Annotated in this window: 47 protein-coding genes (1 of these 47 cut by a window edge); 5 read left to right on the top strand and 42 right to left on the bottom strand. The window is 44.2% G+C overall.

Going from position 1 to position 57,671, the window contains the following annotated elements; all coding sequences use genetic code 11:
- From CRN95_RS11030 to CRN95_RS11020, 3 genes are all read right to left on the bottom strand, one after another.
- Nucleotides 1-779, bottom strand: partial view of a TolC family protein gene (locus CRN95_RS11030; RefSeq protein WP_097020916.1) — the 5' portion only. Its footprint begins 583 nt before the window's first position; 779 of the gene's 1,362 nt are visible here — the first part of the coding sequence; the start codon lies at nt 777-779; its stop codon lies beyond the left edge, outside the window.
- A gap of 118 nt (nt 780-897) precedes the next feature.
- Nucleotides 898-3,972, bottom strand: a complete 3,075-nt coding sequence (locus tag CRN95_RS11025) for an efflux RND transporter permease subunit (protein ID WP_097020915.1) — start codon at nt 3,970-3,972, stop codon at nt 898-900.
- Between the two features lie 9 nt (nt 3,973-3,981).
- On the bottom strand, nt 3,982-5,040 hold the full coding sequence (locus CRN95_RS11020) for an efflux RND transporter periplasmic adaptor subunit (protein ID WP_097020914.1): 1,059 nt from the start codon (nt 5,038-5,040) through the stop codon (nt 3,982-3,984).
- Nucleotides 5,041-5,195: 155 nt separating this feature from the next.
- Between CRN95_RS11020 and CRN95_RS11015 the strand changes: the two genes are divergently transcribed.
- A complete protein-coding gene (locus tag CRN95_RS11015) occupies nt 5,196-6,092 on the top strand; it encodes an AraC family transcriptional regulator (protein ID WP_097020913.1) in 897 nt (298 codons plus the stop codon).
- Nucleotides 6,093-6,233: 141 nt separating this feature from the next.
- Here the strand turns inward: CRN95_RS11015 and CRN95_RS11010 are convergent, their stop codons facing one another.
- From CRN95_RS11010 to CRN95_RS10980, 7 genes are all read right to left on the bottom strand, one after another.
- Nucleotides 6,234-6,494, bottom strand: a complete 261-nt coding sequence (locus CRN95_RS11010; protein WP_097020912.1) for a hypothetical protein — start codon at nt 6,492-6,494, stop codon at nt 6,234-6,236.
- Nucleotides 6,482-7,126: a hypothetical protein gene (locus CRN95_RS11005; RefSeq protein ID WP_097020911.1), complete on the bottom strand. Its 645-nt coding sequence runs from the start codon at nt 7,124-7,126 to the stop codon at nt 6,482-6,484. The genes CRN95_RS11010 and CRN95_RS11005 overlap by 13 nt, the downstream gene beginning before the upstream one ends.
- 26 nt (nt 7,127-7,152) lie before the next feature.
- A complete protein-coding gene (locus CRN95_RS11000; protein WP_097020910.1) occupies nt 7,153-7,374 on the bottom strand; it encodes a hypothetical protein in 222 nt (73 codons plus the stop codon).
- Between the two features lie 30 nt (nt 7,375-7,404).
- Complete coding sequence (locus tag CRN95_RS10995; RefSeq protein ID WP_097020909.1) at nt 7,405-8,112, bottom strand: hypothetical protein; 708 nt, start codon at nt 8,110-8,112, stop codon at nt 7,405-7,407.
- A gap of 202 nt (nt 8,113-8,314) precedes the next feature.
- Complete coding sequence (locus CRN95_RS10990) at nt 8,315-9,856, bottom strand: ABC transporter ATP-binding protein (RefSeq protein ID WP_097020908.1); 1,542 nt, start codon at nt 9,854-9,856, stop codon at nt 8,315-8,317.
- 49 nt (nt 9,857-9,905) lie between these two features.
- On the bottom strand, nt 9,906-10,637 hold the full coding sequence (locus CRN95_RS10985) for an energy-coupling factor transporter transmembrane component T (protein WP_097021059.1): 732 nt from the start codon (nt 10,635-10,637) through the stop codon (nt 9,906-9,908).
- 94 nt (nt 10,638-10,731) lie between these two features.
- Nucleotides 10,732-11,337, bottom strand: coding sequence for an MptD family putative ECF transporter S component (locus CRN95_RS10980; protein ID WP_097020907.1), 606 nt, complete (start codon nt 11,335-11,337; stop codon nt 10,732-10,734).
- 173 nt (nt 11,338-11,510) lie between these two features.
- On the opposite strand from CRN95_RS10980, the gene CRN95_RS10975 reads away from it, so the two are divergent.
- A complete protein-coding gene (locus CRN95_RS10975) occupies nt 11,511-13,880 on the top strand; it encodes an RND family transporter (RefSeq protein ID WP_097020906.1) in 2,370 nt (789 codons plus the stop codon).
- Nucleotides 13,881-14,084: 204 nt separating this feature from the next.
- Here CRN95_RS10975 and CRN95_RS10970 read toward each other — a convergent pair whose 3' ends face one another.
- The 11 genes from CRN95_RS10970 to CRN95_RS10920 form a co-directional block, all read right to left on the bottom strand.
- Complete coding sequence (locus CRN95_RS10970; RefSeq protein ID WP_097020905.1) at nt 14,085-15,020, bottom strand: Rpn family recombination-promoting nuclease/putative transposase; 936 nt, start codon at nt 15,018-15,020, stop codon at nt 14,085-14,087.
- Nucleotides 15,021-15,218: 198 nt separating this feature from the next.
- Nucleotides 15,219-15,851, bottom strand: coding sequence for a hypothetical protein (locus tag CRN95_RS10965; RefSeq protein WP_097020904.1), 633 nt, complete (start codon nt 15,849-15,851; stop codon nt 15,219-15,221).
- Nucleotides 15,848-16,642 carry an FRG domain-containing protein gene (locus tag CRN95_RS10960; RefSeq protein ID WP_159462307.1) on the bottom strand — a complete coding sequence of 265 codons (795 nt, stop codon included), beginning with the start codon at nt 16,640-16,642 and terminating at the stop codon, nt 15,848-15,850. The genes CRN95_RS10965 and CRN95_RS10960 overlap by 4 nt, the downstream gene beginning before the upstream one ends.
- A 221-nt stretch (nt 16,643-16,863) precedes the next feature.
- Nucleotides 16,864-18,963, bottom strand: coding sequence for a heavy metal translocating P-type ATPase (locus tag CRN95_RS10955; protein WP_097020902.1), 2,100 nt, complete (start codon nt 18,961-18,963; stop codon nt 16,864-16,866).
- A gap of 13 nt (nt 18,964-18,976) precedes the next feature.
- Entirely contained in the window at nt 18,977-19,204 is a 228-nt protein-coding gene (locus CRN95_RS10950) for a DUF1490 family protein (protein ID WP_097020901.1), read from the bottom strand.
- Between the two features lie 235 nt (nt 19,205-19,439).
- Nucleotides 19,440-19,868 carry a flavodoxin gene (locus CRN95_RS10945; protein WP_088630481.1) on the bottom strand — a complete coding sequence of 143 codons (429 nt, stop codon included), beginning with the start codon at nt 19,866-19,868 and terminating at the stop codon, nt 19,440-19,442.
- 29 nt (nt 19,869-19,897) lie between these two features.
- Nucleotides 19,898-20,458, bottom strand: a complete 561-nt coding sequence (locus CRN95_RS10940) for a DUF3793 family protein (RefSeq protein ID WP_073423859.1) — start codon at nt 20,456-20,458, stop codon at nt 19,898-19,900.
- A gap of 283 nt (nt 20,459-20,741) precedes the next feature.
- A complete protein-coding gene (locus tag CRN95_RS10935; RefSeq protein ID WP_097020900.1) occupies nt 20,742-21,860 on the bottom strand; it encodes a hypothetical protein in 1,119 nt (372 codons plus the stop codon).
- Nucleotides 21,861-22,142: 282 nt separating this feature from the next.
- Nucleotides 22,143-25,043: a ferrous iron transport protein B gene (feoB, locus tag CRN95_RS10930; protein ID WP_097020899.1), complete on the bottom strand. Its 2,901-nt coding sequence runs from the start codon at nt 25,041-25,043 to the stop codon at nt 22,143-22,145.
- Nucleotides 25,043-25,327: a FeoA family protein gene (locus tag CRN95_RS10925; protein WP_015732083.1), complete on the bottom strand. Its 285-nt coding sequence runs from the start codon at nt 25,325-25,327 to the stop codon at nt 25,043-25,045. Before CRN95_RS10925 ends, feoB begins: the two co-directional genes overlap by 1 nt.
- A gap of 2 nt (nt 25,328-25,329) precedes the next feature.
- Nucleotides 25,330-25,764, bottom strand: coding sequence for a metal-dependent transcriptional regulator (locus CRN95_RS10920; protein ID WP_085491381.1), 435 nt, complete (start codon nt 25,762-25,764; stop codon nt 25,330-25,332).
- Nucleotides 25,765-26,019: 255 nt separating this feature from the next.
- On the opposite strand from CRN95_RS10920, the gene CRN95_RS10915 reads away from it, so the two are divergent.
- Together CRN95_RS10915 and CRN95_RS10910 are read left to right on the top strand one after the other, a co-directional pair.
- Complete coding sequence (locus tag CRN95_RS10915) at nt 26,020-26,601, top strand: xanthine phosphoribosyltransferase (RefSeq protein WP_014546335.1); 582 nt, start codon at nt 26,020-26,022, stop codon at nt 26,599-26,601.
- A gap of 35 nt (nt 26,602-26,636) precedes the next feature.
- Complete coding sequence (locus CRN95_RS10910; protein ID WP_097020898.1) at nt 26,637-27,956, top strand: nucleobase:cation symporter-2 family protein; 1,320 nt, start codon at nt 26,637-26,639, stop codon at nt 27,954-27,956.
- A gap of 59 nt (nt 27,957-28,015) precedes the next feature.
- On the opposite strand, the gene CRN95_RS10905 is transcribed toward CRN95_RS10910, so the two are convergent.
- The 21 genes from CRN95_RS10905 to CRN95_RS10790 all read right to left on the bottom strand — a co-directional run bounded on the left by CRN95_RS10905 (nt 28,016) and on the right by CRN95_RS10790 (nt 56,247).
- Nucleotides 28,016-29,203, bottom strand: coding sequence for a deoxyguanosinetriphosphate triphosphohydrolase family protein (locus CRN95_RS10905; RefSeq protein WP_235002995.1), 1,188 nt, complete (start codon nt 29,201-29,203; stop codon nt 28,016-28,018).
- A 206-nt stretch (nt 29,204-29,409) separates the two neighbouring features.
- Nucleotides 29,410-30,282, bottom strand: a complete 873-nt coding sequence (locus CRN95_RS10900; RefSeq protein ID WP_159462306.1) for an FISUMP domain-containing protein — start codon at nt 30,280-30,282, stop codon at nt 29,410-29,412.
- A gap of 715 nt (nt 30,283-30,997) precedes the next feature.
- Nucleotides 30,998-32,008 carry a hypothetical protein gene (locus CRN95_RS10890; RefSeq protein WP_097020894.1) on the bottom strand — a complete coding sequence of 337 codons (1,011 nt, stop codon included), beginning with the start codon at nt 32,006-32,008 and terminating at the stop codon, nt 30,998-31,000.
- Nucleotides 32,009-32,030: 22 nt separating this feature from the next.
- Nucleotides 32,031-33,533: a hypothetical protein gene (locus tag CRN95_RS10885; RefSeq protein ID WP_097020893.1), complete on the bottom strand. Its 1,503-nt coding sequence runs from the start codon at nt 33,531-33,533 to the stop codon at nt 32,031-32,033.
- 279 nt (nt 33,534-33,812) lie between these two features.
- Complete coding sequence (locus CRN95_RS10880; RefSeq protein WP_097020892.1) at nt 33,813-34,493, bottom strand: hypothetical protein; 681 nt, start codon at nt 34,491-34,493, stop codon at nt 33,813-33,815.
- Between the two features lie 2 nt (nt 34,494-34,495).
- On the bottom strand, nt 34,496-34,801 hold the full coding sequence (locus CRN95_RS10875; RefSeq protein WP_097020891.1) for a hypothetical protein: 306 nt from the start codon (nt 34,799-34,801) through the stop codon (nt 34,496-34,498).
- A 7-nt stretch (nt 34,802-34,808) separates the two neighbouring features.
- Nucleotides 34,809-35,384, bottom strand: a complete 576-nt coding sequence (locus tag CRN95_RS10870; RefSeq protein ID WP_145993991.1) for a hypothetical protein — start codon at nt 35,382-35,384, stop codon at nt 34,809-34,811.
- A gap of 329 nt (nt 35,385-35,713) precedes the next feature.
- Nucleotides 35,714-36,646, bottom strand: a complete 933-nt coding sequence (locus CRN95_RS10865; RefSeq protein WP_159462305.1) for a DUF2971 domain-containing protein — start codon at nt 36,644-36,646, stop codon at nt 35,714-35,716.
- Nucleotides 36,647-36,870: 224 nt separating this feature from the next.
- Nucleotides 36,871-39,564, bottom strand: a complete 2,694-nt coding sequence (gene leuS, locus CRN95_RS10860) for a leucine--tRNA ligase (protein WP_097020888.1) — start codon at nt 39,562-39,564, stop codon at nt 36,871-36,873.
- 116 nt (nt 39,565-39,680) lie between these two features.
- The gene (locus CRN95_RS10855) at nt 39,681-40,802 is read right to left on the bottom strand and encodes a hypothetical protein (RefSeq protein ID WP_145993990.1); all 1,122 of its coding nucleotides are present in this window, start codon (nt 40,800-40,802) and stop codon (nt 39,681-39,683) included.
- A gap of 48 nt (nt 40,803-40,850) precedes the next feature.
- The gene (locus CRN95_RS10845; protein ID WP_097020885.1) at nt 40,851-42,425 is read right to left on the bottom strand and encodes a hypothetical protein; all 1,575 of its coding nucleotides are present in this window, start codon (nt 42,423-42,425) and stop codon (nt 40,851-40,853) included.
- A gap of 26 nt (nt 42,426-42,451) precedes the next feature.
- Nucleotides 42,452-43,759: a hypothetical protein gene (locus tag CRN95_RS10840; protein WP_097020884.1), complete on the bottom strand. Its 1,308-nt coding sequence runs from the start codon at nt 43,757-43,759 to the stop codon at nt 42,452-42,454.
- Nucleotides 43,746-45,377 carry a hypothetical protein gene (locus CRN95_RS10835; protein ID WP_097020883.1) on the bottom strand — a complete coding sequence of 544 codons (1,632 nt, stop codon included), beginning with the start codon at nt 45,375-45,377 and terminating at the stop codon, nt 43,746-43,748. The genes CRN95_RS10840 and CRN95_RS10835 overlap by 14 nt, the downstream gene beginning before the upstream one ends.
- Before the next feature lie 24 nt (nt 45,378-45,401).
- A complete protein-coding gene (locus CRN95_RS14590) occupies nt 45,402-46,556 on the bottom strand; it encodes a hypothetical protein (protein WP_103143263.1) in 1,155 nt (384 codons plus the stop codon).
- A gap of 318 nt (nt 46,557-46,874) precedes the next feature.
- Nucleotides 46,875-47,948: a hypothetical protein gene (locus CRN95_RS10825; protein WP_145993989.1), complete on the bottom strand. Its 1,074-nt coding sequence runs from the start codon at nt 47,946-47,948 to the stop codon at nt 46,875-46,877.
- 12 nt (nt 47,949-47,960) lie between these two features.
- Complete coding sequence (locus tag CRN95_RS14690; RefSeq protein ID WP_145993988.1) at nt 47,961-49,166, bottom strand: hypothetical protein; 1,206 nt, start codon at nt 49,164-49,166, stop codon at nt 47,961-47,963.
- A 131-nt stretch (nt 49,167-49,297) separates the two neighbouring features.
- Complete coding sequence (locus CRN95_RS10810) at nt 49,298-51,340, bottom strand: hypothetical protein (RefSeq protein WP_097020878.1); 2,043 nt, start codon at nt 51,338-51,340, stop codon at nt 49,298-49,300.
- 28 nt (nt 51,341-51,368) lie between these two features.
- Complete coding sequence (locus CRN95_RS10805; protein WP_097020877.1) at nt 51,369-53,663, bottom strand: hypothetical protein; 2,295 nt, start codon at nt 53,661-53,663, stop codon at nt 51,369-51,371.
- A 37-nt stretch (nt 53,664-53,700) separates the two neighbouring features.
- On the bottom strand, nt 53,701-54,726 hold the full coding sequence (locus tag CRN95_RS10800) for a hypothetical protein (protein ID WP_145993987.1): 1,026 nt from the start codon (nt 54,724-54,726) through the stop codon (nt 53,701-53,703).
- 27 nt (nt 54,727-54,753) lie between these two features.
- Nucleotides 54,754-55,605, bottom strand: a complete 852-nt coding sequence (locus CRN95_RS10795; RefSeq protein ID WP_369832981.1) for a TIGR02147 family protein — start codon at nt 55,603-55,605, stop codon at nt 54,754-54,756.
- A gap of 198 nt (nt 55,606-55,803) precedes the next feature.
- The gene (locus CRN95_RS10790; RefSeq protein WP_088631371.1) at nt 55,804-56,247 is read right to left on the bottom strand and encodes a hypothetical protein; all 444 of its coding nucleotides are present in this window, start codon (nt 56,245-56,247) and stop codon (nt 55,804-55,806) included.
- Between the two features lie 242 nt (nt 56,248-56,489).
- On the opposite strand from CRN95_RS10790, the gene CRN95_RS10785 reads away from it, so the two are divergent.
- Entirely contained in the window at nt 56,490-57,338 is an 849-nt protein-coding gene (locus CRN95_RS10785; RefSeq protein ID WP_088631372.1) for an outer membrane beta-barrel protein, read from the top strand.
- The last annotated feature ends 333 nt before the right edge of the window (nt 57,339-57,671 follow it).

Below are 57,671 nucleotides of genomic sequence, written 5' to 3'. Positions count from 1 at the left end.
GCATCGGCAAGGTCAAAATCAGCATTGTCGCGATTCATTTGCCGCGCCAGCATCAGCTTTGCGACCGAGATTCCATTCTCAAGTTTTAAACGATTGCTTTGCAATTTCTTCTTTTCGAGCTCCACACGGAGCAAATCATTTTTCACAGCGACACCGGCATCCACAGCAACTTGGACATCGCTATAAATTCCATCCACCTGTTTTTCAGCTTCAGCAAGTGTTTTCAACTTTTCCTTAAGCGAAATAATGAGCCAGTAATAGGTCTCCGTATTCTTGCGGATTTCCGTTTCGGTAAGAGTTTCCTGCAATTTGGCAGCACGAGTTCCAATTTTGGCAAGCTGATTGCCGTTGTAAATTTGTCCGCCCACAAAAATCGGCTGAATCAAAGTCAAATGCCCAATAATTCCTTTATCAACCATTCCCATATTAAATGTCGTCGGAAGCCCCGCCAACATAGAAGGGTCTATCCCCGCCTGCATCATAGCGGGTGCAACTTGTTGCCCCAAGCCCTCCATTTCTTTGGAGAAGTCCATTTTTTGTTTCACCAAGAAATCGTTTGCGATAAAGGCAAAGCCACCGGCAAACACTTTCGGGAAATACGCCGGGAAAGCACTTCCTTCGGCTTCTTCGGCCATTTGGCGATTCACTTTTGCACTCTTCAAAGTCGCATTATTTTCGCGGGCAACACGCAAGCAATCATCAAGCGTAAAAACATCCGCCGCAAATGAAGCGGAAACGCTAAAAATAAGAGCAACCATTATGTTATTCAATTTATTCATTTTATAAACTCCCTGGATTCTTCGTCCCTTCGGTCCTCAGAATGACGCAAAGAGAACGTTTACTTCTTACCATCCACCGCCTACCACCTACTTTTTCCTAATCACTAATCACCAACCACTAACCACTAATCACTTTCCTGCGTCTGAACTTCATACAACTTACGCCCCAATAAGCAACGGGCAGCACCGTCAAAATCAAGCACATCGTTACAAGCGTCCCCCAGAAAATAATGATTGCCATAGGCACCCAAAGGCCATCACCACTCAGCATCATCGGCAAAACGCCCGCAGAGGCCGCCGCCGAAGTCAGGAATATCGGGCGCATACGCCTAAGTGCCGAATTATAGATGGCATTTTTAGAATCCAAATGCTCATCACGCTTCAATTCCTCAGCATAGTCAATCATGATAATTCCGTTACGCACCATAATTCCAAGCAGACTCACCATACCAAGAACACCCGTAATCGTAAAGTCCAAATCCATAATCCACATAGCAACGCCCGTGCCGAAAGTGGAAAGCGACAATAACGAGAAGAGCATAAGAGCCGTACGAATTCTACGGAAGTGCCACACCATAATAAGGAACATCATGGCAACAGCCACGACGAGACCTTTAAGGAGTCCAGGAAGCGTTTCGATAACAGAGGCCGCTTCGCCACCAAGCTCCAATTTAACACCTTCGCTAGCAGTCAACTTTTTCAGCGATTCAAAATGCTTTAAAGCAAGGTCATTCGCACTGACGCCAGGCGAAACTTCGGCAGAAATCGTCACCGTCGGGAGACCATTCCTTCTATCGCGCGCTCCCTCGTTGAATACAGGCGAGAATTCCGCAATCTGGCGGAGCGGCGCATTAGAAAGTCCGCCATAAGTTGCGATTTGTTCATTTTCAAGATTCAAGAAACTTGCAGAATCAGCATGCGTTCCCTTAAGCACTACAGGAACATTTCTATTGCCTTCCCAAAGAGTTGCAATCGGGAATCCGGCATTGTAGCGAGAAGCAAGCATCGCCTCGACAGAAAACTGGTTCACCCCAAGTTTCGAAGCATTTTCGTCAAGCGAAACTTTAATGCCGCTCAAAGGTTCTCCATAGGAACTGCGAACAAGATAAACACCTGGGAGACCCCGCAAATAATTTTTCACCTTATCACTTGCAACTTTACGGTTTTCATCCGTTCCATCAGAGATTCTAATTTCTATTGGCGAAGCGGCATCGCTAAAGCTGAGCTGTTTAAAGCGCACAAATACATTTGCAAAATGATCTACATATTTTTCCGAATACTCCTTGATAATCTCTTCTGTAGCATGAGCACTTTCGGTATTTACGATAAACTGCGCAAAATTTTCACCGGCAAATTGCGGTGCATAAGTCATATGAAAACGCGGCGAAGACATTCCCTTGAATGTCGTAATGTAGGTGACTCTCGGATCTTTTTCCAAGATACACTTCATGCTATCCGCCACGGCAGAAGTCTGATTAATTGAAGTCCCGTTCGGCAAATAAAATTCCACAGAGAACTGGTTGCGTTCCGCAATCGGCATGAGTTTTATGGGGCGAGAAATAATCATAACCGCGCCCAAGACAACACAAATAACCGCCACAAGAATGGTCAATTTGGGGAACCTGAAACAAGTTCTCAAAACGCGTTCATAGATAAAGTTCGAGACGCTCTCAAAAGAATACTTGCTCTTCTTTTTTGTCTTCGGTTTTAAGAAAGCAAATTGCAAATAGGGAACAATAAATATCGCCACGAGCAAAGAAATCGAAAGAACGATAGTCACCGCCCACGGGAATGTTGTCACAAAATCGCTAAACATTCCATTCATCGTCACCAAGAACGGGAAGAAGGTAATGCTTATGGCAAGCGTTGCCGAAAAAATCGATTTCAAGAAATGCACAGCGCTATGTTCCGCCGCCCTCCAACGAGAACCAGGCCCATAAATTCGTTCTTGATAATCATCCAATATCACGATGGAATTATCTACAATCATTCCCAGCGACACCATCAAAGCTGCAAGCGTCACACCGTTTATTTCGTAGCCGAGGCCAAAGAAAAGCCCAAGCGAAATGAAGATGGATATGGGAATAGTCGAAGCCGCAATCAGCGCCACCTTGAAGGGCTGCAGCAGAACGACCACAATAATAACCGCCAATACGGCAACCAAGATTTCTCTCAAAAAGTCATCAATACTTTTGCCAACAACTTCCGTCTGGTCCGTAATGCGGAACATCTTGACTTCTTCAGGCAAGCTGCTTTCAAATTCCGAAAGCACCTGTTTTATTTCCTTGCCCATTTTCACGATGTCGTGGCCTTTTTTCATTTCGATGCTAAGCATCACGCACTTGTTGCCGTTCACCTCGATGTAGGCCGTACGATCGGGATACTCGCGTTCCACACGGGCTACATCTTTCAAGCGAACCACACTTCCGTCAGGCGCACTAAAGACAATTGTTTCGCGGACACTTTCTAAAGAATTCACGCCACTTTCCACATAAATCGGGTGGTTGTAATCGCCGTCCCTTAAGGTTCCCGCAATATTCACGAGGCCTTGCCCCGAAAGGAACGCGGTCACCGACTTGTAGCCCAGCCCATATTGGGAAAGTTTTTCGTTATCCAGATAAATAGAAATCTGGTCTTTCTGTTCGCCAAAACGCGTAATGCGGCCGACACTTTCAAGCGGTCTTAAGTTATCCGCAAGTCCGTCAAGATATTCACCCAATTCACGATAAGTTTTATTCTTGCTTTCTATCGCCAAAAGCATCGACGAAGCATCGCCAAAATCATCCATCACAATAATCGCAAGGACTCCAGCAGGCAAACTCGACTTGAACTGCGAAACACCATGCTTAAAGCGACTCCAAAACCCATCTTTGTCATACACGTAATCTTCGAGCGCCACCTGAACAATCGCCATGCCATCGCGAGTCATAGAAGTCGTTTTGCTCTTTTTGACATCGCCGTAAGTAAAGATGTAGTCTTCAAGCGGTTTCGTAACACGGTCTTCAACTTCTTTTACAGTGGCACCTGGATAAACTGCAATCACAACGCCCTGACGCACCGTAAATTCAGGGAACTCATTTTTTCGGTTGGCGGAAAGGCCATAAATGCCAAACAGCACCAAAAAGCAGCAAAGCATAAACACAATGCCGCGATAGCGCATGGCTATTTCAACAAAGGAACGTTTCTTTTTCATAGAATCCCCCTATCGAGCAACAGCCTGATTTGCCGTTTGAACTCGGTCACCCTCGCCCACCTTAGACATACCCTTTACCACAACGGAATCACCATCGTCAATTCCTTGCACCAAAAGCTGCGAACCATTTCCTAGAGAGGTTTCAACATTTTTTCTTGTCGTTTTTCCACCACGGACAACCCAAACAAAAGAGCGATTGTATTCATCCAAAAGTACAGCGGATGCAGGGAGTTCAACACCCGTCACAGAATTTTTGCTATCAATGGTCATTTCCAAAAGCATTCCCGGCAAAAGTTCGCCGCTCTTATTTTTCAGTTCTGCTTCGATTTGGTAAGAACGCGAAAGCGGGTTTGCAGAAATCCCCTTATTTGTAATCTTCCCTTCAAAAGCTTTACCACCAAGCGCACCGACGCGAACTTCAACCTTATCACCCACATTGAGCGAAGCCACATCTTTTTCAGGAACGGCAACGACCGCCTTAACCGTCGCGATATTCACGATGCGAAACACAGGAGCGCTCGGCACCACATTCTGCCCGACTTCAAGCGATTTGCCCGCCACAATTCCCGTTGCAGGGGCGTAAAGTTTGCAATCATCCAGCGCCTTTTGCGCAAGCTTTTCTGCGGCAATCGCCTGCCTGTACTTACTTTCGACATCCATCCACTGGATTTCAGAGATGGTCTTGTTCTCGTGCAACTTTTCCATACGGGCGCGCGCATCTTCCGCCTGATTTTTTAAAGCAGAAGCGATTTCCAGAGCACTCTTTGCAGAAGTATCATCCAAGGTCGCCACGAGCGCACCCTTGTTCACCTTTTTGCCTTCGGTCACACGCACTGACTTCACCGTCCCCGGCGAAGAAAAGCTCACCATCGTTGTCGCGACTTCGGCTACAGAACCCGCGTAACGCAACGAGCTGCCGACATTCGAATTTTTAGCGACAATAGTCTCGACTTTAACTATCGGCGTTTTTTTCTGAGCGATTTTCTTATCGTTGCGAGAATTGAAGTCACTTTCGCAAGCAACAAGAGACAATATCAAAAGAGGAAGTATGTACAATTTCGTATTCATACTTTAAAAAATATGATTTAGGCTCGTCAATTATAAGGTTAAAATTTCGCCAAAAACAGAAATTTTTACCATAATTCAAACTTTTTAGTGACTTTTTAGGCAAAATTGAGGTAATTTTTACAAGGAGAAATTTCAAATCATCGTTTTTAGTTTTTATGAAAAGAAAACCCACAAATGTAAACAACATAAAAAAGGCAGACCTTTCCCTATTAGATTTTTTAAAGCAGTCCAACACTGTTCCAGGGAAAATTGTCTTTTTTGAAAACATTGAAGGGTTTGATACATCCGGCTATTTTTACCTACAAGGTATCGCATTATTTTTGATTGAAAAAGGCCACAGCACAATCGAAGTGAATACAACAACATACGAGCTTGAAAAAGGCTGTATTTTTGTTGCATTCCCCGGGCAAATCATTCATGTCATTCAAACAAGCGATGATATAAAACCGTTATGTATCGCATGTTCTATAGACACGATGAACGATTTAATGTCACAAGTCAAAGACAGTTTGCAACTTTTTCAGGCCGCAAAGCAAGCGCCCATCCAGCAAAGGGACGGAGAAGATTTCGATCAAATAAAAAAATCTTTCAGGCATCTGCAAGAAAAAATCAAAGTTACAAAAAATAATCCATACCACTACCAAATTATCAAAAGCCTAGTCATTTCCATCGTCTTTGAATGCATGGACTTTGTAAAGCAAAAGAACTACGAACCGCAAGGATCCAACCGCAAGAAAGCTTTATTCAACGCTTTCTTGCAAAAAGTCGAAGAAGAACACCGCGAGCATCACAGCGTCAAACATTACGCCGACGAACTTTTCGTCACCCCAAAATATCTTTCTACAGTCGTTGAAGAAATGAGCGGCAAAGGCGCAAAGCAATGGATTGACGAATATATAGCCCTAGACGCAAAAGTTCTTTTGCAATCATCGCAAAAGGACATTCAAGAAATTTCCAACGAACTGAACTTTATTGACGTTGGCTTCTTCGGGAAATTTTTCAAACGTATGACAGGAATGACGCCCAAAGCCTTCCGCGAGAAAAAGGAATAAGCATTAAAAAAATTAAGGTTTCAGAAGGAGATGCGGACAATAATCATCTTGATAAGTCGTTCTTCATTTTCTGCCAATGGATATTAACGAATTATTTTTGGAGAATAACTTTTTTCAACATCAATCTTTCAAGATTCATATTTAATAACGCTCATAAGTTTTCCCCTTACCACATTCAAAGCTTCGGTACCAACTATCATCACCTTTTTCATACCGCCACCGACAGTTACTACCATTACATTCTAACATTTCATATTCACCATAATTTCCATAATGTTCTTTCAACTTCTTAGATGGACACCTATTTTTTTTAGTACGATATACGTCCTTATCTATCTTTTTCAAATCATTCTGTCCATTAAGAACATCTTTATTTTCAAAGCACAAATCTAACTTTGCCATTTTTTTATTTTTTCGCTGGGTGGATACGCAAAGAACTCAATCTTGGGATCCATAAAACGGAACAAAGCATCTGCACGAGCTTTTGTTGTCTCAATCATTCCAGAGAGTTCGCAACGATTCGAATCAATCTTTTTAAACTTGCATTCATCACACAAATCTAATATAGGAATATAGTCACTTTTCCATTTATCGACAATTTTAACATTTTCTATACCATACGAGGGACCTGTCGTCGTTACAGAAAAATACACAATTCCTTCTCCCAAATACTGCAACTCAGTTTGAACAGAATTTCCAAATTCACAAGTAGAATCCAATTCTACAGTTTTCAAAAATACTTTTTCACTGCGTTTTTCATCTCTGCGAAAAGACAAAACAATACGGCCATCATATGAACGATCTCTTATAAGCATCAAATGCCGAGATAAAGCATCAACAACACTTTTAGATTCTCCACCTTCCAAAACAATGGAATCCTTTTTGATACAATTCTCAAAAATTTTCATCTGTAATTCTTCTGATGATATTTTATGCAATTCTGCCACAGAAATAGAATTCCCCTCAAAAATATAAGGAGAATAAGTTTTGCCATCTTTATCAAAAAATTTGAGAATTACCTTCCCAAAAAACAAGGGTGTTGAGTCATTTTGAAAATATTTTATTTTAAAATAATCATCATATTCCTTTTTTTACAAGGAACAAATTCTGGAATAGCAATTTCAATAACCAATGTTTTAACATCAGGAATATAAGTATTCTCTTTCTTTAAAAAAAAGCTTCTTATATTATTTTTTTCGCTATCAGAAGCACTAAAAAAAGCAATTCCCACTGAGCAAATAAAAATTTCTATTGCAATGAAGATAAGCATTAATTCTTTCATAATATTTTTCCTACAACCGATCATCCCTTGTTATTTACAATTTAAAGGTCCTTTTGTAAAATCCAAAGCCCTTTTTCCATTTTTACTCATACAAAAGCCAAGATTTACACTACCAATGTATTTAAGAGTTCCATTTTGTCGATATATTTTAAATGGATAATTACCATTTGCTTTTTCTACAAGAGAATAGAGTACAGCAATTTTCATCATAGCATTTTCTCTAGAGCCAAACATTTCTCCCACATTAGTAGCTAAATTCAAAATATCGACTTCATCAAAAGGCTTTTGCAACTTAGTTACAGTAAATATGGTATCCATCAGGTCGGTCTCTTGATATTCACACTCTGAAAAAAACACACCAAAATCTCCATAAATAGAAAAATCGACATAGCCATCATTTTCATTTCCCCAGCGAGATTCGTTTGTTCGGAATATTTGATATTTACAGCAATATTGGTCAAGCATCCAGACATCATAGTGAAATCCATTTTTCGAAAATTTTTTTGTTTTCCTATTTGCAGAAAAGCTAAACCTGTCAAAACAAGTCAAACCTGTTTCTGATTCATTCCCATCTTTCTCGTATTTCGGTTTACCATCGCTTACAAAAACAAATTCATCACCAAAAGAATAACACCCTGTTTCAGTTATATTATATTCTTCTGTATTATTACAAATAAGATTTTCCGCATGACAAATCGCAAAAAATAGCAGTACTAAAAAAAATGCACTCTTCGCCATATCCCAAAATCTCCTTTTTTACGATTTTTTAGACGAATTTAGAGTATCAAACAAATCCTTAGCATGCATTTCCTTAACAGATTTTTATTCATAGGAATAAAAGCAATACCCTAATTCAACATCTCATAAAAATATAGGTTCTTTGCATATTATTGTTTTTTTACATTCCAACAAAAACTGCAAATACACAACTAAATAAGGATTATTGTAAAAAAGTCCCAAAACTTTCAACCATCGTCTTGATAAGTCGTTCTTCATTCCCTAACAGCGGATACTGTTCCACGATTTTCCCGCGTTCCATGCGAATCACGGATTGGCAACTGTTCAATATAAATTCGGGGTCGTGCGTAATCACGAGTAGCGTTTTTCCGCTGGTGGCAAGCTTTTTAAGCGTTGCAGAAACAGCAAGCATTTGCCGATAGTCAAGACCGCTTGTGGGTTCATCAAAGACAACGACATCGCACCCGCTCGAAATTCCGCTGCCGATAGCGACACGCTGTTTTTGCCCGCCCGAAAGAGCCATCGGATGATTGTCCGCATATTGCTTGAGATTGAGGCCTTCAAGAATTTCAAGCGCCAAGTTCTCGTCTTGCGGTTTCATGCCGAGCAAGACTTCGTCCAAGACACTTTCGGTGAAAAGCTGATGGTTCACATCTTGCATAATCAAGTATGTGCCACGCTTGCAAGCTGCTCGTTTTTGACGCCAAGAGCCCTGCAAGCCGCACAGCACTTGGGCAAGCGTCGATTTGCCCGCACCATTATGGCCAACCAGTGCCGTAATTTGTCCACATGGGAGTTCAAGACGGTCAATATCGAGAATTGGATGCTTTTTGTGATACGCAAATGTCAGGTTCGTAAAGACAATGGATTTCGCTATGGATTGCTTCGCTTCGCTCGCAATGACGTCACAAGGCTGGTAATCCCGTCGCAATTGTGAACACGAGAAATAATGGTCCCTATCGCCTTCGGCTCCAGGATGACAGACTGAATTCAACATTTCCAAATTCATGCAGCGCAGTCCGAGGCTTGCCGCATATTCCGGGCCTTTGGCTTCAAGTTCTGCGGGAGTCCATTCGTACGCAATTTGCCCATCCTTCACATAACAAATTCTGTCGGCGACATCACGCAAATAGTAAAGGCGATGCTCCACGATAACGACCGTCTTCCCCGCCTTTTTCCATCGCGAAACAATTTCCTTCAAATCCGCAATCGTCTTGAGATCCAGATTTGCAGAAGGTTCATCCAGCACAAAAATTTCAGGTCCTGTCGCCGAAACAGACGCACACGCGATTTTCTGTTTTTCGCCACCCGAAAGGTTAAAGATGCTACGGCCAAGCAAATGCTCTAAATGAAATTCCTGAACAACATTCTCCACGCGCTGTTTGATTTCTTCGGGATCCATTCCCAAATTTTCGCAGCCAAAAGCAAGTTCGCAATCCGTATCAATGTTGAAAAACTGCGAACGCGGATTCTGAAAAACGGAACCCACAACTCGTGAAATATCGGCTAGCGTCATATCGGAGGTATTCTTGCCACCGAGCAACACATCGCCATCCATCGTTCCCGAATGGTAATGCGGAATCAAACCGTTAATGAGTTTTGAAATCGTCGTCTTTCCGCATCCCGATTCACCCGCCAGCACAACGCATTCGCCCGAACGAATTTCCAGATTCAAATTCTTGAGAATCGCATCGTCAAGGGAATCAGAGTAAGAGAAGGAAATTTTTTTTAGAGAAATGTTCATTTTTCCACCTTGTCATGCCCGCCTCCGAGCGGGCATCTCCTTTTCAATGCTATACGGAAGGGAGATTCCCGGTTAAACCGGGAATGACATAAAACAAAACAACAGCAACACAATACGCAATTACAACAAAATCCACCCAGCGGAATCCAATCGTTGCAATGCAGGTGCGTTTTGTTTCTGCCGAGAGTCCACGCGTCACCGCCGCAATCGAAAGTTCATCACCAATTTTCGTAACAGAAACCAAAAGCGGAACCAGCCGATATTCAAGAAACGCCACTGGACTTTTTAAAGTTCGCAAACTTAACAAGCGAATTCCGCGCATTCTCATGGCATTGCCAATCGCACGGGATTCATCATACACCGTCGGGAAAAATCGAATCATCACAATCAAGGGTATCGTCACCTTGTTCGAAACATGCATTCGCGACATGCATGCCAAAAATTCATTGACCTTGGTAGTTGTTATCACATAATAAAGCACAGCGCAGGCCGGCATAATACGGTACATTAAGAACAACGACGCAAGAATAATCGTACCCGAAGTACCGATATCCAAATTTTTCGCCTGACCAAAGAAAAAGCCGGCACACAAATAAACAAAAAAGAAAGTGCAAACAAATTTCCACTTTCCCTCAAGCAACAGCAAAATAGACGCTACAACAACCATCAACAAGCTATAGACTAGCGGAGCGGAAAAAATCATACCATTTGCCACCGCCGCTAAAAACAATTTTGTACGCGGATCTAATGCAAACGCAAGATTCCTAGATTGCTTCGTCACTTCGTTCCTCGCAATGACGTAAAAGGTGAGAGTTGCGGACAAGCTGCAGCTTGTCCATAACCGAACCGACAGTCATGCACTACGTGCAATGACATCATTTTGCAAGTCCGATGCGTTCAAAATGCTTTTTCATCATGCGACGAGCAATGAAGCCACCCACCACAGCGCCTGCGGCACCAAATCCAAAAAGTCCAATCAAAGGCCAATAACTACTCGAGAGTTCCGCCAAGTGAGCGATATAGGCGCTATCACAAACAGAACTGCAATATGCCAAATATTCTTCGGTCGAGGACCAAAGCGGAATCATCATCGAAGAAGGCACAAAGCTAATCATCACATTGGCAAGCAGGCAACCCACAAAATTTTTATGGAACAGCTTTAAGCAAAGACCCGCCAAAACGCCATACATCACGCAAAGCAAGCCATAGGATATTCCATGACCAGAGAACATCATGACAACGCCGAAAAGGGTGCAGATTAGCACGCAGCAAAGTAAAGGTCTTTCTACTTTCGAAAAGAAAAGGAATAGCGGGACGCTCGTCACCAAGCTCACCGCGCATGTGGAAACCACAATAAACGCAGGAATAAAACCGATACTCGCTCCAAGTCCAGAAAGAACAAGGTAAAGTGCACCAAAAATGCCCACATTCACGAGGTCACGCACCAATGTATTCGAAGATTTTTTACCAGTAGTTCTCATGGTCGCCAAAACTTGAAAATTCCCGCGAAAAATTCTACTCCAATTAGACGCAGTTTAGCCTTGTTTAACTTTAAAACCAGATATATATGCATTGCAGTTTTTTCCGCGTCCGAATGGAGTAGAAAAACAAAACTCGTTATGTTATTTTCGGGCAAAATTTTTGGGGAGGAAATATGCAAGTTTCTCGAGTTAATAAAGTTTTCGCCCGTCTGGGGCGTTTTCAAGTCAAATTCCGTTGGCTAATTTTACTCGCAACAATTCTTGTGACTCTCGCCGCATGCCTCGGGCTTCCGCAACTACAAATGACAGCCAGCGAAGAAGAATGGTTCGACGACTGGGACAAAGTCAAAATCGACCAGGCGCACTTCAATGACGTTTTCGGCAGCGATGACGGCTATATGGTGATGGTCCGTGCTAACGATGTTTTTGCGCCCGAAGTTTTAAGCGCCATCGACCGACTTTCAAAACGCCTCGAAAATGAAGTCCCTTACGCTGACCGCGTCGTTTCACTCACGCATAACTTATCCATCCCCATCGCAAATGATGAGGGATTCGAAGTCATCGACCCATTCGAAAGCGGCATCCCGACAGATTCAGCACAACTCGCCGCCAAGAAATCGCTCATCATGAGCCGAGAATCGCTCGTGAACAACATCGTCTCTGACGACGCAAAAGAAACATGGGTTATTCTCTCGTTGAAATCATACGAAGGCGGCGTTGATTTCGGCAAAGACAGCATCGCACCTTTCGCCCGCAACGTCATCCTCTCCGAAGAATTCCAAAGCGATAAATTCCAGTTCTTGCCGACCGGTATGAGCTACACTGAAATGGAAGAAAACGAAGTCATCTCGCGTGAATGCGCTATGCGCATCATCTTCGGCTTCGCCGTCATGCTCGCATGCCTTATTTTATTCGTACGCTCTTTGCGCGGAGTCATCGTCCCTGCCATTGCAACCGTCGGAGGCATCGCATCCGTACTCGGCGTAAACGCTTGGCTCGGTATCGTCGGCGACGAAAGCATGGTCGCGCTCCCCATACTTTTGGGCATGGCACTTTCGGTCGGCTATTCCATCCATTACATCAATTCGTTCCGCATGCATTTTAGGCGCACGGGCAACCGCCGCGAATCCGTCATAAATGCTGTCGAAGAAACTGGCTGGCCGATTCTCTTTACCGTCATTACCACCGTTGCCTCGCTGATTTCGTTCCTGTTCGCAGGCATCCGCCCGATTCGCTGGATTGGCGGTATTTCGGCAGGCATCGTCTTCATGGTCTATCTGTACGTCATCATCTTGATTCCGATTCTTATGAGCTTCGGCAAAAACGCAAAGCCCGACCCGACAGAAGTGAAAGCGGCAGGCGCCACCAAAGCCGATATTCTCTTTGAATTCTTCGGACGCAAAGTTTGCAGGCACAGCGGCATCGTCGCCGCGATTTCAGCCGCCATAATGTTAGCGCAAATCCCTGGCGTGATGAACATTGACGTGAACATGGACTACACAAAAACGATGGGCGAAAAAATTCCGTTCGTCACAAGACTCATGGACATGCTCAGCGGTAAGCTCGGAAGCCTTTACGATTTCAACGTGATGGTTGAATTCAACGACAACGACGCACTGAAAGATCCCGCCAACATGAAACGCATCGAAACGCTAGAACAAAAGCTCGGTACGCTCCAGCTCACAAAAATTTCAGGCGACAAGCCCCGCGTGCAATCCGTAACGCGGCTCGTGAAAGAAATGAACCGCACACTTAACGCCGACAGCACGGAATACTACAAGATTCCTGACGCGCAAGACATGCTTACGCAACTGCTGTTCCTCTACGAGATTTCAGATGCCGATGCACTCTTTGAGCGCATGGACGAAGATTACAAAACAACATTTATCCACATAGAACTTTCCGGATACGATGCCAAGAAAATCGTAGAAGACCTCGATTCCGCAAAATCGTACGCCGTGCAAATTTTCCCGGACGCCAAAACTTCAATCGTCGGTGAAGTCGTAAACTACGCCGAAATGAACGGCAAGCTCGTGAACGGACTATTGCGTTCGTTCGGAGGATCATTCGTGATTATCGCCATCATGATGATTCTCGCATTCGGGAGCATCAAGGCGGGTCTTATCGGCATGATTCCAAACGTCGCCCCCGTACTTTTAATCGGTGGCGTCATGGGCTATTCGGGAATGCCTCTTGACATGATAACGATGATCGTAATGCCGATGATTTTGGGCATCGCCGTTGACGACACTATCCACATGAATAACCACATCAAATACGGTTACGAACGCACCGGCAGCTACAAAAAAGCGCTATTGCTCTCTTACCGCGAAATCGGAAAGACGATGGGCATGACAACATTCATTCTGTGTGCGATGTTCTTCGTGTTCATCTTTAGCCCAATGGGCGCATTGCACAACGTCGGATTACTTTCCATCATTGGCCTTGCCGCCGCCCTCGTTGCCGACTACACGCTCACCACCGCCCTCGTGTACGTCACCAAGCCCTACGGAAAAGAGAAACGCATTAAGCAAGTTCACTAACGCAATGTCATCCCCGACGTCATTCTCGACCCTGGAGTGCGTAGCACGATAGGGGAGGGAATCCATTATTTTTTCAGCAAAGGTGGTATAATACCACCATCACGACTCGATTTTTTAAGAAATTTCGCTAAAAAGGTAGTCTTTCAACTACCTTTTCGCAAACATTTTGAATTTTTACGCTTTCAATTTGAAGAGCACTGGTCTTCACTTTCCACAAATTTGTTCTTCCGTCAGATTAAATCTGCGAACGAGAGTCTCTAAGGGAACCCCATCTTCATAAAGTCCCCTAGCCGTTTTAAGCATTTCTTCTTCAGCTTTTTTCCGTTCTTCGTCCACTTCTTTGCGAGCTTCGGCAAGTCTTTGACGAAACACATCACCGGCACTAACAAAGCCGTATTTTTGTCCAACACTTACAAATGCCATATCCAGCTCCTTGAGAACACCTTCATCAACGTACTCTTTCAAATATATGTTTATTTTTTGCAATAGACAAGACGCCTCATTACGGTGCATTTTTCGCAAGGAATCATGGAATTGAGGCAAGACCTCTAACAGCTTTTCCTTATTGAACGCATACTTCATTGCGACAACGCCCATTCCAGTTGCAACGTCTTCGCATGTCAAACAGTCGCTATCGGGTATATCCGCCATATTCACAAAAGCGCAATGGAAGGGCAATACAGAACCACGAAAATACTCCGGATAATCCTCTTCAAGTCTCTTAAGTGGATTCCAATTTTCCCGTCCATTATAAAAGATAATTGCCATCGTCGGAATTCCGCTAAATGCACGATTCTTATCATAAATCTTCATCACAGAATTGACATAACGAGCAATCTGATCAAGAACATTTGGATCCCGTCCCGATTTATGTTCTAACAGAATTCCAACCAAAATCGGTGCACCTGTCGACACATTCACACGAAACGCCAAATCCGCTTCACCCGTATCGTCAACCTCTGAATACGAATCTGGAATACGGACTAGAGTATCCATATTTATAGCCGATATGAATTCACCAACATCATAATTTACTTTGCCAGCAAGTTCCAACAGATTTCTAAGATGCCCAACATCAGAAAATAGCCAACGGAAAAACGGATCGTGGTTTCGTCTCGTTGCATTATTTTCTTCGCTCATATAATTCCTTTCTCAAGAAGAGAATCAACACAAACACCTGAGTAAAAACTCAGACTTCATTTAGCAAAGGATATAAGAAAGGATATAATTAACGATATAATAAAAAATCAACCGCATTTAATCGGCTGATTTTAATTTATAAAACCAAACAGATTAAAACAAGAGGTCAAAGAGATTTCTGTCCATTTTGCAACGAAATTATTGCATTCCCTCTTTATTGATTTTAGAAACTTCTTTCATAACATTATCAATTTTACAATTTATTTTATCTAGTTCTTCCGATATAAATTCATATAATTCTTTAATTAAAAAACGGTGTATCAAAAAAATTGCGCCAAAAAAACATAGAATTGCAAACACGCCTGCCATCATAAGAGAATAAATCGCCTCTATAGGCTTAGTAGCACGAAAGCTCTCAGGAATAATTATATTATACAGATCTGTCGATGGTCCATAATGAATAAAGTGCAAGAGAAATTCTGGAAATGAGGTTATAGTCCATATTATGGTAGCAACAAAACACATAAAACAAACCGCCAAAAAAGCGAAAATAGGATAACCCACAATAGTTTTAAGGATCTCTTTCATTTCATCCCAAAAAACCTTTCGCGAGCATTTCTCATTCCTTTTTAAATCATATTCTTTAAATTCTACAAAACCACCAATCGCAACAAATATGCCCAAAAGAACAAATATAATACAGCCACAAGCTTTCCAACTCAATATGTCATATTTGCAACTTAGCATAATCCCCATAGATGCAGCAGCCATAAACATACCAAGCAAGCCGCCCAAGAAATAGCCTATTTTTTTCAAGATTGGAAATATCATCCTAACCTCCTTTGTTTTTGAAGAAAGTCAAATTTCATTTTTTTCACAAGCGAATCCTCATCACGATATAAAGTGAAATGATTTATATTCATTTTATTTAGCTCTTGCAAAAGCTCCATTTTAGCAGATGCAACAACTTCAATTTCTAGAACAGAATTTCCTTTTACTGAGGAATCCCGCAAGTTCTGTTCAAGATCAAATGGAACAAACATCCATTTATCAGAGCTAAAACAACATGCTATCAAATATTCAGATTGCTGGGCAATATGCCTCGGATCAGTATCAACATAATGACCGATTCTATGAAATTCTTTATATCCACAAGAAAAAGCATCTATTAAATTACTATTTAAAGCGAAGATTTTTCCATTAGTATTAGCCTTATTCACATTAATAGCATTTTCACACGCAAAAAACAAAGCAATGTATTCCGATTGAGTAAAATCAATTAAAGGCGAAGGAAATCCGTGATGTCTCAAATAAGTTAAATATTCTATTTCCGGAAATTGGTTATAGCTAATAGGATTGTAATCAGAAAAATCAAAATTGTAACCGTTCGGAAATTTAACATTTCGTTTAAAATTTTTTCCATAGGCATTAAATTCTGGTTTATAACAATCAATTGTTTTATAATATTCTTCGAACAGAATATTTAATACTCCCGCACGCTCAAGAGAAGACTGAATAGACCAATCAGCATTTGACTGTCCACGAAAAAGAATCGTTTTTGACAATTCAGAGTTTTTGCGAAACTCATTGACAGCATCAATGTATTCAGAAAGTGATTTCACTAGCACGCACATACGTTTCCTACTCTAATTCAATATGTCAATAGCAATATAGATTCTTTACATCATACTTGCACGTTCAAAGTTCCAAGCAAGGCAAGAATAAACATTCTTCAACAGATAAAACCGTGTAAACGCATAAAAAAAGTATTCCCTAAAACAAAGGGAATACTTAACAAGAGGGAGATTCCCGGTCAAGCCGGGAATGACAAATCCCTTGGCGTTTACTCCACTTTCAGCTTGGTCATGCTTTTTGCGCAAATGCCCATTGTCGATACGTTGTGCAAGAAGGCAGACGTTGTCGGCGAGAGGAGTCCGAGAAAACCGCCTACAAGCAAGCTTGTATTGAAAACAACTATAAAGCGGTAATTTTCGGAGATGCGTTCCATCAGCTTTTGGCTCAAGAGGCGCAGTTCCACGAGGTCTTCGAGATTCTCGCGGCGGAGCGTCACATCGGCAGTTTCGCGGGCAATATCCGAAGCATCGCTCATGGCAACAGAGACATTCGCGGCAGCAAGAGCAGGAGCATCATTAATGCCGTCGCCCACCATAATCACGCGCTTGCCTTCGGCCTTCATGCGTTCCACATAATGGTGCTTGTCTTCTGGCAAGACCTGCGCGAAGAACGTATCGATTTCCAAATGTTCCGCAACGCGTTCTGCAGCATTCAAGCTATCGCCCGTCAGCATCACCACATTCTTGATGCCACTTTCACGCAGTCCGCGAATGGCATCTGCAGCTTCTTCACGCGGAGGGTCGCCAATGCAAATTGCACCCGCCAACTCGCCGCCAATGCCGAGGTAAATCACGGATGCGGCACCCGCCTGTTCGTCAATAATCGCCTGGTTCGCTTCAGAAACATTGACCTTTTCGTCTTCGATGACAAAGTGCTTGCTTCCGATGACCACGCGCTTGCCCTTGAGCGATGTTGCGATACCGTGCGCCACGATGTACTGCACATCGGCATGTTCTTCGGCGTGATTGATATTGCGTTCCATTGCCGCCTTGACAATCGCACGAGCCATGCTATGCGGGAAATGTTCCTCGATGCACGCCGCAATTTTCAAGATTCGCTTTTCGGAATATTCGCCAAACGGAATAATCTTTTCAAGTCGCGGTTCCGCCTTCGTGAGCGTTCCCGTCTTGTCGAACACAATCGTATCGGCAAGAGCAAGTTCTTCCAGGTACTTGCCGCCCTTCACCGTCATGTCCATATCCGCCGCTTCACGCAATGCAGAAATCACGGAAATCGGAGTCGAGAGTTTTATCGCGCAAGAGTAATCCACCATCAAGATGGAAACCGCACGCGAAATATTCTGCGTCAGCAAAAGCGTAAGCCCAAAGCCCAGGAAGCTGAACGGCACAATGCTATCCGCCAAATGTTCCGCACGGCTCTGCACGCTCGCCTTCAAGTCTTCGCTACGGTCGATCAGTTCCACGATTTTCTGAATTTTCGTATTGCTGTTGACCGCATGCACCTTCACGAGAATCGCGCCTTCTTCAAGAACAGTCCCTGCAAAAACGATTCTGCCGGCGGTCTTCATCACCGCCTTGGATTCGCCCGTCATCGTCGATTCGTTCACAAAGGCTTCGCCTTCAATCACGCGACCATCAACAGGAATCATGCTACCGGAACGGATGCGGACCAAGTCATCGACCTGGACGTCCTTCATATCCACCAAAGTATCTACGCCGTCTTTCACGACCCAGACCTTATCTACCTTGACGGCGAGGCTACCTGTCAAAGCCGTGCGCGTACGCGCCTTGGTGTAATCTTCCAGCAAGCCCGAAACACCCAAAAGGAACATGACCGTACCTGCGGATTCATAATTTTTCTGGAGCAGGCTAGCACCAATCGCAGCTCCGTCCAAAACATCGACGGTGAGGTTTCCGCTCATGAGCGTCGAAATTCCGCGAGCCACATAACGCAATCCACGAACCACCGTAATTGCCGTGCGAATCGGAAGCGGTAAAAACCAACGCGACAAATAGCGCCTTGCAATCATTCCCGTGAGGCTTGCTTTAAAGCCATCGTCCAAAGCTTGCAACTGGTATTCCGTTTCACCATCGCATTCAGGCAACTCTTTGGGGTTGAGCGCACTTACAAAATCAAGAATCTGCTTACGGCTCGTCTCGAAATCGCCCGCCTTGGCGGAATATTCAAAAAGGAGGCCACCATTGACGCTACGCACCACAACACTTTTAACGCAAGGCTCACTCAAGCAAGCCTTGTGAATGCGCGCTTCATATTCACGTTCAAAAGCGTACGCCCCAGCACGCAAGCGAAGGCGACCCGGCTTATCGTAAACGATTCTGAATCTCATAAGCTTTCGCTTCTTACTTGTCGAGACCTGCTTCTGCCTTAGCGTCGTTGCAAATGTCGGCAGCCTCGTCCTTCATATCCTGGAAAGCAGCCTTGGCGTCAGCCGTGAACTTCATGCCATGAGCAAGTCCCTGAACAGCAAGTTCGCGTGTTTTCTTTGCCTTGAGCACTTTCTTAGCAACAGCAGAACCCACAGCACCGGCAACAACGAGCCAGAATTTTTCGTTTTTGAACATAGACATATGTTTCTCCTTATTAAAGAAAAATCAGCGGAGCAACTTGCCCGCCTTAAAAAATTAGATACTCTCCCCTCCAATTGCAAATTACGAATAAATTAAATATCTAACTCTCGCAACCCCGCACCGCAGTTGAGTTTCACGAGATTGGCGCTAACATTGTTAGTGATTTTCTAACAATGTTAGACTCTCTAATTTTGTTAGAGAGTCTAACATTTCATGGATCATCGAGACTCAACAATTACGAAAGCGCAAGGACCTTACCGAGTTCACGGCACTTTTCCTTGCCAGCATCATCCGGAGCGCCTTCAATAGCGAGCGGTTCATCAGCAAGCACAAGGCCCGCATTTGCGGCATCTTCTTTCCACGGATTCATCCATTCGCCGCCACCCCAGCCGTAAGAGCCGAAAAGCACGACTTTCTTACCCGAAATCTGAGCCTTCAGCTGATCATAAAGCGGCTGGAATTCGCTATCTTCGAGTTCTTCGGCACCCATTGCCGGGCAGCCCAAAGCAAACTTGTCAAATTCCTGGGCCTTATCGGTAGAAAAAGCAGACGTATTGAAAAGCGTCACATCGGCGCCAGCTTCCTTTGCGCCAGCAACCACTTCATTCGCCATAACTTCGGTGTTACCCGTACCTGTCCAGAAAATAACAGCAATTTTGTTCATTTTATGTTCCTTTTTGTTTTTTCGGTTAATTAACACGCTACAGTCAATTCTTCCAAAGAATCGCCTGATTCAAATCGTTCTCGTAAAATCTTTTGACACTTTTTGTATACTTCAAAAATGTGCATGGAATTCGGCACGTCGTTATAGACCTTCCAGCAGCCAATCAGCTTGTAATTTTTACCGCCGTACGTAATAAAATCTTTCACATCGTCAAGCGGGTAGCCCAAAAACACGCCCACTTCATGCGGAAAGCACACCGAGCGCGTCATGCGAACCTGAAAAAAGTTCAAAAGCGATTCAGCATCAAAGCAACTGTAACCAAAACCTTTCAAAAAATTACGAACTTCGCAAGAGCATCCCAAATTCTGTAAAGCGCTATTCCGGTAGACATAAATAAAATAACGTCCACAGCGTTCAGCAATAACGCGAGCAATAACGCCCTTAGGGTTCAAGGCCTGATTCCAACGCGCAAGGATATTGCAAAGCAAAACACCATCAGCAACATCAACACAAAAGAGATTGCCCAACTTGTGCCCCGCAAGTGTCGGGGCACATTGTCGAACCAAGCAGGAATCAAGGTTTCTATCCATGAACAACCTAAGTATTTAGTATAAAGTCAAAAATCCCGCCGTTAGCCTTCGCCACGGCGGGATAACCTATCTAGCATATATGAGGTAACGAAATCTATATGCTAGCCGAGCTTCTATGGCAATAGTCTCTGGGATATATTTTAGAATTTTTCATTCTCTAACTCAACTCCAAATAGACTCAAAACAATCCCTAAAGTTAGATTAATCTAATAAAATTTGTCTATACAAAAATCCCGCCACGACATTCATCGAGGCGGGGGTTTTTCATCCTATGGCAAAAAGTTTAGAATGCGAATACAGTTTCAAGACCGAAGCCAAGACCTGTATCATCACCAGCGTTGTCACCGACCGGGATGTTGAACATGGCAAAGCCAGTCACTTCAAGGCCTTCAACCGGAGTGAAGTAAGCGCGGAGACCAACGTTGAACATTTCGAGTTCGGCATCCTTCACGATAGAATTTGTATGGTATTCCAACGGGAGACCAAGAGCGATGGCATCGTTAATCTTCACACCCGGTTCACCATAGACAAAGAAGTATTCCGGGATTTCTTCGCCATGAACGGTCGGAGTCTTTTTGTCAAATGCAGCGTAGAACACAGTTGCCTTGACATTGAACGTGCCGAGATCCAAAGACGGTTCACCGAGAATAGCGTGTGTAGCCTTCGGAACCTTTTCGTCAAGAGCATCAACATGCAAGCCATAAACAGCATGCAAAGCAAATGCGCCAAACTTCAGATTTGCATCAAGGCCGGCATGCAATTCATTGTGCTTAGCTTCCTGATAAGACTTGTAATCAAAGAACGGACGCAGCACATGTTCGCCAAGGCCGAGTTCGTAAGCAAGGTGGAGGTCGTATGCATAGCCGACGCATTCACCACTTTCTTCGTCACAAGCCGTGTTATCGTTATCACCGCGAACAAAACCGAGACCAAAAACAAGGCCGTTATAGTCGATTTCGAAACCGCGGATATCATGTTCCGCCATACCGGCGGCGTTATCGGCCGGATCATCGTAACCGTAATAGTTCAGGAAAGCGCCTTCCGAGAAGGTCAAGTCACCGAACTTCACGGCAAACTTATCGCTATGCGTATACTGGACAAAGGCTCCATTGTAAACGGCACCCGGATCCGTCGTCGGACCATCAGCTTCCAACTGTACAGATGCAGACCACTTTTCATTAAATTTAACATCAACGTTCAAGTCAAAAGTAGAAGCGTAGCTGTGGCTCTTATAATCTTCATTAATCACATCGCCCGTGTACGCGTCAAATTCCACTTCACCAGAGAACTTGACTTCCGGGCCCTTAGATGCAGCTTCTGCTTCCTGAGCGAATGCCGGAATGGCAAGGATAGATGCAGCAGCAAGGCCAAACAAAAGGTTGGATGTTAAACGAGTTTTCATTTTGTCTCTCCTATGACGGATTCTTTTGATTTTTTGTAACACTCCGTCAAGCGTTTTACATTTTGTGTTACAAAACTCTAGGCTTTTCGCCCTTTTTACTCTTCTTAAAGCAAAGAGCGTGCCAATTATTTTTCAGTTCGTTCCATTCAGAATCATTTTTTTCTGCGCCCATTGTTAGTTTCTCCCATCTTTGTTAGTTTAGTCTAATTAAGAGCGTTTAATTAAGGGCTGGCAGGTTTCGGGCCTACCAGCCCTTAATAATGATTCTTGACTCAAATGCAATTAGTCTTCGAAACGCCCTTTCTTATTTGCGCTCATACCAAAGAGCTTAAGGAACACGAATGTTGCCACAAGCACGATGATCGAGCTTACAATCCAGAACACGTTGCCACCAACCGGAACCTGGTAGAGGAGCACCGCGACAGCCCAAGCGAGGATTGTCTGCACCACAGCCATCAGCACACCGAGCCCAAGGCCGATTTCGCGAACCACGACACCCATCGCAGCAAGACACGGCACATAGAGCAAGATGAAGATGAGGAATGCAAACACCTGCCAGTTAAATCCATCGACCGGGTTTCCGTTCTTGTCCGGGTTGTGGAAGTAAGAGCGGAGGTTGGCATAGATGTCAGCCGTTTCGCTCAAGTCGCCTTCTTCGAGAGCGCCGATTTCATCTTCGCTCAGCGTGAGACCAGCGGCAGCGAGCTTTGCAAAGACTTCTTCGCGAGCCTTGTCGGCACCTTCATCTTCGCTGAAGGTTTCGATAGAAGCGTATTCTTCGCAAGTAATCGCTTTTGCATCAAGAATCTTATCAAGCGTGACCTTCTTGAGTTCTGCGGCATTCTGCGCTTCGAGTTCACCAGATGTTCCGAGAATGTCCGTGAGAGAGCCGAAGACCTCACTCAAGTTTTCCGGAATCGTGCCAAGGGCTTCCTTGAATGCACCGAGAATATCCGGAGCACCACCTTCTTCCTCTTCTTCGGCAGGGCATTCGTCCACGCCTGCGATAAGGGGCTTTTCTTCAGCGGTGGCAGGTTCAGCAGCAGCACTGTCTGCGACAACTGCGCTATCAGCGACTGCGGAATCAGCAACAGCGACTTCACTGGATCCTTCGCTCTGCTCAGGATGACGAGCGTCAGCACTATCGGCAACTGCGACCGGTTCTGCAGCAGGCGCCGGGGCTTCAGCCACCTTTTCAACAGCAGCGGGTTCGGCAGCCTTCGGAGCTTCAGCAGCATCGCCAGGGCCTGCCATAGAGTACAGCGAGTTCATCGTACCAATCACAGCTTCCTTAGCAAGGAGGCCAGTGAAGAGCGACACAGATGCAGGCCAGTTGTTGGATTCAACACCGAATGGTTCAAAAACCGGGGTAATTGCCTTACCGATTACAGAAAGCAAGCTGTTTTCGGAATCACCGTTACCCGCCGTAAATTCGCTTTCCGTCTGGACCTTGGATTCGTCAATCACGACACCTTCGGGGAGCGGGACTTCCTTTTCGTCCTGCACCATGGCGTAGCCTTCTTCGCTCTTCACGATTTCGGTCTTTTCGCCATTGATTTCGGTGTAGAGTTTGTCCACAAAGCCAAAGCTGTTGAGGAAGCCAAGTATTGCAACGGCAATCGTAATCACCTTACCGGCACGGATAACGTAATCGCGCAAACGGAGCCAGGAGTGGATCATGAGCGACTTGAACTTCGGTAAGTGATAAGGCGGCAGCTCCATGACAAAGTTGCTAGCCTCACCCACAAACAAGGAGCGGCGAAGAATCAAGCCGTACACGATCGCAAAGAGAACGCCCGCGAGGTAGAGGGCAAACACGACCGTCCCTGCCTGCGTTCCAAAGAATGCTGCCGCAAACAGCGCATACACCGGGAGGCGAGCGCCGCAGCTCATGAACGGCACGAGGAAAATCGTGAGGAAACGTTCACGTTTGGATTCGAGCACGCGAGAGCCCATAATGCCCGGCACGCCACAACCAAAACCAACCATCATCGGCACGAATGCACGACCCGGGAGTCCGAGGAATCGCATAAAGCGGTCCGCCACAAAAGCGGCACGTGCCATGTAACCCGAGTCTTCCAAGAAAGAAAGGCAGAGGAACATGAAGAAGATGACCGGGATGAACGTCGACACAGTCTGGATACCAGCACCGATACCGTCGGCGAGGATTGCAGACACAAAGCCCGGCGCATGGAACACATCCGTGAGCAAGTAGCCAAGGCCATCCACAAAGATAGCGCCAAACAGCACGTCAAAGAAATCAATGAACGCAGAACCGATCGTCACTGCAACCCAGAAGACCAGGTACATGACCAAGAGGAAAATCGGGAGCGAAGCCCAACGGTTCAAAAGCACGGAGTCAAGCTTATCGGACCAGGTTCTCTTGGAACGGTTCGAAAGAATCGTCTTACCTGCAATTTCGTGAGCCAAACTGTAGCGTGAATCCGCCATCGCAAATTCGCTTTCTTCGCCGAGAATCTGCGTGACTTCGGCCTTGTTAATCTGCACCTTGGCTTCGGCAAACTTGTCCGCATAGCTCTTTTCGTTGCCCAAGTACATGAGCGAAACCCAGCGGGCATCCGCATCCAAAAGCTTTGCAACCGGCTCGACCTTCGGCTCCAAATACTTGACAGCAGCTTCAACCTTCTCGCCGTAATCAATCGCCTTGGGCGTCATCTTCTTGCCCGCAACAACATGCGCCATTTCGCTGATGAAGTTCGTGATGCTTCTTTCGTTCACGGCAGAAAGCGGAATCACCGGCACACCGAAACGTTCAGCGAGGATATCCAAATCCAAATGCAAGCCGCGCTTTTCTGCGATGTCGATCATGTTCGCCGCAATCACCATCGGGATCTGCATATCGACAAGCTGAGAAGTCAAGAACAAGTTACGTTCAATGTTCGAGGCATCAATGATATTGACAATGAGGTCCGCTTCGCGAGTGAGCAAGTAGTCCACAGCGGCGCGTTCGTCTTCGGCATTCGCGAAAAGCGCATAAGTACCCGGCAAGTCCACCACGCGGATATGCTGGTTACCGAGTTCAAAAAAGCCTTCCTTCTTTTCGACAGTCACGCCCGGCCAGTTACCAACACTCTGGCGAGCACCCGTAAGGGCATTAAAAAGAGCCGTTTTACCGCAGTTCGGGTTACCGGCAATTGCAATAGTAAAAAGCTTCGGAGCCATTAGACCCTCTTCAATTTAAGAACGTTCGCTTCTTGTCTGCGAAGCGACAAACGATACGACAAAACACTCACCTCAATCGGATCCCCGAGAGGCGCAATCTGCAAGACTTCAAGCGTTACACCACGGACAAGTCCCATCGACAAAAGCTTGGACTTGTAGCGGGCATCGCCCTCATTGTAGCCGACAATTTCAACCTTGTCGCCCTTCTTGAGATCCGAAAATTTCGGTTCCAAATCCCATTTTTTAGTTTGCGACTTGCCGCCGCAACCACAATTACAACCCATTGTTATTTTCCTTTTTTTGCCTTTAATGCATTCGCCTTTTTCGCAACGACACCTTCATTTCCTTTTTTCATGAAGTCTTCGATTATCGAAAGGGTTTCAGCCGAAAGAATATGTTCCATGCTGCAGGCGTCCTTATCTGCAATTGCTTCGGAAACGCCGAGACGGATTAAAAAGCCCTTCAAAAGAATATGGCGGTTCAGCACATCGGCAGCCGCCTTACGCCCTTCTTCGGTGAGTTCCACACCGCTATAGGGTTCCTGAGTCACAAGGCCCAGCTTTTTAAGTTCAAGAATCGCTTTTGCCACAGAAGGCATCTTCACAGAAAGGGCGGCGGCAATATCCTTGACACGGGCAATCCCGTTTGCCAAGCGAAGCATATGCACCATTTCCAGATAGTCTTCGAGGCTCTGGCTGAGCTTTACGTGATTGTTTTCCATATTTGATGATCCTTTAAACGTTAACGTCGCCTAATTTTATTAGACAAGACTAAAATTAGTAAGCCAAGGCTAATTAGTCAAGGCTAAACTTTTATACTTTTTTACTATTACCCTAGCAAAAGCCCCGCTATAACGGGCGTAAATCCTTATCTTTTACATATATATGGAGAATTTGACCATTTCTAAGGAAATTTGGGCATACCCTTATTAATATGCGGTCTTTGCAAAAAATTTGCCTTTTGCTAGATTTCATGCATGAACTTCCTTGAGCAAAAAATCCTTGCCGATGGTGTAGTCAAACCCGGCAACGTCCTTAAAGTTGACAGTTTCTTAAACCACCAAATTGACATCCGCCTGATGCAAAAAATCGGCGAAGAGTTCAAACGCCGTTTTGCCGACGTCCAATTCAATAAGGTGCTCACCATCGAGGCAAGCGGTATAGCCATCGCGGCATTCATCGCCTACCTGAACGACGTGCCCGTGGTATTCGCCAAGAAGGGCCAGACCGTCAACAGCACCGATGACAAATACGTTGCCAAGGCATATTCCTTCACGCACAAAAAGTTCAACGACATTTTCGTTTCGCGCCCGTACCTCAAGCCGACCGACAAAATTCTCATTGTGGACGATTTCCTCGCCGACGGTGAAGCCAGCAAGGCGCTCATCGACCTCGTGAAACAAGCAGGCGCCGAACTCGTCGGTGTCGGCATCGCCATCGAAAAGGGCATGCAGCCCGGTGGAGCAAAGCTCCGCGCCGCAGGCGTCCGCCTCGAATCCATCGCCATCGTCGATAGCATGGACCCCGAAACTGGATTCATCAAGTTCCGCGAACAGTAACTAAATTGCCGCAGGCAAAGCATTCAAGGTAAAGCATGAAGACTTCGGACAACATCTACCAGCTCGACGGACGCGTTCCGCTTTTACAGGCAATTCCATTCGGCTTGCAGCACGTGCTCGCCATGTTCGTAAGTAACATTACGCCGATCATCATCCTTGCAAACGTCGTCGGGATTGAAAAAGGCCTCACCGCCTCGCTTATCCAGAACTGCATGATTATCGCAAGCATCGGCACGCTCATCCAGCTCTACCCTGTCTGGAAAATCGGCTCCCGCCTCCCCATCGTCATGGGCATCAGTTTCACATTCCTCTCCGTCTCCATTTCCATCGGAGTATCGCAAGGCATGGGAACGCTCATGGGCGCCGTCATCGTTGGCGGTATTGTCGAAGGACTTCTCGGCCTCTGCGCCAAATACTGGCTCAAGCTCATCCCGCACATCGTCGCGGCCACCGTCGTGACCTCCATCGGATTCTCGCTTTTGCCCATCGGCGCCAATTCATTCGCAGGCGGCCAAGGAGCCGCTGACTTCGGCTCTGCACAGAACTGGATTGTCGGAAGCGTCACGCTCCTCACCTGCTTACTCACGCAAGTTTTCGCCAAGGGATTCCTCCGTTCGCTCTCCGTGCTCGTCGGCCTTATTGTCGGTTACATTCTCGCACTCTGCATGGGCATGGTCGATTTCTCGGGCATCACAAACAACGGCTTTTTCGCACTCCCCAAGTTCCTCCCGTTTACCCCGGAATTTAACTTGGGCGCCATCCTCTCCGTCATCGCCATCTATCTCGTGTCCGCCACGGAAACCGTCGGTGACTCCAGCGCCCTTTGCAGCGGGGCCCTCAAGCGCCAGATCCACAAAGTCGAAATGGGAGGCGCCATCAGCTGCGACGGCTTTGTTAGCTCCATTTCCGGACTCTTCGGCTGCACCCCGATTACATCCTTCAGCCAGAACGTCGGCCTCGCCTCGCTCTCTGGCGTCGTGAACCGCTTCGCCATCGCAACAAGCGCAGGCATCATGCTCCTCGGCGGCCTCTTCCCGCCCGTAGGGACCCTCCTCACGACCATCCCGCAAGCCGTTCTCGGCGGCTGCACCATCATGATGTTTGGCTCCATCCTCTTCGCAGGATTCGGCATGATTTCGAAAAGCGGTTTCTCGCAACGCAACATGATTATCGTTAGCTTGTCCTTAAGCACCGGGCTTGGATTCACATCCGCATCGCAGATGTTCAAAATCTTCCCGCAGATTATCCAGACCATCTTCGCCGAAAACTGCGTCGCTGTGGTATTTATCCTCGCCGTAGTATTGAATTTGGTATTGCCTAAGGACAAGGAAGAAAAAGCAGCAGAAGCGAAATAACCATTAAACAAATTTTAATTAAAAACCCAGCCAAGCCGGCTGGGTATTTTTTTTGCACATTACTTTTCCCCAAAGCTCACGCCGAACGACTTGGGCATCACAATTTCCTTGTAGGCGTTCATCAGGTAGTCATCGGTCATTCCAGAGACGTAATCGGCGACAATGCGCGGGAGGGGTGTCGTTTCTTTGTACTTTTCGCCTAGCGATTCACACCAGTGATTGATTCCTGTCGCCTTTTTCACGCCAGACTGGAGTTCATCAAGGCATTCTTCCAAGACAGTCCGGAACATCATCTTGATTTTTTCATCCTGGGTTGACTTTTTCGGATTCAAATAGATGTTTTTGTAGTTCCAGTTTTTCAGCTGATTAAGCGCATCAAAAACTTCCGGCGAAAAGACGAGAGTTTCTTTGTCTAGACTATTGTTGACAAGGTCTGTAATAAGCGTGTTGACGATTTCGCTATTTTTGCTACCGAGAACTTTCGTAATTTCTTGGGGGATGTCTTCGCGCTTCACTAGTTTCAAGATGATGGCATCTTCGATGTCGCGGCCAACGTACGCAATCACGTCCGAGATTCGCATGACACATCCTTCCAATGTCATCGGGACCATCTCTTTCGATTTCAGCGTTCCGCTTAAGCTGTTTCTGTATTCTTCCAGCAGTTTTTCTGGAGTCTTGCTACGGTTGCAGCCGTATTCATTTTTCAGGATTTCGCCGTTGTGGCAGATGATTCCGTCGAGCACTTGTGCGGTAAGGTTCAGCCCTTTGCCGTGCGCTTCAAGGTCATGAAACAGCCTAAAGCTTTGAACGTTGTGTTCAAAAATTCCTTCACCGCGCTCTTGCAAAAACTTCGAGACAATCCTTTCGCCATCGTGTCCAAAAGGCGTATGACCCACATCGTGACCTAGCGAAATCGCCTCAATCAAGTCTTCGTTCAGATTCAAAAAGCGCCCAATGGTCCTTGCAATTTTTGCGACCAGTTGCACGTGCAGCACTCGGTGCGTGATGTGGTCATTTTCAACAAGGTAAAACGCCTGAGTCTTGTCAATGTATCGGCTATAGCAATAGGAATGGATAATCTTGTCTGCATCGCGGGAAAAGTTCGGACGGATATCTTCTTGCGCTTCGTGATAGCGAACCGCAGCCGCAGACTTGCAGGCATATTCAGCAAGCGATCTTTCCTTTTCCATCAAGCGGGATTCAATTTGTTTCTTGACCGAGGCGTTCCATTCCATAAAAAGTTCCATTAGATGACAATCATTTTCCGTTTCACAAAATATATAAAAACAGCAAAAAGAAAGCCCTGAAGGTGGACTTCAGAGCTTTTTCTAATATTTAAAGGGCGGTGCCCGCTCGGTGGCGGGCATGACAACAACTATTTAACCACGATGTTCACGAGCTTGCCCGGATTTAGGGCTCAACGACGGAGATCGAGCTTTCTGCAGCGGAACTACTATTCCTCGCAATAGGGATTATCCGGCTCGGCGCACGGATCCTGGGGAATCGTCTGGTAGCAGCGAACAGCCGCGCCTACGGTCTTCTCCACCATAAAATTGATGTTCCTGCCGAAATCAATGCCGTAATCACCTGACTTTGAATATAGGGAGCCACGTCCTCCCGTGTCCTTGCCTCCGCCCTGTACAGACCAGTAGTAGAAATTTTCGCCAACTTCCTTAAACTCGCCATCTTCATAATAGCCGCCAGGCAAGGCCGTAAAGCCCAACTCGTTCGTGCAGCCTTCATACCTCCAGCCTTTCTGAGCACAGTATTCAACAGGCTGAAGCCGCCAAACATATTCACTCCAAATCCATTTATCGGCATACATGAACCATCCATCAGGACAAAGCCCCTGATACTCTACGTTCATGGCCATCCCTTTTTTGCCAGTAAATTCTTCATAGTTGTATTTGGGATCCACATTCATGGCTGCCGCCCAAGTATAGAAGCGTCCATACTTGGAACAGGAATCCAGATTGTTGAGAGGGCACCAGGAACTTCCCAACAAATTCGGATTGGCAACAGAATCCGCATAGTTCAGGTTTTCGGCCATGAACCGGATGTAGCCATCGAGCTCAACGTACTTGTACACGTGCCCATCGCGCTCGTCGGTAAACTCACCGTAGGAAAGCGCCGGATTCAGGTAATCCCACGCTAAGTGTTTCTCGACATAAGGGGCTGAACTAGAACTTTCGACAGAAGAAGATGTTGCCGAAGAACTCCGAATAGAAGAGCTGCTCTGCTCAGACGAAGACTCAATTATTTCAGAACTGGAAGATTCCGGCACAATCGGTGACGAACTGGAATCATCTCCACAAGCGACAAGCACATCCCAAACAAAGTAAATACAAAAGTTTATGCATTAAAACCTCCTTGTGCGCATAATATATAATTTGTACGGCTGCAACATTCCCCCTCCAATTTCAATTTTGCTTATTCTTGACCATCAGGACAAGTAAAGATTAATCGACCTGTTCAAAAAAATAGACCGCAGCGATTAAGCTACGATCTGAATTTCTATAGATCCCCTCCCGCGCCAGCGAACAAGTCCATGATATTCCACTTTGCCATTATCAATCTCTCAAAAGATAGACACAGTAATCAAGTCCGAAATCTAACAAAAAAAAGCTCATTCGTTTTTTGACGGTTCCAGACTCCGCATTATTTTCGCGCTAAATAATCTAGAAAATCCGCAACAGTTCCGATTGACAGATTATGACAGTTGGAGAGTGTATATTAAAAAAAGAACGAATACATTCCATTCATCTTTCTGACTTTTCAGAAAAAATCTTCTTTTATTTTCTTGCATTGTTCTTCATTAATCTTATAGAACTCCTCCTTTGAGCAGTAGCTCGAAAAGAAGCGTTCGTACATTAATTCAACATTGCAAATTTCGGGACGACTATTGTACACCTTGCACAAATTGTCGTCGCCAAGATTAACACAAACACCGTCGCCCCTGTCAAAGTCCGCTAGGGCGGGAACTTTTTTCAGGGAACGGCAGCATAGGCCACAGCAATCGCATTTAAAGTGTTCTGACGGCATTAGTCCATGTCATCATCGTCGTAATCAGCTTCGGCAATGATTTCAGACTGAGGAGTCAGTTTTCCATCCTGAGTCAAGACGGGTGTATCCAAAATACTCTTGACAGATTTTGCCAAAGCTGCCGCGGCGGCCAGCGACTTTTTTTCGTCGTCACTAAAACTACGGAAATCTGCTGTACCGGTACTATCTTCGTAGCGTGCAATAATGCGTTCAATAGTCCTATTAGCGGACATCAGGCGACTCCTCAATTTATTGAGAATACCCGAAATGGTATCGCTTCTCATTTTGATGCACAAGTATGTGGAACAGAGGGTTCTGCACTGTTCTACATATTGTTCGGACTTTGCACGGTTGGCTCGCGCATTTTCCAATTTTTCTTCAGCCTTGGCGTTCATGACAAAACCCATAACGGCAAGAGCCGGCCCTAAAGCGACGCTTCCAAGAACCATCTTGCCGCCAACAACTCCAAGGCCACCTACAGACAAAGCTCCACCACCAAGGGACGCGAGAGTCGCTTTGGTAGCTGCAGCTCCAGACAAGTTACTAATCAGAGCCCCTGTTGTAGCAGTGACGCCAAAGGTGGATGTCACCCCATAAGCGCCAAGCGCGACAAGAGCGCCTGTGGCAACGCCACCAACGGCACCATTAGCGACACTTTCTGCCAGAGATCCCATCGTTTGCATTTCGACAAGTTCTTCTTTAGAAAGCAATTTGGAAAGTTCGTCAAGCCCTACACTATTGCGTTCGTCGATATTTTTGACTTTTTTGAAGGCTCGGACGAATTGAGCTATTCCGTTATTCAAAATATCGAATTTAGTGGATCCCAACTTTTCCAAAGACTTTTGACATTCTACGCGACGTCTTTCTGCATCCTCTTTTGCGCATTCACGTTCGTAATGAGCACGGCTATCTATACTTTCGGCACATTTGCTCGTTTCATGAGCATCGTAAGCTTTTTTGACTCCGACAAGCCCTGCGACGATGCCGCCAACAATTAATGGTATAGGCATATTTTACTCCTTATTGAGTTCGTTAGAGAATAAAGGGTTCGTCTGATTCCATCAAACGGTTAAATTCTTTACAGTTGCTGAATTGCGTTTGGCCTCCCATTGCATGGGTGATTTGGTTCGCTCCGCAAATAAATGCATCGACATCATTCACTTGCAGTGCATTGTCCATAGCATCGAGAGCCGTCTTGAAAACATTTGTTTTTTCGTCAACCCACGCTAGCGTGTTATGTTCAAATTCTTCTCGGAACGCCTTCATTGCTTGGATTTGCTCTCGACATTCTAGCTCGATTTGAATACGGCGTTCTCTTGCGATTTTGGGAGCCTTTAACGCGTCTTTGATGACTGTAACGCTGATAGTTGACAATGTATAGACGGTTCGCGCAATAAATACAGCTTGACCAACGGGAGTCAAGTTTGCTAAAGCAAGCGTAGCACTAGTAGCAAGTTGCTTCATACAATCCACGCCGGAGATACTTCCGTTGTAGTAGTTATAAAAAGCCGAAGCGGCATCGACTACGAAACCTGCTATTTCTGTGGGGGCCTTGGCATTTTTTAACAGCTTGGGAAGTTCACTTTTGTAATGCTGAACACCGCCTTCGATAAGCGTTGCCCCGCTTGCTACAGCGTATGAGCGAACAGCCGATGTTGCGGACTTGGCGGCAACTTCTTTGAGAGCTTCGTCAATGGGTTTACCTTTGAGCACAGCATCCAGATTGCCGACGATAGCCATGCCGCCGCCGATAAGTACACCAGACATCGCGGCTCCCTTACCCGCCTCATGAGCAGTCCCGAGCATGGATTTTGCAGTATATCGTTTTGGATTAGTCCGGGCTAATAGGGCATCTTCGTTTGTAGTTTCGCTAGCATAAGTGTTGTGGCGGATGGTCTCGTATTTTTTAAGCTGGGCTTTTTTCAAGGCGATTAAATCCGGACTTGCCTTTTGCGCGTTCAGCGTCTTAATTTCTTGTTTCAAGCCATTGATTTTCGAATCTGCCCTTTCTTTAAATTCTGCGTAAAAGTCTTTGGGAATTTTGACAGGAGTTCCACTCGCGTAATACTTTTCATGCTTTGCACTACATAGTTTATCAAATGTTTCACCGCCGTTTTTACCAATAAATTTCATCTGGACGCCGGTACCTGCGACTTCTTTCCATGAGCCATCGGACATTTGCACCGCATCAACGGTATCAACCAACTGGTCATTAGTTTTGCCAAGATCATCCATGCGAAAATTGCGGACCTTCTCGCCGTTGATAATCCGCTGTTTGTTGATCTTTGTCGTTTCGATAACTTCTGCCGAAAAACCTGCTTGCTGTTTTATAATTTTCTCGCGAAGCGTTTCGTCCACATTTTTTTCAAACTTACTCTCAGAGATACTCTTTAGACTACGCTTGCATTGCTCGACATATCCTCCTTTGCCATCGTATGCCGCTAAATCGAGTGCAGCGGCACTCCCATAACGAGAAACACGATCATACAAAGCTCTATTCGCCGCAGAATTAGCCAATTTTTCATCGAAATTCATCGTTTTCTCCATCTTTTACTTCACTTAGAAGGCACGAGCAAAAAAATCACCCTTTAAAATAACACAAAACAAGCGAAATGTTCAAAAAAGATTACGAAAAGTACATTTTTTCGCAAAAAATGGCATTCATAAGGGTTAGACGCAAACCAAGCTAAGGAAACGCATTTCTCTCCATAAAAAAGACCGCAGCGATTAAGCTACGGTCTTTTGTAAATCACTGGATCCTTCGACTTCGGCGCGGCGCGCCTTCGCTCAGGATGACACACTCTTTGAAAGATATTATAACAATTCCTTAAAATCAAAGATAAAATTCTCGTCATTCATAGCCAGCCACCTAAGATAATCAATATCGATATGAGCAATATTTCTAATACTTTGCCCTTTATATTTTCCATAAGTTAATACATCATCTAAATGAAGATGTTTGATACTCTTATTCCTTTCTTCAATCACTTCATCCTCATCAAAAAAGATGTGTTCCGCATTTGCTTTAGCCCATTTTACCCATCCCCAATCATAGCAAATAACCTCAGATAAGGTTTCTCCCTTATGCTTGCCAACATCCAACACATCTTTTACACCATAAATTTTTGCCGGCTCTGCCGTAGCCTTCCCCAAAATATCCAAAAGCACCCATGATCCACAGGCCGCACACGGGATTCCTTTCGGCTCAGCATCACTCATTTTGCACCAGCTTTGCTCGGGATTATTTTCCACTGCGTCCGCACGTTCTCCATTTCTGAAATAAAAACCATAAGCATGTCCATATTTTCCGCCCTTACCACCAGGTTTTACATCGTGAACTTCTACAAACTGCGACCGATACCAATCGGACACGCGTCCATCAGGAAATCGCTGTGCACGAAACGGCAAAGCTCTGCCAATATTATAATAGATAGAAATAAGGCTATTCCGAAAGCCCTTTTGATTTATTGTCTTTATGAGTTTAGCTTTATCCATTTTTAAAAACCAGATGTTGCAGACATTGCCCCCAATGGCAACCCAGCAACATAAAAAGAAATATCATAATCATGCGCTTCTGCACTATTGTTATACAATATAACATTTCGACGATTATTAGCAATCACATGAATGGATTCGCCTTGATTAATTTCACAATCTGTTGAAATTTCATCGTCAGCTTCATCATGATTGTTAATCCAAAAAGCACGCAAGTTTGGCGCATTGAGATTAACTTCTACAATAGTACCATTACCCCAAAAATTTCTTATAATTAGTACGGTATTTGCAGCTACAGTTCCATTCATTCAAGCCTCACTTTTTTTTATTTTTAAATTTAATACCTTGAATTTCTATAATATCATCAATCTTCTTTATGACAACTCTATGCATAAATAGTCCAAAAAGAAAAACTGCAGCAATCCAATCCTTATGAAGGCAGTCCACTAATTTTTTCACACCTAATATGGGATTATCTTGATAAGCTTCAAAAAACTTTCCCATAACATAAATTGCACCTAACATAAAAAGAACATAGAAGTACATTTCCAAAGGAACAATTACATACGACTTCATTAGTTCCGTTCGACGGTTTCTCTCATCCAAAACAACACTTGCCGAATTGCACATCAAATTGGAGAAGTCTTTATTCGACAAGTCTGCTTTCCCCATATTTTTGATATTTATAGTTTTTCCTTTTGGCAAATTCTTGTTTTCATCTTTCACAGCGGAATCAGATATCAAAAAACGAATCATTTGAACCAATACAATAAGTACAGGAATCACTAAAAAGAGACCAAGCATAATACCCCTTGTCATAAAAGAAACAATCCATTCAAAAAAGCTTATATTTTCCAAACAGATCGCGATCTCATTTAAAGAATTCATCATTTCTCCAATATTTTATAAACCAATTCTATTATGAATTTACGCTAATATACATCTTTCAATTGAATTAAATTCAACCATTCATTAAAATACACCATTTTTTTGTTCGGAATTCCTAGTCCGTACACAAGCATCTAATTTCTAAGCGTCCCTTTCCCAACAACTTACTTCGCCACAATATTCACAAGTTTGACCGGGACCACGATGGACCACACAACAATTTCGCCGTTCTCTAGGGACACGACTTCAACGGAATTTTTCACAACCTAAAAGCGATAAGTCACATCACAAAAAAGCAGTACATTAAGAAAGAGAGCTTATTCAACACATAATCAAATTTTCCGACGCTCATGTCCCAAGCTCTTAGAAATATCAACATCCTTATAATTATGTAATTCAAGCCAAACCTTCACAGAATCAATATAATAATCAGAAAAAGATGGTCCTAATATAATTTCATCAAATGGATTTCGAATGTCCATCCTGTATCGCGGAATACATTTTTCGTCCACTTCAAACTTTTGTTCAAAATCACTTTTTTCATGTTCTTGATTATAAACAGATCGATTTAGAGCCCCCACAGACTTCGTCAAACGCCATTCCCGTTCCGATTTCCATACGCTATTTTTTATCACCCAAAACGGAGCCCTATTTAGGACAGAAGCCCCTTGCATATCAACAATAGGTTCGCCGTCTTTATCAATTTCTTCTTTATATTTTATCAAATCAGCTTCATCTGTAACTATTTTTATAAATTCTGAAAAGATTTGTTTCATGGTATCATTTCCAAGATAATGAACACATTCTAGTTCAGGAACAGGATATGGAAGATCATTGTTCTTATCTTTATACAACTCTGTATTAAAACGAAGGGCGACACCATTTTCGTTCGCATAATCCTGTCGCCAAAACTGCATAGAATCCTTCATCTCAGACAATGAAAATGAATAATGTTTACCATAATGTTCATTAAGGCGATAGAAATAACTCTCATACCCCAAAAAATTGTCAATAGCAAATTCGCAATATTCCCGTTCATTTTCCTTTTCGAAAATATTTACAACATCTTTTTTATGATTCTTTAAGAAATTATAGAACCAAATTCCTTCATCGGCATCATTAAGAAAATGATAATCAGTAAACCGTAAATTTACTTTTACTCCATTCGGATCGTTAAAAATATGTTGAAGAACATCTATTTTCGTATAATGATAGAGAAATTTATCCGATTCTTCGCAATACATTTTTTTCATATCGTTAAGCATAATCAACTTCCATAATAAAACATTTATTATAGTGAAAAAATACATTTTGTTCAAGAAATAAAAAAGACCGCAGCAGTTAAGCTACGGTCTTCTTATAAATCACAGGATCCTTCGACTTCGGCGCGGCGCGCCTCCGCTCAGGATGACACACTAGTCTTATTTAACCACGATGTTCACGAGCTTGCCCGGAACCACCCCGGAACAAGTCCGGGGCAGGCTCAATATTATGCCGGCTTGACAACGATATTGACCAACTTACCCGGCACAACAATCGACTTGACGACAGTCATTCCCTTGGTAAATTCCTTCACGCGTTCGTTGTCAAGAGCGAGTTTCTCAAGTTCGGCCTTGTCCAAGTCCTTGGCAACAGATGCCTTGGCGCGGACCTTGCCGTTCACCTGGAACACGACTTCCACGGTGTTTTCCACGGCCTTGGAATGGTCGGCTTCCGGCCAGGCGACGTTCGTGAGCGATTCGTTGTGACCGAGGATGCTCCACATTTCTTCGGCGATGTGCGGGGCAAACGGGTGCAGCAACTTCACAAAGGTTTCGCACGGCTCGCGGTAGCGCTTGTCCATCTTCATCATTTCGTTGTTGAAGATCATCAACTGGCTAATGGCGGTGTTGAAGCTCATGTTTTCGATGTCGCTTGTGACCTTGATAACGGTCTGGTGCATCACCTTTTCGATTGCTTCCGGAGCGGTTTCGTCAACATAAACCGGAGCAGCATCGTCGTCACCCACCACGGAGCGCCAGGCGCGGCCGAGGAAGCGGTTCATGCCTTCGATGCCCTTGGTCTGCCACGGCTTCACAGCGTCCAGCGGGCCCATGAACATTTCGTACAAGCGAAGGCTATCGGCACCGTAGTCGCGAACAACGTCATCGGGGTTCACGACGTTCTTGAGGGACTTACTCATCTTAGCCACAATCTGCTTGAGCTCGATGTCCGTACCCTTCTTGAAGTACTTGCCGTTCTTTTCTTCGACTTCGTCAGTCGGGACCTTGGAGCCAGCAGCATCTTCGTATGCGAAGGCAAGAATCATGCCCTGGTTGAAGAGCTTCTGGAACGGTTCGTCGGTAGAGACGAGGCCGAGATCGAACAAGACCTTGTGCCAGAAACGGCTGTAGAGCAAGTGAAGCACGGCGTGTTCGGCACCACCCACATAGAGGTCGACCGGCATCCAGTACTTTTCAAGTTCCTTTGCCACAAATGCGTCGCCGTTGCAAGCGTCGATGTAGCGGAGGTAATACCAGCAAGAACCAGCCCACTGCGGCATGGTGTTCGTTTCGCGGATACCCTTGCGGCCGTTCTTATCGACGACCTGGAGCCATTCGGTGGCGTTCGCGAGCGGAGACTGACCGCCGTCACCCGGCTTGTAGTCCTTGAGTTCCGGCAACAGCACCGGCAGTTCGGAATCATCGACGGTAGAGATTTCGCCATCTTCCCAGTGGATAATCGGGAACGGTTCGCCCCAGTAGCGCTGACGGCTGAAGAGCCAGTCGCGGAGCTTGTAGTTCACGGTTGCCTTACCGATCTTGTTGGCTTCGAGCCATTCGATCACCTTGGCGATACCCTGCTTCTTGTTGAGACCGTTGAGGCAGAGCGTTGCATTTTCGCTGTTGATGTAGGTGCCATCGGCAGCCCAGCAAGCTTCGCCAGCGAGAACCTTCGGGCGAACATCTTCGGGGCAGCTAGCGTCCGGTTCCATAATGCAGATAACCGGGAGGTTGAACTTCTTTGCAAAGTCAAAGTCGCGAGTATCGTGAGCAGGCACAGCCATGATAGCGCCGGTGCCATAGCCCGTCAAAACGTAGTCAGCAACCCACACCGGAATCTTCGTGCCAGTGAGCGGGTTCACAGCGTAAGAACCAGTGAACACACCGGTCTTTTCCTTGGCAAGTTCGGTGCGGTCGAGGTCGCTCTTAAGAGCGGCGGCGTGCACGTATTCTTCCACGGCGGCCTTCTGTTCGGCAGTCGTGAGTTCCGGCACCATAGCGTGTTCCGGAGCAACAACCATGTAGGTCGCACCAAACAGCGTATCGCAACGGGTCGTGTAGACGCGGAGCTTCTTTTCGGTCGGCTTGCCTTCAGCATCGGCGATAGCAAAATCAACTTCGGCACCGTAGCTCTTGCCAATCCAGTTCTTCTGCATGTCCTTCACGCCCTGCGGCCAGTCGAGCTTGTCGAGGCCCTTCAAGAGGCGGTCGCCATACAGCGGGATGCGCATGAGCCACTGCTTGAGGTTACGGCGTTCCACTTCCTTGGTGCCGCACTTTTCGTGAGAGCCGTCGTTCAAAACTTCTTCGTTAGCGCAGACAATCTTGCAGTGCTTGCACCACCACACCTGAGCGTCGGCGTAGTAAGCGAGGCGCTTAGAATCCTTGTACTTGCGGACTTCGGCTGCACCCTTGGCTTCTACATCGGCCGGGATCGGGAGTTCTTCAATCGGGCGGCCCTTCTGCTGGTCTTCATCGAACCAGGTGCCATAAAGGCGCTTGAAAATCCACTGCGTCCACTTGTAATACTTCGGATCGGTAGTGTTGACTTCCTTGTTCCAGTCGTAAGAGAGACCGAGGCGCTTGATCTGGCGGCGGAAATTGTCGCAGTTTTTCTTGGTCGTAATGGCCGGGTGCGTACCAGTCTGGATGGCGTACTGTTCAGCAGGGAGACCGAAAGCGTCCCAACCCATCGGGTGGAGCACATTGAAACCGCGGCTACGCTTGTAGCGGCAAATGATATCCGTTGCAGTGTAACCTTCCGGATGGCCCACATGGAGGCCAGCACCACTCGGGTACGGGAACATATCCAAGCAGTAATACTTCGGCTTGGACTTGTCTTCGCCAGTCTTAAACGTCTGATGTTCTTCCCAGTAGGCTTGCCACTTGGTTTCGATTTCTTGCGGATTATACTTTGCCATTGTAATTGTCCTTTAATTTTTTTCGGGCTAAAATATAGAACTTTTGCGTAAGGCGAGCACCAAAGAAAAAGGGATTGCGGCATGCAATCCCAAAGAGTCAGTCGAAAAAGAGAGGATTATTCGGCGGGAGTCGTATCAGCGTCTTCCAATTCTTCTAACCATTCACCTTCTTTGCAATAGTATTTTTTCCCATCAGATTCCCGATGCAAATCGAAATTATAATTAATCGGGCAACACCCCAGCACAGGATCTAAATTACATTCCACCCATATAGGAGTGTAATAACTATCATAGCCCTTATAGATATAGTGATTCATTTCACCATCAGATTCAAAAGAACAAGTATCGCCTACAACATGATTCTTCAATCCACATTGAACCTCCTGTTCCGACATATACCTCCATACGCCCTTTATGAAAACATAATGTAAAACGTTTCCATACAGTTCGAACGCACAAGTATCACCTTCAACACTATTTGCATTGGTACAATAATATGCATCCGGATTGATAGACCTCCATGCAACTCCATCACATCTATAAAATACAACTACACTATTTTCACCATGACCGTACTCAAGAATCCCTTTATCGCCCTTTGTTTCTGCAGTGCATTGCTTGCCCAACTTTTCAATATCAGCAACCATGTTCTTTTCAGGGTCAAACTCTTTCCAGACTCCATCACCCTTATAGATAAATCTCAGAGTATTTGATCCAGGTATGGAGTTCATTGCTGCAAAGATTCCAAGTTTAGGACCTTTTGTACATATGTCCCCCACTTGCACACCTGCGGTATCGCAAGTAAGGCGAATATCGCCTTCAACCCAAGAGCCCTTTTCGCACCTAAAGTAGGAATTGCCTCCATACTTTGCATTCCCGATCCATTTCGTTTCTACCTTTCCCTCGTTCTCAGCATCGCACTTAGAAGAAAAGCAATCATCGGTAATTATGCCGAGCGTTGTGTTACAGCGACTGTACATGTCTTCTATAGACGAAACCGAATTTTTTTCAGAAGAAGACGACGCAATACTAGAAGACTCCGGCGCAGGAGAAGACATCGCCACAACAGATGACGAAGATTCTAGCGCACTCGAAGCCCCTGGCGCAGGCTCAGAATATGCAACCGGCACATCGAAACTTACAGGATTCGATTCGTTACAAGCCAGCAGCGTAAACGACAAAAATGCGGACAAAGCTATTGCCGTATTCGAAAAGAAATTTTGACGAAAATTGTTCATAACATGCTCCCCTATGGCAATCATCTCACTTTCATAATATACAATTTTTTATTCGGCGGGAGGATTAAGAATGTCTTCGCAACTGGTATTTTCAGACATAACAGCCGACCCCTTAGCGACCCAGCCTTCTTCGGTATAGACATAACAAACCAATGTGTAAATCACTATTCCGAACGAGACATTCCCGCCTTGTTTAGTAATGCCACAGACATCGCCCAACTTAGGTTCCGGCTGATACTGCTCGTTGCAAGTAGCGTCAGCTTTTACCATCTCCCTTTCAAATTCAAGCTGTCTCTTTTCCTCGTCAGAAAGTTTTTCCCATTTATTATTCGCGCACTTAAAGGTCCATGTTGTTTTTGACGCCTTGGGATTCCCAGGATTGCTGCTACAAACAACATCCTGATATTCTCCTTCGTTATTGCCAGCGCACGCTTCCAGCGGGTCGCGGCACTCCGTTTCCACCCATTCGCCCGATTCGCAATGATAATACACATCCCGATCCCAAACCTTTCCATCAGGATACACGGTAACCGTGTCGATTACAGTTTCATACAAGCCCTCATTCTGCAAATTACACTCTATCGAGGGCAATTCAGTCGCAGATGACGTATTTTCACCATCGATTTTCTTCCAAAATGAGGTATATGTAATCGGCTCAGGTTCTTTTTTATAATAACTTTTTTCGTCGCCAGCTTCAATCACACAGGTGTCTTTATCAACAAATTCCGCAAAACAAGCGTATTGGACATCATCTATTTCTCGCCATCCGTACCAACTTGTACATTGGAAATACTCCGTTTTTCTATCGGCACCAACCGTCAATTTTTTAGCATATTCACCACCAGCACTATTACATTCATCAGGAGTCCAATTTCCATCGCCAGCATAAGTATAGATAGCAGTAATGCCCATAGGATTCGGAGGACGAGACACAGTTTTTATACAAGCGTCACCGACTTGTACATTAGCGGTATCGCAAGTAAGTGTAATATCACCTTTTACCCACGAACCACTTTCGCATCGATAATACGCCGGACTACCGTATCTGTCGGATGCAGTGGCATGACCCGCTTTATATTCCGTAATCACCTCGACCTTTCCTTCATTTTCAGAGAAACATTTTCCTAATTTCAGGTTTATTGATTCGCTAGAATCAACAGGGACAAGTTCTATTTCTTTCCAGACTCCATCGCCCGCATAGATGTAATAAGCATGGGTACTACCACCAAATTGGAATCCACCCTTGAAAGTCGCTTCTGAACAAGTGTCACCAACAGCTACCCCAGCAGTATCACAAGCAGCCCACGGTTCGACATTTGTCCAAGAGCCCTGTTTGCACCGAGCATAAAGCACCTGATATCCATACTTTGAATTACCATGTTCTGCAGCTATAACTTGTCCCTCATTTTCAGCATTACAATTCTCTTGCAGACATAAAAAACCTTCAGGAATACTTATTCCCTGACATTCCGATCCTGAAGACAATTCCAGCGCAGGTTCAGAATACGCAACAGGTTCGTCAAAATTTGTAGGGTTCGACTCGCTACAAGCCAACAGCGAAAACGGCAAAGTCACGGCAAAAGCCGTTGCCGTATTGACAGCAACACTTCTAAAGTTCATCATCACCAACTCCTTTTTTCTAAACTTTTTTATTCTGTCCGTTCAAAGGCATAATCCTTAAACACCTTCTTGCCAGAAGTACACTGATAAATAGCGCCACGTTCAAACCGTGACCGTGAATCCATACAGAGACCCCAGCATGGGAGATTACGCGTTGGATATATATACACCTTAGGCAAAACAACTATTTCCGCACCTTCGTTTTCTGGTGTACACGGACTATTTTCATCATCGGATGCGTTCAGCAACCATAACCCACTTTCATCATGCCGATAATAAGCATACAACTTCCATCCACCATCTTCAACAAGTCGATAAGAAACATACAAATTCCATGATCCATTTTCATCATATCGGTAATAACGTTGAGGCACACAAACTCGAACATCCTTGGAATAACAAACTTCCAATAAGCCTCCTGCAATATCTCCGACAGAAGCTTCCTTGGGCAAATCCAAGACGTCAAACTCATCATCAGACAAACCCTCTTTTCGTGCGTCTGTATACTGACGAGGAATCAAGTCTGTTTCAACCCATTTGTCATCTCCGCAATAATAAAGTTTTTCATCCCGCACCCCATATTTTTGATAATCAAAACGCGAGCAATAACCAAGTTCAGGATCATAATCAATCTTCTCCCATTCGTGCGGACCAGATAGATAATTTTCCCAATTCAATATATAAGCTTGAATTTCACCATCTCGTTCAAATACGCAAGTATCTTCACTGTGAACAGTACTACTCGTAGCGCAGTTGTAATCGAAATCACTAATTTCACTCCAAGACTCTGTTTCAAATTTATAATACTTTGTCACTCGGCCATTTTCCGTCACCACATCAATTTTTTTCACCGAATTACACTCACCAAAGCTATCGCCATCGCAGGGTTTAAATTTATTCCAAATACCACCACCTACATACTCATACAAAGTAGAATAACTATACGGAGACCTAATACTAACACCATCATGTGATGTTAAATCACATAAATCGCCCACCTGTACTCCGTCAGTACCGCATTTCACCCATTCGCCTCGTCTAATCCAAGTTCCTTGTTCGCACCGAAAATACTCATGATACCCACGAGTATCCATCATCGATGTTCCTTCTTGATAATATTTCGTTTCAACTTGGCCTTCATTTTCGGCGGTACATGGAGTTGCAGGCAATTCCGAAGAATCCGTAACAGACGACGAAGTTTCCAGCGCAGGTTCAGAATACGCAACAGGTTCGTCAAAATTTGTAGGGTTCGACTCGCTACAAGCCAACAGCGAAAACGGCAAAGTCACAGCAAAAGCCGTCGCCGCAACGGCGGAAATACGATTAAAATTCATCATCACCATTCTTTAACCACGCATCATTCTTTGACCACGCATCATTCTTTGACCACACATCATTCTTTGACCACACATCATACATAAAAAAGTAATAGTACACTTCCCCATCAACTTCATACGAACATGTATCACCAGTGATTGGCTCCTCTATTGCGCATTTTTCATAAACAGCAGCATACTCCTTACAAATGTGCAGATATCCCTCGAGCAGATCACCCTCGAGCGAATCTCTCGAATAACCCATTTTTTCCCACCAATCCTTCAGAGTTCCGCCCATTTTATTCCAACCTTTTTCAGTATAGATATAGCAATCAATAATAATCGGACCAACATTTATCCAACGCGCTCCTTGTGAGACATAAGAAGGGTAGGCATCAGCACAAACATCACCAATCTTACCATCAGTCTCGTAACATTTAATTTTTTTTTCAGAACTCGACGACGAGGATTCAACCATCGACGAAGACGACGATGCAACAGAAGACATCGCCACAGCAGAATCCGCAGGAGCGTTCACAAGTTCCTCGCAAGTCGAGTTAACGCGGCCGTTAGCCTTCAAGACCCACCCCTCTTCGGTATAGACATAGCAATTTAGAACATTCGGCATTATTCCGAAAGCCACATTTCCGCCAGAAACGATACTGCAAATATCTCCTATTTTCGTATCGTCCTTGGTGCAACGCGCATTAATCTGTGCCACCTTAGATTCCTCAGCAGACAATTTTTCCCATTTCTTATTCTTGCATACAAAGTCCCATTCTGTCCTTGGAGCCTTAGGATTACCCGGTTGCTGCGAGCATACGACATTCTTCATTTCGCCTTCATTGTCCGCAGTACACGCGTCGAGCGGGTCTCGGCAATCAGACTTTACCCACTTTCCCGATTCGCAGTGATAATAGGAAGTCCATTCCATTACCTTCCCATCGTCATACACGGCAATCGTATCTAATACCGTCTCGTACATTCCCTCGCTTTCGGCAGGACATGCACTCACTTCCGCGGTGTCTGCAATTACAGGGCGTTCAATATCATGTATTTGCCATTCACCCGAAGAACAGGTATAATGGTATACCTTGTCATCGACCGTCCGTTCAGCACTTTCACCATCAGTACATTCCTTTTCGAGGTCTGGCGCATTCAAGACTTCTTCACAAGAACTTTTTTGATTTTCGTCATAAAAATCGTCAGCACCTTTTTTTGTCCAACCATTTTCAGTATAGACATAGCAGCTCAAACGAATTGGGCCTCCCATAGAGACATATCCGAGATATTCAACCGGGCAAACATCGCCAATTTTCGCATTGGCTTGATTGCATTCAATATCAATCGCACTCTTCATATTCCAGGAACCTTGTTCGCATTTAAAGTATTGATCAGAGCCATACTTCGGATTCCCAACAAACAGTTTTTCGACCGTCCCTTCGCGCTCCGCATTACAAGCCGGGAATGAATAGGCAACGCCTTCAATATAAACTTGTACACTATCACCAGATTCACCCGATGACAAACCAGATTCACCCGAAGGCGAAGTAACATTCTCGTCACTACAGGCAGTGAGCGATATCATTGAGATTACAGCCATCGCTGCAATCGCAGAAAAAGAAATTTTATTAAGCATATTCACGCCCCTTCTTTAGTCTTATCATTCAATGCGTCGATCACCCACTAATTCCCATTTACCCAAGTTTTTTTCAGAATCATATTTGCATTGGTAATCAAGCTCTCGTTTTCTTCCAAGAGGCACCGGCCAGGCAGGTGTTACAGATTCTCCAAGATAAGAAACCTCTATACCCGCATCAACAACTACCTTTTCCCCATCATTCAATTCATTGCAAACTTCCGTAGGGCTTGCCAAGGTCGACCTTTTAAAACTAGCATCAATCACGATAGCACCAGGTCTCCAATCATATGCGATTGTGTATTTACTCCAAGAAACAGCTTTCTGCACATTAACGCACTTATAAGTCAATCCATCTCGTTCATACACAGTGCCAAGATTTCCTTCAGTACACTCAATTTCTTGGAACCTGCTATCATTTTGCAAATCTTCATCCGTCTCCAAAGTCCAAGTACCATTCGAGCGATATCGATAATGATTTTCAGCCACACAGTAAGCTGAAGTTTTGGTCACCCAGTTCAACAAAGTGTCATAGACCAAAGTGACTCCATTAACGCAACGTTCCAGCGTTCCTTCGGCACGGTCACCCATCGAGGCGTTTTGGGGCAAATCCAAAACATCATATTCCTCATCACTCAAGCCCTCTTTTCGAGAGTCCATATACTGCTGAGGAACCATAACGGCAGGCAGCCATTTACCCCATACACAGTAATAATAATCCGCACCCGATTTTTTATACAGTTTATGAGAATTATAGCTTTCAGAACACAGATTAATTGTTGAATCAGCGTTAAATTCTCTCCAACGATTACCAGCATATACAACATTCCTTAAATCACCGTCATCGGTTTTATACGAGCATTCATCACCATCAACAGGATAAGGCTTAGTAACACTGCATTTTACATCTGCTTCGGTCAGTTCTCTATCGGGGGATTTCTCCGAAGAAGACGATTCTTCTGATGACGACGAAGATTCTATCGAAGGTGCGGAGCTGCTTGAAAGTTCCAATCCACTCGAAGACGACTCCGACTCTACCGAAGGCGTTGAGCTGCTCGAAAGTTCGGATTCATCCGGGACGTTAGTGATATCTGAGTTCTCGTCACTGCAGGCAGTAAGCGATAACATTGAAAATGCAGCCACAGCTGCAATCGCACAAACATGATTCCTATTGAACATAAACACATCTCCAGTGTAATGTCAAAAATTATTTTATAATAAAATACTCAATTACATGTACAAAAGACACATTCGAACTTTTTTGTAAGAAAAAAATTCATACATGTCCCTACTCATTATAAAATAAAAATCTACATCAAACAACGCAACATTATTTTAAAAACAAAAATGGCGTTTTTGAACAAATTTAAGCAATTTTAAAATTCAAATAAAAAAAGTTTCAAAATATAAAACAAAAACTAGTTTCTATAAAACAAAGAAGCCCTGGAAAGGATTCACCCATCCAGAGCTAAAATTACAAGTCTGCACTTTTAATTTTCACTTATCAATTCTTGCCATTTCTTCCGTTTCAATCTTAGTCCAGACACCATCGCCCTGATACACAAAAGACACAATCTCACCCGTAGGATTCATGCCGGCCTGGAATATGTTTATCGAATTCTGCTTAACACAAGTGTCACCCACAGCCACGCCAGCAGTATCACAAGTGAGGCTAATATCGCCTTCAACCCAAAAGTCTTTTTGACACTTATAATACGACATATGCCCATACTTGGAATTTCCGCTCCACAGCGATAAAACACGACCATCATTCTCAACATTGCAATCTTCCGCATAAACTTCATCGCCAATAACAGGAATCGGTTCACTGCAAACATCCTTCAGCACTTCACCTGATTGTTCCACCAAAAAACGCGTTTTGGCACCTTTGGTCTCATAATCACACTTCAAATTATTTTCAGAGCGTTCAACATCATGTATTTGCCATTCACCCGAAGAACAGGCATAATGATATACCTTATCATCGACCTTTCTTTCAGTACTTTCACCATCAATACATTCCGTTTCAATCTTAGGCGCATTCAGGACTTCTTCACAAGTACCTGCGTATGCAGGATCATACCAGTCGTCATATCCCTTATATGTCCACCCCTTTTCGGTATAGACATAGCAACTCAAACGAATTGGGCCACCCAATGAGAGATATCCGACATAGTCAATTGAGCATATATCGCCAATTTTCGCATCGGTTTGATTACACTCAATATCGATTGCACTTTTTGCATTCCAGGAACCTTGTTCGCATTTAAAGTATTGATCAGAGCCATACTTCGGATTCCCAACAAACAGTTTTTCGACCGTTCCTTCGCGTTCCGCATTACAGGCCGGGAATGAATAGGCAATGCCTTCAATATAAACTTGTACACTATCACCAGATTCACCCGATGACGACGACAGTTCAATCAAAGGAGCAGAGCTACTTGAAAGAGCAGATTCTCCCGAAGCTCCGGTAATATCTGAATTTTCGTCACCACAGGCTGTGAGCGAAACCATCGAGAACGCAGCCATCGCTGCAATCGCAGAAAAAGAAATTTTATTAAACATTTTCATGGCTCCTTTTTTTTAGTCGTAAAAGCTAACGCTATTTTCACCCACTACTTCCCATTTACCCGACGAGTTTTCGGAATCATATTTGCATTGATAGTCAAGCAGACGTTTGTGACAAGGAAAATATCCGCCAACTATAGGACCAGCATCAATAGTAACTTCTTCCCCATCATTCGATTCATTGCAAGCTTCCGTAGGGCCTATCAAAATTGACCTTTTATAATGAGCATCAACCTCGACAGCACCTGGTTTCCAACTATACTTGCATGTGTTTTTATTGCAAAAATCGGTAGTTCGCACATTCTCGCACCTATAAATTTTACCATCTCCTAGTTCATATTCAGCGCCAAGATTTCCTTCAGTACACTCAATTTCTTGGAACCTGCTATCATTTTGTAAATCTTCATCCGTCTCCAAAGTCCAGGTACCATTCGAACGATATCGATAATGATTTTCGGCCACACAGTAAGCTGAGGTTTTTGCAGTACCATAGCCATACATTCCATTATGAAGCATTAAGGTAACACCATTATGGCAATTTTCCAACAATCCTTCAGCACGGTCACCTACCGAGGCATTTTTGGGCAAATCCAAAACATCATATTCTTCATCACTCAAGCCCTCTTTTCGGGGATCCGTAAATTGTTGAGGAACCATAACGGCAGGGAACCATTCACCCCAAGCACAGTAATAATAATCCTCACCCAATTTTTTATACAGTTTACTATTAATAGCATTTGTAGAACACCGATCAGATGTTGAAACATCGCTTAATTTCCTCCAACGACCATCAACATACACAAATTCACTTAAATAACCGCCATCGTTTTTATACGAGCATTCATCACCATCAACAGGATTCGGCTTAATAGCGTTGCATTTTACATCGGTTTCAATCAAATCACTATCGGGAGATTTCTCTGACGAGGATGAAGATTTTTCCGATGACGACGAAGATTCGATTGAGGGCGCAGAGCTACTAGACTGTTCTGTTTCACTTGACGACGATTTCGGAACAATCGAATGCACAGAGCTGCTAGACAGCTCCCGTTCACTCGAAGAAGACGACTCCGGCTCAACCGAAGGCGTGGAGCTGCCCGAAAGTTCGGATTCTTCCGGAACATTGGTGATATCTGGATTTTCGTCACTGCAGGCAGTGAAAGACATCATCGAGATTGTAGCCATTGCCGCAATCGCACAAACATGATTCCTATTGAACATAAACACATCTCCAGTGCAACGTCAAAAAATATTTTACGACAAAATACTCAATTACATGTGTAAAAACACATTCAATTTTATATGTAAGAAAAAAAGTATTTTCTTACATATTGCAACTTATCATAAACGTATTATTCAGTCCGGCCAAAAATATATTCCTCGAGAACATATTCACCAGATGTACATCTATAAACTTCACCAGGATCATGCGGCGCAGGAGGGAACACCGTCAAAACACCTTCTCTTTCCGCAGTACAAGGCACAGCTAGACTAGGCCGCGGATCATTGTGCAGATCAACTCCCGTTTCAGCAGTCCAGAAACCATTTCCACGATAGCGGTAATAATTTCGAGGCATGCAATAACTGTATTTTACATAATTGCCACCTATAGATAATTCATCATTATACCAACAGCTTTCAAGAAGTCCTCCAACACGGTCGCCCACCTTAGCATCCTTGGGCAAGTCAAGCATATCAAATTCCTCATCCGTCAGGCCCTCTTTTCGAGAGTCCGTATATTGGCGAGGTATAAGACTCTTTTGCAGCCATTCACCATACATGCACAAATAATATTTATCACCTTTCTTACGGTAAATCCAATCCTCATGAAAGGGACTATAATAATGCATCGTGCAGTAGCCCAATTCGGGATCTACTTTTGATTCCTCCCAGAGATCTATATCTTGCAGATCTGAATGCATAAACAAATAATACTGCATGCCATTTTCCGATTCAAAAGAGCATGTATCTCCAACAACCGTTTTTTCCGTAGTGCAATGATAATCTTTCTCATAGATTTTAGTCCACTCGCCATTGGAACAGGCATAATATGATGTAATTACATCAGCCCCTTTGCCAACAACGAATTTTTCTTTATCACCCTCATTCTCCGCCGTACATTTCTTGGTCATTTCGAAATAGTCTTGAACTTCCATCCAAACGCCATCGCCAGCATATACAAACACATATTCAGGTGGTCCGGAATTTGGCATGGATGCCCGGAATATATTCATCGTTCCAGTTTTGTGGCACAAGTCACCCACCTGCACACCCGCGGTATCACAGGTAAGGCGAATATCGCCACGAACCCACAAGCCTTTTTCACACCTACTATAAGTATAGCCTCCATATTTTGCGTTTCCTTCCCATACAACGTTGACCTCACCTTCATTTTTCGCAGTACATTCCACATCAACTGATTTAGAATAGACTTCATTACTTGAATAAGGAGCCCATCCGTTTTCAGTACATTTAAACGCAGAATCACGAAAAACTGAACTTCTACTGTCATCAATCAATAATTTTCGCATTCCAAGATTCGAAGCATCGCATTTGCCGAGACCATACTGATTTGTCCAAAAGCGATTCACGTAAGTCTCAAATGCCGGAACATCGGCAATTTTCCACGATTCGATATTTTTACGAATTTCCGCAAGCTTTCCCGAACGATTCGCTTTGCAAGCAAAATCTGCAATTTTCATCTTAAGCAAGGAATCATTCCAAACGCCATCTGCAGCAAAATCCTGGCCCATCAAGGCAAAACGCTCCATAAAACTAGCATCCGATTCTTCACCAAGTAAAAGAACGTTGATTGCTAGGAGCGCCGCATCGCCTTCGCTATTTCCAAATATGTTCAGATATTCAACCTTGTCATAATCGACATCGGCATAAAAAGCTGCAAAAATTTCACTATCCGCTTGTTGTTTCGCCTCTTCAATGGACACATTATTTTGTTCCATCAAAGTCTGAACTCGTTCATATTCAAGATGCGTAAGCAAGTTTATATTCACTTTCGGCTGTTTACTGACATCAGCGAGAGCCTTCATGAATATTGAACCGTTTGACTTTTTGCCGGTAACCTCATTACGGTAATACCCGTTCACTTCAAGCAAAACATACGGATGATCCAAGGCCACATTTTCGATAGAAAAATCGCCCCTATCATTTACCACTTTTCCTTTAAAGCTTTTGCCTGTTTGCGCAAGCGAGTTTTCGTCAAGTTCTTGCATCGTAACCGAAGAACCTTCCAAGAAAGGTCCCTTCTGAGAGACGCCGTTAATTGTTACGTCAAGAGCATCGTTGCCGACAGAAACATTTTCTGACGAGCACGCCCAAAAGAACGTTCCAACAAGAAGAATCAATCTAGATACAATAAATTTTTTACAGCACATCATCTTAAAACACCTTTTTATAAGAAAACAATTAATTCTTTTTAACAGAACGTTCAAAAACTAAACCAACACGCCAATAACGATATTTCAAAGATTCGTAATTCGATTCTGGATAGGGATAAATTTTTAAGGTATCATAAACGCACTCGTAAATCTCATCAGGATCATCAAATCTCTTCCCATAAGATAAAACCCTTGTACCCAACAATTCCGGCGAGCAGATTCTATCATCATAATAGGGAATACGCTTATAAGCTGCTAATTCTTCAGGAGTCTCCAAAGTCCAAGATCCATTTTCACGATAAAGGTAGTAATGGCGAGGCATACAGTAATCGTATATTTCATCACGTCCTTCCCCATTAGGATCACTCACATAAAATTCAACATCACTCCAGCAATCTTCCAACAAGCCACCAACTCGATCGCCCACCTTAGCATCTTTAGGCAGGTCGAGAACATCGAATTCTTCATCCGTCAAGCCTTCTTTTCGGGAATCCGTATATTGTCGCGGCACAAGGTTTAACAAGATCCAATCTCCTTCTTGGCAATAGTAATAGCTGCCATCCAATTCACTATATAAACGCGGTAAATCAAAAAGAAAGCTAGACAAAACAGGACAATAACCCAATTTCGGATCGGCTTTACTTGGACACCACTTACCATCTATATATATATAAGCTTCCCGTTCTCCGTGCCATTCAAACGAACAGGTATCACCTTCTACAGCTCCTTCCGTAGCACAGTTATCTTTGAAGCCATTTCTTTCCACCCATTTGCCATCTTTGTATCGATAATCACGTTGCTGATACTCATCGTTGAACGAACACGTATCACCTTCAACCAGATTTTCCGATAAACAACTAGGAGTTATGTTACTCAAATTATAGCCGGTAATTTTTCTGATAGTCCATTCACCATTATGACATTCATACGATACTGTATCCGTTCTGCCAGGAGTCTCATCAAAAATGTTATAAGGTCTATCCTCATACCATATCGTATCCTTTCTACCAGGAATCACATCAAAAATAAGCCAAGCGAAATTTCCTTCATAACTCTCGGTACACTCCTTGGTAATCTCTGTTCTAGGATCATAATCTTCCCATGTTCCGTTACCCGCATAAACATAAAACCCCACACCTGATTTAATGCCCATCCCAGCAGCATATGAGCCCACAACTCCAGTTCTTCGACAAAGGTCCCCCACCTGCACACCAGCGGTATCGCAAGTAAGGCTTATACTCCCACTAACCCATAACCCACCTTCACATCTATAATAGTTCACGTATCCATACTTGGGATTTTTCACCCATACAGATTTGACCTTACCTTCATTTTCAAGAGAACACTCCTCTGTAATCGAAGTAGAAAAAGAAACGCCACTCGAATCAGGGAACCATCCATTTTCAGTACATTTAAACGCAGAATCACGAAAAACTGAACTTCTACTGTCATCAATAAATAATTTCCTCATTCCAAGATTCGAAGCATCGCATTTGCCGAGACCATACTGATTTGTCCAAAAGCGATTCACGTAAGTCTCAAATGCCGGAACATCGGCAATTTTCCACGATTCGATATTTTTACGAATTTCCGCAAGCTTTCCCGAACGGTTCGCTTTGCACGCGAAATCTGCAATCTTCATCTTGAGCAAGGAATCATTCCAAACGCCATCCGCTGCAAAATCTTGGCCCATCAAGGCAAAACGCTCCATGAAACTAGCATCCGATTCTTCACCAAGTAAAAGAACGTTGATTGCTAGGAGCGCCGCATCACCTTCGCCATTTCCAAAGATGTTCAGATATTCAACCTTGTCATAATCGACATCGGCATAAAAAGCTGCAAAAATTTCACGATCCGCTTGTCGCTTAGCCTCTTCGATGGACATATTATTTTGTTCCATCAAAGTCTGAACTCGTTCATATTCAAGATGTGTAAGCAAGTTTATATTCACTTTCGGCTGTTTACTGACATCAGCGAGAGCCTTCATGAATATGGAACCGTTTGACTTTTTACCGGTAACCTCATTGCGGTAATACCCGTTCACTTCAAGCAAAACATACGGATGATCCAAGGCCACATTTTCGATAGAAAAATCGCCCCTATCATTTACCACTTTTCCTTTAAAGCTTTTGCCTGTTTGCGCAAGCGAGTTTTCGTCAAGTTCTTGCATCGTAACCGAAGAACCTTCCAAGAAAGGTCCCTTCTGAGAGACGCCGTTAATCATTCCATCAAGGGCTTCATTGCCACCAGAAACATTTTCTGACGAGCACGCCCAAAAGAACGTTCCAATCGTAAACAAAATTGAAGTCTTAGCAAATTTCATAAGTAAGTTCCTATGTTTATTCAATTCCATAAACGGATTACTCGGCTAACAACCACCGGCATCCAATACCATCATCAGTACATCTGGATTCATTGTTGTAGTAGCACACAAACTCTTTATCATAATATTTGCTATAAGGATTAGTATTTTTTCTCATTTCCCCAGAATGATTTTTATCACACAGTCCAAGATTATACTCATTTATCCAAAACACATAAAGAAGGCCGTCTATATAAGGAGCAAAAAACAACGGGGATCCATCACGTAGATTCCACGACTCCACATTATCCCAGATTTTTGACAATATTGTATGCTCTACATCTTTCTTATATTCTTCACTTTCAAGTTGATAAGCCCAATCCGCAACTTCGCCCTTTTCTGGGCCGTGCCACTCACCATTTTCTGCAAAAGAACGAGCAGCCAAAGCGAGGCGTTCAGAAAAGTCCGCAACAGAGTCATTCCCCAGCATCAGTACGCTTAAAGCAAATAAAACATCGCTATTCTCCCCTGATAAAATATTCATATCTTCCGGAGATTGCCAATCTTTTGTAAAGCCGAATGACGAAAAAATTTCTGACTCAGCTTGTTTTTTAGCATCTGCAAAAGACATGCCCTGTTTCTGAACAAGATTAAGAACACGATCCGTCTCTAGATGCGTAAGAACATTCACATTTACATTGTTACGGTTCGTCAAATCCGTAAGGGCATTTAAAGAAATCATGCCTTCAGAATTTTTTCCGGTAACTTCATTACGAAAATAGCCATTTACTTCAAGCAAAGCATACTGCGAAGCAAGATTCACATTCTTGACAGCAAAATCTCCCAAATTAGTTTTTACGCTTGTCTTGAAACTCCGACCTGTTTGAATTAAAGTTTTTCCATCGAGTTCCTGAATCGTCACCGAGGAACCCACCAAGAAAGGGCCCTTCTGCGTAACACCAGCAACTTCACGATCCTTAATCGCAACAATGCCTTCGGCTTCTTCGCTCGTGCCGCCCGCCATATTGCTTTCGGAGCAAGCCCAAAACAAAGTTGCAAATGCAACTAAATACCAATACTTCATACTCACTCTCACTCGTTTAAATTCAATTTATTTTTGATTCACTCTTACAGAAGTGCCATTGCAAATATTTTCCGTCAGCGGGAAAAGTTGCATGTTCAAACGGCAAACTTTTTCCACATTCTTATCTTCAGAGACAATCGACACAATACGTTTACGGCACTGGACAAGCTCTTCAACAACTTTCGCATAACTTTCTGCTGTCACGCCCATGGTAATACCGCTAAAGTTTCGTTCCGAAATAGGCAATTTGTCCAAAGCCTCCAAAGCAAATTCACCCATCTGGCGCAACAACGAATGAACGGCCACAGCAACGACGTTCAAGCGTCCCGTCGAGAGCGATTGATTCGCCTGGTGGTAACGTCCCTTGACATCACGCGTCAAAAGTCCAGACTTCACCAAAAAACTTAAACTTTCACTGACATCCGCTGCAGAAATCGGAGGCTTGCACATTTTGGCAATCTCGTTCGGTTTCGCCCCCGGCATCGCTACAGCAAGTTCACGGACAACAGAATGTTTCCACGTTTCATAGAAGGTGTAAAGCTCACTTCCAAGAATTTTCACACGGCTAGCTTCACAGAGCGCTTGCATTTCTTCAAAGCATTTTTTCTTTTCAAGATCCGTTTTCGCACGTTCATAGCGCACCATCAAGACAAAATAATCACGTTCAAAATCGGACAAGTTCATAGCTTGCGCGGTTCTTTTCGCCCCATCTTCGCGAAGCCTTGTCTTGCCATCGCAAACGAGCTTCAAGTGCGAACCAGAAGCAAACCCCGCCAATTTCGCAAATTCACGCCATGTAAACGCAGAACAGCGCTTCCGTTCGTGGTAATAATCCAACAAATATTCGCGATAATCTTTGTATTCGGTAATAGGCTTCATGATAGTAAAAATAAAAATTTGTACCGAACAACACAATAGCACTTCAAAAACAAAAATGGCGTTTTTAAGCAAATTTCGGCAATTTCAAAATTCAATCTAAAAAATTTTAAAAATTTAAAACAAAAATAAGTTTTTATAAAACAAAGAAGCCCTGGAAGGCGGCCACCCATCCAGAGCTAAAATTAGAAGTCTACGCTGTTAGTTTTCACCGTTTCGCATTTCGACCTGCTCACGGTCCATGGTGTAGGTCAGATATTCTCTAAAGTCACGTTCGATTTCCACTTCAGGGGCTTCGTTAACATAACCGCCGAAAACATCAATAAGTTCTCGATTGTCCGTCCAGCCAAGCACATTGACAGCGTTAAACGTCATGGACTTATTGCCCGGAGCACTGGCTATATATTCAATCTTGGACTTTTCGACCCAGCCCTGTCCGCAGCTTCCTTTTACGAGAACTTCCGTGTCAGTGTCCCTGACAATCGTAAGAGCATCGTTAAAGCCTGCCGTGCACACGACCTTGCCACCACCTTTTTCTGAAGTAACATTGATATCACCCAGCTTAGACTTTACTTGCCTCGCCGCAAAAGAAGACGAGACCAGAACAGACAAAGCAAGGAACATCATCAACTTTGCGGTTTTCATGATTGACCTCCTTATTTATTAGGGTGGGACATCCACCCACTTTTCAAATTACAAAGTAAAGTTTACACAGACCACAAAAACCCTAGTTTAAATTAGAATAGAGACTATTCATCCCGTTTTCATTAGCCATGCCGAGCAATAGGCGCACGCGCCCTTTCTGTAAACTTTCTTTTTCTATTTATTTAACCCTTATTAAAATATTTTTAAGTCGTTGAACCTCCACGATTTGTTATTATTTCGCCATGCTTTTAAAAAATTCTTGCATTCTCGCGTCCATGGTTTTAGCACTTTCCACAAGTGCATTCGCTCAAAGTTCCGATGATGATGAATGGGTTTCTGTCGATTCACCCAGACCCGCAACCAGCGAAAATAACTCCAGCTCTTACGACGGAACAAACGACAGCGAATTTGCAAATGACGAAGAATACGCAAGCGCATACGCTAGATACAAGACGCAGACTACATCGCGTTCCGAAATTAGCAAGCAGCGTAGTGAAGGGTTCTCACAGTCCGTGTTCCTTGGCGCACGTGTCCAGGGCGGTTTCAACACGTTCCTCGGTTCAAATTCCGACGGATGGGGCGCAGGCTGGAACGTAGGCGCAGGCCTTATCATCAAGATTTCGATGTTCACCAAGAACTTTAGCCTTGTCCCGGAACTCACGTTCAACTACCGCCAATACAATTACGAAAAAGACATGGACGTTTACACGAACAAGGCCAAGCTCAACATTATGTTGTTTGAACTTCCAATCATGTTCCGTTACACGTTCGAGCAATATGACTTTTTCGCCGCAGCAGGTTTGCACCTCGGACTTAAGCTGATGGGCGATACCGAATTCAGTTCCGAAGCCAACGGCGGCGTAGTGACTGGAAACGCCGACAAGAGCACCAACACATTCGTTTCGACGAACATGGAAGTTGGTATGGCTATCGAAGGCGGTTACATGCTGACACGCAACATCCACCTGAATCTTCGCGTTGTTCAATGCTTCACAAACCTTTTGAACCAGGGCTTGACTGTGGAACCGTCTTTCACGAACTCCACACTCCTCACCTTCTACACCAACGTCGGTGTATCGTTCCTGTTCTAGAGACCGTCATGTTAAGCCCCAGCCATTTCGTCATGTTGAGCCCACTGGGCGAAACATCCAGTGAAATTTCAACGCGGCATGAACTGCCGCGATTTTTGTTTTGAAAAATGAAATTTTTGAAAAAGCCCTGATTTTACGTGAAAACCTATTTTTCTTCGTAGTTATTCACGTATTTTTTTCAACGTTGTACGTAATATTTTTCAGCAATCAAGGAATTTTTCACCATCAGGTATGCTACAAAACCGCCTAAAAGTCATTTTTTGTAGCACAAATAATGGAAAAAGTCCTCAACACGAGGACTTCAAATCTATTTTCGCTTAATTTGTGCAGAAA

Origin of the sequence: Fibrobacter sp. UWB16 (genome assembly GCF_900215325.1) — a bacterium.
Classification (GTDB): Bacteria; Fibrobacterota; Fibrobacteria; order Fibrobacterales; family Fibrobacteraceae; genus Fibrobacter.
The sequence above is the reverse complement of the archived record's forward strand: the minus strand, read 5'-3'. Positions and strand labels throughout refer to the sequence as shown.

Excerpts from the sequence above, each read along its gene's own strand:
- CRN95_RS10990 (WP_097020908.1), bottom strand. The coding sequence starts at position 9,856 with ATGAACATTTCTCTAAAAAAAATTTCCTTCTCTTACTCTGATTCCCTT.
- CRN95_RS10810 (WP_097020878.1), bottom strand. The coding sequence starts at position 51,340 with ATGATGTGCTGTAAAAAATTTATTGTATCTAGATTGATTCTTCTTGTT.
- CRN95_RS11015 (WP_097020913.1), top strand. The coding sequence starts at position 5,196 with ATGAAAAGAAAACCCACAAATGTAAACAACATAAAAAAGGCAGACCTT.
- CRN95_RS10970 (WP_097020905.1), bottom strand. The coding sequence starts at position 15,020 with ATGAGCGAAGAAAATAATGCAACGAGACGAAACCACGATCCGTTTTTC.
- CRN95_RS10915 (WP_014546335.1), top strand. The coding sequence starts at position 26,020 with ATGAACTTCCTTGAGCAAAAAATCCTTGCCGATGGTGTAGTCAAACCC.
- CRN95_RS10805 (WP_097020877.1), bottom strand. The coding sequence starts at position 53,663 with ATGAAATTTGCTAAGACTTCAATTTTGTTTACGATTGGAACGTTCTTT.
- CRN95_RS10965 (WP_097020904.1), bottom strand. The coding sequence starts at position 15,851 with ATGATATTTCCAATCTTGAAAAAAATAGGCTATTTCTTGGGCGGCTTG.
- CRN95_RS10845 (WP_097020885.1), bottom strand. The coding sequence starts at position 42,425 with ATGATGAACTTTAGAAGTGTTGCTGTCAATACGGCAACGGCTTTTGCC.
- CRN95_RS14690 (WP_145993988.1), bottom strand. The coding sequence starts at position 49,166 with ATGTTCAATAGGAATCATGTTTGTGCGATTGCGGCAATGGCTACAATC.
- CRN95_RS11010 (WP_097020912.1), bottom strand. The coding sequence starts at position 6,494 with ATGGCAAAGTTAGATTTGTGCTTTGAAAATAAAGATGTTCTTAATGGA.
- CRN95_RS10870 (WP_145993991.1), bottom strand. The coding sequence starts at position 35,384 with ATGATGAATTCTTTAAATGAGATCGCGATCTGTTTGGAAAATATAAGC.
- CRN95_RS10995 (WP_097020909.1), bottom strand. The coding sequence starts at position 8,112 with ATGGCGAAGAGTGCATTTTTTTTAGTACTGCTATTTTTTGCGATTTGT.
- CRN95_RS10945 (WP_088630481.1), bottom strand. The coding sequence starts at position 19,868 with ATGAACAAAATTGCTGTTATTTTCTGGACAGGTACGGGTAACACCGAA.
- CRN95_RS10975 (WP_097020906.1), top strand. The coding sequence starts at position 11,511 with ATGCAAGTTTCTCGAGTTAATAAAGTTTTCGCCCGTCTGGGGCGTTTT.
- CRN95_RS10910 (WP_097020898.1), top strand. The coding sequence starts at position 26,637 with ATGAAGACTTCGGACAACATCTACCAGCTCGACGGACGCGTTCCGCTT.
- CRN95_RS11025 (WP_097020915.1), bottom strand. The coding sequence starts at position 3,972 with ATGAAAAAGAAACGTTCCTTTGTTGAAATAGCCATGCGCTATCGCGGC.
- CRN95_RS10905 (WP_235002995.1), bottom strand. The coding sequence starts at position 29,203 with ATGGAACTTTTTATGGAATGGAACGCCTCGGTCAAGAAACAAATTGAA.
- CRN95_RS10800 (WP_145993987.1), bottom strand. The coding sequence starts at position 54,726 with ATGAAGTATTGGTATTTAGTTGCATTTGCAACTTTGTTTTGGGCTTGC.
- CRN95_RS10950 (WP_097020901.1), bottom strand. The coding sequence starts at position 19,204 with ATGTCTATGTTCAAAAACGAAAAATTCTGGCTCGTTGTTGCCGGTGCT.
- leuS (WP_097020888.1), bottom strand. The coding sequence starts at position 39,564 with ATGGCAAAGTATAATCCGCAAGAAATCGAAACCAAGTGGCAAGCCTAC.
- CRN95_RS10940 (WP_073423859.1), bottom strand. The coding sequence starts at position 20,458 with ATGGATAGAAACCTTGATTCCTGCTTGGTTCGACAATGTGCCCCGACA.
- CRN95_RS10880 (WP_097020892.1), bottom strand. The coding sequence starts at position 34,493 with ATGGATAAAGCTAAACTCATAAAGACAATAAATCAAAAGGGCTTTCGG.
- CRN95_RS11000 (WP_097020910.1), bottom strand. The coding sequence starts at position 7,374 with ATGAAAGAATTAATGCTTATCTTCATTGCAATAGAAATTTTTATTTGC.
- CRN95_RS10835 (WP_097020883.1), bottom strand. The coding sequence starts at position 45,377 with ATGCTTAATAAAATTTCTTTTTCTGCGATTGCAGCGATGGCTGTAATC.
- CRN95_RS14590 (WP_103143263.1), bottom strand. The coding sequence starts at position 46,556 with ATGTTCAATAGGAATCATGTTTGTGCGATTGCAGCTGTGGCTGCATTT.
- CRN95_RS10795 (WP_369832981.1), bottom strand. The coding sequence starts at position 55,605 with ATGAAGCCTATTACCGAATACAAAGATTATCGCGAATATTTGTTGGAT.
- CRN95_RS10955 (WP_097020902.1), bottom strand. The coding sequence starts at position 18,963 with ATGAGATTCAGAATCGTTTACGATAAGCCGGGTCGCCTTCGCTTGCGT.
- CRN95_RS10925 (WP_015732083.1), bottom strand. The coding sequence starts at position 25,327 with ATGGGTTGTAATTGTGGTTGCGGCGGCAAGTCGCAAACTAAAAAATGG.
- CRN95_RS10885 (WP_097020893.1), bottom strand. The coding sequence starts at position 33,533 with ATGAATTTCGATGAAAAATTGGCTAATTCTGCGGCGAATAGAGCTTTG.
- CRN95_RS10935 (WP_097020900.1), bottom strand. The coding sequence starts at position 21,860 with ATGAAAACTCGTTTAACATCCAACCTTTTGTTTGGCCTTGCTGCTGCA.
- CRN95_RS10790 (WP_088631371.1), bottom strand. The coding sequence starts at position 56,247 with ATGAAAACCGCAAAGTTGATGATGTTCCTTGCTTTGTCTGTTCTGGTC.
- CRN95_RS10875 (WP_097020891.1), bottom strand. The coding sequence starts at position 34,801 with ATGAATGGAACTGTAGCTGCAAATACCGTACTAATTATAAGAAATTTT.
- CRN95_RS10890 (WP_097020894.1), bottom strand. The coding sequence starts at position 32,008 with ATGCCTATACCATTAATTGTTGGCGGCATCGTCGCAGGGCTTGTCGGA.
- CRN95_RS10865 (WP_159462305.1), bottom strand. The coding sequence starts at position 36,646 with ATGCTTAACGATATGAAAAAAATGTATTGCGAAGAATCGGATAAATTT.
- CRN95_RS10825 (WP_145993989.1), bottom strand. The coding sequence starts at position 47,948 with ATGAAAATGTTTAATAAAATTTCTTTTTCTGCGATTGCAGCGATGGCT.
- feoB (WP_097020899.1), bottom strand. The coding sequence starts at position 25,043 with ATGGCTCCGAAGCTTTTTACTATTGCAATTGCCGGTAACCCGAACTGC.
- CRN95_RS10840 (WP_097020884.1), bottom strand. The coding sequence starts at position 43,759 with ATGATGAATTTTAATCGTATTTCCGCCGTTGCGGCGACGGCTTTTGCT.
- CRN95_RS11020 (WP_097020914.1), bottom strand. The coding sequence starts at position 5,040 with ATGAATACGAAATTGTACATACTTCCTCTTTTGATATTGTCTCTTGTT.
- CRN95_RS10855 (WP_145993990.1), bottom strand. The coding sequence starts at position 40,802 with ATGAACAATTTTCGTCAAAATTTCTTTTCGAATACGGCAATAGCTTTG.
- CRN95_RS10920 (WP_085491381.1), bottom strand. The coding sequence starts at position 25,764 with ATGGAAAACAATCACGTAAAGCTCAGCCAGAGCCTCGAAGACTATCTG.
- CRN95_RS10785 (WP_088631372.1), top strand. The coding sequence starts at position 56,490 with ATGCTTTTAAAAAATTCTTGCATTCTCGCGTCCATGGTTTTAGCACTT.
- CRN95_RS10980 (WP_097020907.1), bottom strand. The coding sequence starts at position 11,337 with ATGAGAACTACTGGTAAAAAATCTTCGAATACATTGGTGCGTGACCTC.